The organism is Thermotalea metallivorans, from assembly GCF_001562415.1.
GTDB classification, from domain to species: Bacteria; Bacillota; Clostridia; order Peptostreptococcales; family Thermotaleaceae; genus Thermotalea; species Thermotalea metallivorans.
The window spans coordinates 1-48,449 of record NZ_LOEE01000026.1 but is presented as its reverse complement, the minus strand read 5'-3'; the positions used below and the strand labels follow the sequence as shown (position 1 = coordinate 48,449).

Sequence of the window (48,449 nt, the reverse complement as noted above, 5' to 3'; positions counted from 1 at the left end):
CAAGAGGCGAGAGAAAGATCCGACATCTTGCATCCAATATCATGCGGGTGTGGCGGAATTGGCAGACGCACTAGACTTAGGATCTAGCGCCGCGTGCGTGGGGGTTCAAGTCCCTCCACCCGCACCATTTTTTTTATTATATACAGGACAGGATTAGCATTTGAATTTTGTTTTTCTAAAATGGATATGGAGAAGTACTCAAGTAGGCTGAAGAGGACGGTTTGCTAAACCGTTAGACCGGGAAACCGGTGCGCGGGTTCGAATCCCGCCTTCTCCGCCACGCGGTTATGCATCAAAGCACTTACATGAAGGATGTAGGTGCTTTGTTGTATTTTTGCAGAATGATTTTATAAAATAAAGGGGAGATTTATGGTAGGTTCTATGATGAAATCGGATATGGTGAAGGCGGAGTTGAGAAAATAAAGAGAATCGAAAAAGAGGATTATCGGCTCCCTTTGAAGAATGGTTAATGACGGATCGATCATGGGCATGCATCACTGGACGGGGAGTGCATTATCAGATGGGATGCAATACTGAAAACCCAAGAGACTTGCCAAGAGGGCAAGTTAAAAAAAGTGATTTGCCAAGATTTTCACAAGAACAGGAGGCAATCCAGATGCTAAGGTATTTGACTGCAGGAGAATCCCATGGAAAATGCTTGGTAGCCATTATTGAGGGATTTCCATCCAATGTAAAAATAGATATAGAAAAAATAAACAAAGATTTAAGGCGAAGGCAAGGGGGATATGGTCGCGGAAAGCGGATGGAGATTGAGCAAGACCGTATAGAAATTTTATCCGGGATTCGAGGAGGAAAAACTCTTGGAAGTCCTATTGCTTTCCAAATTGAAAATAGGGATTATGCAAATTGGAAAAGATATATGAATCCCATAGAAGTTGATGAAATGGAGAAAAAAATTACTAAGGCGAGGCCGGGCCATGCCGATTTGACAGGAGCTTTCAAATATAATTTTTCCGATATCAGAAATGTATTGGAAAGAAGCAGTGCCAGGGAGACGGCTGCCAGGGTGGCGGTAGGAAGTATGATGAAGCAATTGATGGAAAATTTTGGGGTAGAAGTGATAAGCCATGTGACGTCTATTGGTGATGTAAAGCTTGAAAGAAAGGTTGAAGATATTCATGAGATTCGTAAGGCTGACCAGTCTGACCTTCGCTGCATTGATGAAAAAGTGGAACAAAAGATGAAGGAAGCTATTGATTCGGCAAAGGAAGAAGGGGATTCCCTAGGCGGTATTTTTGATATATACATTACAGGTGTTCCCAAGGGATTAGGAAGTTATGTGCAGTGGGATAGAAAATTGGATGCCAGGTTGGCCTATGGACTTATGAGCATCCAGGGAATGAAAGGGATAGAAATTGGATGGGGATTTGAAAATGCCCAAAAAAGAGGTTCAGAGGTTCACGATGAAATATTCTATGATGCAGGCAGAGGCTTTTATCGAAAGACAAATAGGGCAGGAGGAATCGAAGGCGGTATGTCCAATGGGGAAACCATTGTGATACGATGTGCGATGAAACCGATACCGACCCTGTATAAACCCTTGAAAAGTGTAGACATAGAAAGCAAGGAGATTTCCTACGCCGCTGTTGAAAGAAGTGACGTCTGTGCTGTGCCCGCTGCTTCCGTTGTAGGAGAGATGGTAGCCATTACTGTAGTGGCGGAGGAGTTTTTGAGGAAAACCGGAGGAGATTCTTTAGAGGAGATTGAAGAGCGATGGAAAAAGTTCAAGTAGATTTAGGGAAAGACAGTTACCCTATTTATATAGGGAAGGGTTTGCTGGACAATATTTCAGAGTATTTGGGCGAAAGGGACAAACTTTTGATATTGACTGACAAAAATGTAGATGCCTTATACGGTGACAGACTGGGAAAAAATTTAGGGGATGAAGCCTTCTGCAAATATGTGATAGAGCCGGGAGAAAGTAGCAAGAATATGGACACCGTCATAGAGATCCTATCTTACATGCTCAAAGAGCATTTGACAAGGGAATCAAAAGTGGTAGCCTTTGGAGGAGGCGTAGTGGGAGACATTGCCGGTTTCTGTGCCTCCGTTTATATGCGGGGAATTCCGTTTGTCCAAGTGCCTACTACCCTATTGGCTCAAGTGGACAGCAGTGTAGGGGGAAAAACAGGAGTAAACCTGTCTCAATGGAAAAATATGATTGGTACCTTTTATCAGCCAAAAGCGGTGATCATTGATACGGATGTTTTGTATTCTCTTCCTCAAAGAGAGTTTATGAGCGGAATGGGTGAAGTGGTAAAATACGGTATTATACAAGACAACACCTTTTTTAACTATCTGAAAGAAAATATTCATAAAATAAAAGATATGGATGAAGCTGTGATGCAACATGTAATTCGACGATGCTGCCAGGTAAAAGGGCAAATCGTGGCCTTAGACGAAAAGGAGCAGGGAGTGAGAAAAATATTGAATTTTGGCCATACCATAGGGCATGCTTTGGAAGGCATGACACAATATCAAAAATATACCCATGGAGAAGCCGTTCTGATTGGCATGTATATGGAAACTTTTATTGCCCGAAGGTTGGGAGTTATCCCCGAAGACTATTTTTATGAAATCACGGATTTTATTCAAAATCTAGGCATGGATGTGGATATTCCCATGTATGATGTACAGAAACTTATAGAAATCATGATGGGCGACAAGAAAAATGCACAAGGGAAAATATCCTTCATATTGCCCGTGGCAAGGGGAAAAATGAAGGAGTATTTATTGGATATCCATGAACTCCAATGGTAGAAGGAGAAAAGGCAATGAAAAGCCGGACGTTATCGACAAGGGAGGACGATAAAGGATGTTCATTCAGCCTGTAAAAGGAGTAAAAATGGAAATGGTGGTGCCGGGAGACAAATCCATATCCCATCGTTCTATCATGCTTTCTTCCATTGCAGAGGGGGAAAGCAAAATCTATAATTTTTTGATGGGGGAAGATTGTCTGAATACCATAGATTGCTTTCAAAAAATGGGTGTGGAAATTGTGATGGGAAGAGAATATATCAAGGTGGGAGGGGTTGGACTGAGGGGCTTGCAAAGGCCGGAAGAAAGGCTGGATGTAGGAAATTCAGGAACAACAATTCGCCTGTTGTCAGGGATTTTGGCTGGACAAAATTTTGATTGTGAAATTACAGGAGATGCATCCATACAAAAAAGACCCATGGACAGGGTCATCCAACCTTTAAGACAGATGGGAGCAGATATCTACGGCCTAGAGAAGGAAAACTATGCTCCTTTGGCCATAAAAGGAAAAGGACGACTCAAGGGAATCCATTATGAAATGCCTGTTGCCAGTGCCCAGGTCAAATCTGCCATACTGTTGGCAGGCCTCTATGGCGATGGAAGAACTTCCCTACGGGAATTTCAACAATCCAGGAATCACACGGAATTGATGCTAAAATATATGGGAGGAGATATAGAGGTAAAGGGGCTGGAAGTTGTCTGCCGTCCTGTGGAAAAGCTGCAGGCAAGGGAGATTTTTGTGCCGGGGGACATATCTTCTGCTGCATTTTTTCTGGTTCTGGGCTCCATCTTGGATGATGGAGAGATACGAATCAAGGATGTGGGTTTAAATCCTACAAGAACCGGTATCATTGATGTATTGCTCCAAATGGGAGCAAACATTGAGGTCATGCACAAAAAAAAATGTTCCGGGGAGCAGATGGGAGATATTCGGGTAAAGAGGGGAATGCTTCGAGGGATAGAAATCGGCGGAGAAATTATTCCTAGATTGATTGATGAGATTCCCGCGATTGCCGTTGCCGCATGTTTTGCCGAAGGGACTACGGTGATTCGAAATGCAGAAGAATTAAAGGTAAAGGAAAGCAATCGAATCAAAGCCATGGTAACAGAACTGAAAAAGCTGGGTGCTTTCATTGAAGAAACGAAGGATGGAATGATGATTCAAGGAGGCAAAGCTTTGCGTGGGGGAAGGATAGAGAGTTATCAAGATCATCGCATTGCCATGTCTTTGACCATTGCAGGACTTGCGAGTAAGGAAGGGGTAGAAATTGATAATCCCGAATGTGTTGCCATATCTTTTCCCACCTTTTTTGATATTGTAGCTAAAATTATGAAAAATAAATGATATATATAAGGAATGCGAGTGGTAAATTATAAGAATGAAAATAGGATAGGAGACGAAAGGCATGAGGAGAAGAAAAAAACCGGGAGCAAAGGAAAAATTGCTGGGTTATGAACGGTATGTTTGCGTAGAGCCGCAAAGATTAAAAGGCAAATGGGGGGCCTATTTTGGGAATACAAATCCCATCCACCTTGAATTAGGAACAGGAAGGGGACAGTTTATTACCACCTTGGCTGATTTATACCCGGAAATAAATTTTATTGGGATGGAAATAAAGGAGGAAGTGCTGCTAAAGGCAGTAGAAAAAGCAGCAGAGAAGAACTTGAGAAATATTGCCTTCCTCTGGTATGATATCAATAAAATTGAAGAAGTGTTTTCACAAGATGAAATCCATAGGATTTATATCAATTTCTGCGATCCTTGGCCCAAGAAACGGTGGGCGAAAAGGAGGCTGACCTATAGAAATTTTCTAGAGAAATATAAACAAATTCTGGTGGAAAAGGGTGAAATTCATTTCAAGACAGATAATGAAAAACTATTCGAATTTTCATTGAATGAATTTTCTCTTTGTGATCTGCGACTGGCCAATATTACTTTTGATTTGCACGGCAGCCATATCAGCGGTATAGAAGATAAAATTACTACAGAATACGAAGATAAATTTTCTGCTATGGGTATGAAAATTTATCGGTGTGAGGCTGTGAAAAGAAATTGACATTGCAGAAGAACTATGCTCCAATATAGATATGCAATCATGAATAAGGGGGATGGCAGAATGAAGCCAAAGTATGTAGTGATCATTCAATGTGATGTGGCCCATCATCGGTGCAGCGGTTTTGCCTGTACGGATTCCTTCTATAAAAAGGAGGGCAAATTCGAAGGGTACGATGAGGATGTGCAATACCTCTCTTTTACCTGTGGAGGATGCTGTGGGAAAAGTGTTGCTGCAAAGCTGGAACACTTAGGGCGCAAGCTGAAAACAAAGACAACCTTATCCAAGGATGATGTGGTGATTCATTTGGCATCCTGTATGACGACAGATAATTATCATTATGATCGATGTCCCCATGTGGAATATATCAAGGGTATTGTGGCAAAAAAAGGGTTTTACCATGTGGTGGAAGGGTCCTATATCAGCAAAAATGCTTTTAAAAAGAGATCCGAAGGCATTTATCGCACCTATGAATAGATGGGATCAGCGGTAATCTTCATAAACTGCATTGCAAAATATAAAGGAAACAACCATGAATTTTTCATAAGAGGTGGGAACATGAGTCGCGTAGGAGAAAAAATTCGGGAAGAGAGAACGAAGAAGGGGATAACGCCAAAGCAGTTAGGGAAGAAGTGTGGCGTAACGGAATCCTTTATACTGGATATAGAAAGCGGAAGAAGAATCGTGAATGAGAAACTTTTGGCGCAGATCTCCAAGGTCTTGGGGGTAAATTTAGAAGAAAGTATGGCTTTGGAACCTCCAAAGGAGGAAGTACAGGAAAGGGTAGAGGAAAAACCCCTTAGAACTATAGAAATTACGCCCGTCAGAAGAAAAGAAATAGAACCTTTGGATCAATGGGAAGATGCCCTCTCCAATATTATCAAGAGAGTGCCTGTCTGTGATGTGGAAATGAAGGAAATAAAAGGGTATAAAAGCTTTCCTATTATAGAGAAAAAAGTGGAGGGTTTTCATCCTGACAAATTAATTTATATAGAAATACCGGATGATACCTTAAGTCAGTACAGGATCAGAAAGGGAGACCGTGGGCTGATCTATATGAATCATGAGCTGGTAAATGGGGCATTTCACCTGATAGAATATGATGGAAAAAGGAGATTGAGAAAAATAAAGAAAGTGGAAGGAAATAGGATGCAATGGGTGGAGGGCACCCAGGATGGGAAGGCAGTGACAAAAGATACAAAAGATGTAAAGATTCTAGGGAAATTAATCCGTGTGGAAATTGATTTTTAAGTTGAATGATTTTTGATTTGAACCCCAAGGCTGTGGAGAGGATCATGTCTTCAAGACTTTGGGGATTTTTATCGCTAATTGAAAATAGATCATAAAAATATTTCTTTAGTACCTGCGATAAGAAAAAGGAATTTTAGTATAATAATATTAATACAAAATCGATAGCGTGGTGGATAAGGTGAGATTTAAAGGTAAAATCATCATCGGAGTATTGCTGGCCCTGCAGGTGCTTTTGAATGTGTTGGCGGTGAATGCCTATGGATATATTGATTATTTGCCTGTGGAAACAGATTTTCAAGGATTTTTTCAGAAGGCTGAAATGTTTCTGGGGACAATCTTTACTTTGTATACGATCTTTATTGCTCTGGTTATCTTTATGGAAAATAAGAACCCGGCAAAGACCATTGCATGGCTTTTGATCCTATTTTTAGTACCCGTCATCGGATTTATTTTCTACTTGTTTTTAGGACAAAATTTTCGGAAGAGAAATATCTTTAAGAAAAAGAAACATATTGATTTTGAAAAATTTGAAGCCATAGCCCGGGATCAAAGAGAGGCCATGAAAGATAAGGCTTTGTTCAAGGATGACGAAAGTTTTGTAAAAAAGAGACTGATCAGCCTCATATTAAACAATGCCAATGCTCCCTTTACTATCAACAATCGTTCTAAGGTGCTTACCAATGGGGAAGAAACCTTTCAGGAAATTATTGAAGCCCTGCAAAAGGCCCGCCATCATATTCATTTGGAGTATTTTATCATAAAAGATGATGGCATAGGGGGGTTGATCAAAAATATTTTGATGGGGAAAGCACGGGAAGGAATCAAGGTAAGGGTGATTTATGACAGTGTGGGAAGCTGGAAGCTCAGTCAGGCGTATCTCCGGGATATGCGGGAGGCAGGTGTAGAAATTTACGCCTTCTTGCCTGTGTATTTTCCCGTGCTAAGCCGTGAATTAAACTATCGAAATCATCGAAAAATTATTGTAGTCGATGGGAAAATAGGGTTTCTGGGAGGGCTAAACATTGGAGATGAATATTTGGGAGGAAATCCTCATTTAGGTTTTTGGCGGGATACCCATCTATGTATTGAAGGAGAAGCTGTGTACGGACTGCAGAATATTTTCTTTAAGGATTGGCATTTCGTATCGAAGGAGCAGCTTCCCTATGATGAAGCATATTTTCCAAAGCTTTCTTATTATGGAGAGCAATTGATACAAATTGCTGCCAGTGGACCGGATTCTGACTGGCAGTCCATCATGCAAGCCTATTTTGCTACCATATCTTCCGCAGAGGAAAAGATATGGATCAACACACCCTATCTGGTACCCGATGAGAGCATTATGATGGCGTTAAAAACTGCTGCTTTAAGCGGTGTGGATGTTCGGATTATTCTTCCCAGCTATCCGGACCATCGTACGGTGTTTTGGGCTTCCATGTCCAATGTTGAAGATCTGCTGCAGGCAGGGGTAAAGGTGTATAAATACAAAAAAGGATTTATCCATGCAAAGATATTGCTTGTGGATGGAATTGCAGCTTCCGTGGGCACAGCAAATTTGGATATGCGAAGTTTTCAAATTAATTTTGAAGTAAACGCCTTCATTTATGACAAGGATATTGTGGCACGAATGGAGAAGGATTTTTATATGGATATGGAGGACAGTGAAGAAGTAATTCTGGAAGAATATCTAAAAAGACCCATGTGGGAGAAGATCAAGGAAGCCACGGGGAGGCTGCTATCGCCATTGCTTTAGTCTCCATGCCGAAGAATTGATAAGGGGGGGGAATCCATTGACTGCAAAAGAAATAGCATTGATTGCAGGGACAGAAGAAACCAGAAAGACCCTGCTGGAACAGTTAAAGGGATATATTGGGGAATATATCCGAATAAAAAGTTATGCCATTGACGAGGGGATCACAGAGCTCGTCCAAGGGGATTTGATTATTGTATCCTCCGATCTGGTATATGAGGAAGCCCTTCCCTATTTAAGCGAAAACAGCAAAAATAAAATTATTTCTGCAAGAAGAACCATCAATTACAATTTTATTGATCAATTGCTGTTTGTACCTGAAGGAACAGAGGTTCTTTTTGTCAATGATGTGGCAGAAACTGTCTTTGATTCCATCGGAAAGCTAAAAGAAATGGGGATTAATCATATAAAATATATTCCCTATTATCCGGGGATCAAGGGGGTCAAGCCGGTGAAAATAGCTGTTACACCGGGGGAGGTAGATAAGGTTCCCGATTTCGCAGAAGAAATTATTGATATCGGGCCGAGGTTGATGAACATGACTTCCATTAAAAATTCAAGATGCAGTGATTCACCGATTAAAATGCTACAGTTGGTATGGAAATATCAGAGAATTAAAAAATACCATCGAATATATGCTGGCAGTATGTGAAGATGATGTGATTCGATTCAGCGATATACCAGAAGCAAGCTTTTTCCAGATCAAATTATTGGACAGGGAAGACAGGAAAGAGGAAGAGGAAATAGAGAAGCTGGGCAATGCAGAGGAATTGCATTTTATTCTTTGTGCCCTATATCAAGGGATGCTGGAAAATTGTCTCATCGGTCGAAAACAGATTGCCCAAAAAGCCAAGGAAAAGGGCCATCCTTTGAAGGAACCCCAAATTAGACAGAGAATGAATATTTTGGAGGAACATGGTTACCTCGTAAAAAGCAAGGGCAGAGCAGGTACCAAACTGACGAAAAAGGGGAAACGGATTGCAGAAAAGCTCATGGCAAATGGATCATAAAGGTTATAAATGGTTATCAATATAAAGATAGCTTTCACCATTTGAAGGGGGGGCATCCCCAAAATGTTTGGGCAATCAATGGCATGGAATTTGCGTTGATGATTTCATATGGAATGAAGAAAAGGAATCTGTTGATGGGAGTTTCGAGAGATCAAGGATGCCATTTGCATAGACGGCGTACCCATGGAGGATGCCTTAAAGGTTGCCACATCGAATCCCGCTAGAATTTTAAAGCTTAGAAATAAAGGCAGCTTGGAAATCGGCAAAGATGCAGATATTGTATTGGTAGATAGAGAAACCTTTACCATAGATACCGTGATCGCCCGGGGGAAAAGTAATGGTGCAAAAGAAGGATATTGTAGTGAAGGGAACCTTTGAACAATAAAAAAGAAAGGAGCAGGTCTGCTCCTTTAATATTTTTTTAAATCCTCCATCAGTTCTTGGATTAAATCCCTAACAGACATCATCTTATCAATTTTATGAACCTTGGCACCGGCAAAGGCAAAACCCTTGTCCAGGTTCCCCTTCTGGGCATTGATGAGGGCATCGGCAATGCAATAAGGGGTCTCCTTTGGATTGCAAGGCTTTAGACAGTTAATACATTTGATGTCTCCCGGCTTCTCATTTTTATATACCTTATCCAAAAATTCATTTTTTATGGCTCTGCCGGGCATGCCTACAGGGCTCTTGATAATCATTACATCCTCTTCCCTTGCATTTAGATAGGTTTGTTTAAAGGCGTCAGATGCATCACATTCATAGGTGGCTACAAATCTTGTAGACATTTGAACAGCAGAAGCCCCAGCACTGAGAACATCTCCAATATCCTTTCCATTATGAATGCCGCCACCTGCAATCACAGGAATTTTTCGGTCATATTTTTCCTCAAAGGGACGAATTGCTTCCAACACTTCTCGAACCAGCTTTACGAGGGAGAAGTTTTCCATTTCGTCCAATTGATCCAGGGAGAAGCCTAAGTGACCGCCGGCTTCAGGACCCTCTACAACGATGGCATCAGGCAGATAATGATGTTTTTTGTCCCATTGTCTGCAGATTAATTGGGCCACTTTCCCCGATGAAACGATGGGAGCAATTTTTGTCATGGAATCCTTAACCAACTCAGGGAGTTTCATGGGCAACCCGGCACCGGAGAAAATGATGTCTACTTTTTCCTTTACGGCAGTCCTTACCATATCTTCAAAATTGTTAATGGCAGTCATAATATTGACGCCGATAATGCCCTTTGGGGCCAGTTCCTTTGCCCTTCTTATATGATAGGCTAGGGCCTTTACGTTTGTTTCGTACTTGTTTTTGTAATAATCTTCAAAATTAAATCCTGGTTCTACACCGGAAATAACACCGATAGCACCACAATTTGCAACGGCTGCGGCAAGACCTGAAAGAGAAATGCCAATGCCCATGCCACCTTGTACGATAGGTATCGGAGTCGTTAAATTTCCAATCTTTAATTGAGGGATAATCATTTCAACACTCCATTCCTGTGATTTGCATACTTAAAATCATTATATAATAAATTATGCACATATACAATTTAAAATAAAAGGGGTAGCTGTAAAAGAATGAAATGAAAAGAAGAAAGATAGGAAAATTTCGAAGATTTTTAAAATGGATTTTGGCAATGAATACTTGCAAAAATAGAAAAAAACGGTTATAATATACTAGAATATATAATCATTATTACTACATCCTTCCCTATGCTATCGGTTGGGTTGTTTTAAAAAGTATAATATTATATGTTCCTTGGAAACCATTTAGGAAGGGAGGATGTTCGATATGTATCAAGATAAGCAGATCGTATGCAAAGACTGTGGCACTGAATTTACATTTACCACAGGTGAACAACAATTCTACGCAGAAAAAGGTTTTGACAACGAACCGAAAAAGTGTAAGGATTGTCGCCAAAAAGCCAAGAGAAGTTTTTCAAAACCAAACAACGGCGGTCAAAAAAGAGCTTTTGAAAGAAGCAGATATTAGAGCATAAACCCGTACCGAAAGGTACGGGTTTTATGATGCTATAGATTCTCTAATTTGTTAATGACGGCGGCAATTTTTTGGGGGACAAGGGTGCATTTATCTTTAGAAACGGAACAAACGGCAAAGCGTATGCCTTTTCCCAAAGGGACAGTAAAAATATATTCTTTTTGTAGCTCAGCAACTACCGCATCAGGGTACTTGCAGGGGATTGTGATAAAGAAGCCTGCCTTATATGGGCAGATTTTTAAGTTTACTCTCTTTGCTTCTTGAATAAATGATTCTGCCCTTTCTGTCAGCAGGGTTTGCAGTACCTGCCTTTCCTTTTCTATTTGCTCCAGCAGTTGGGGGTCACTAAAAATTTTGGTTAAGACTGTCATGGCCGGTCGGGTGCCGTTCGACCAAACGCCACGATTAGAAAATTGATTGACAGTTTTGAATTCTTCTGCTGCTTCCTTGCGGGATGAAATGCAAATCATGGCACCGCAACGCATGCCGTAGAGGGTATATCCTTTGGACATGCTAAAAGCTACAATGGTCAAAATATTTTCAGGCAGATTACCAAAGAGCTTCATAAAAGCCCTAGATTCCTTTGGATTGCCGGCAAAGTCAATATATGCAATGTCAGAGAATAAGATGATCCGTTTCTCTTTATTGGCTGCTTCTGCCTTTAGGCAATCAAAAACAGCGTTCCATTCCTCCATGGTCAAACTATAGCCGGTGGGATTATGGGCGGGAGAATTTAGCAAAATGACCAAAGCATTTTGCCTTTGCAGTAATTCGTGGACTTTTCGTTGGAAGGAAGAAAGATGAAAACAGTCTCTTTCATCAAAAAAAGTATAGGTTTCGATTTTGCGCCCGTGTTCCTCTGCGATGGTCTTGTATGGACCCCAGTACCAATCGGAAGTTAAAACAGCGTCACCCATTTCAGAATAATTCCAAATGGCATGGCGGATGGCACCACTGCCCCCGGGAGTGGCTACGGCTTCTATATAGCCATTAGGAACAAAATCGCCAAAGGCTGCTTTTTTTGCCGCTTCTAAAAAGCCGGGCAGACCACCGATGGGAGCATAGGCTGCATATTCTTCTGCAGGCAGATTTTTTAGCAATTCAATCACTGTAGGGAGTACGGAAAGACTTCCGTCATCATCGAGTAAAGCCCCTACCGATGCATTGACAACCCTATCCGGGCCTATGGTTTTTGCAGCACTTTGGGCTGCACTGTTGGCGGCAAATATTTTATCCTCACCTTCCGTGCGTCTTGAATGGGATGCTACCATTGAAAATGTTGATGACATAATCAATCCTCCTATGCAAGGGAATAGGTGCAGCTATTTTAAGGGTTTGACCTTGATTAGTTCTGATGTTCCGGGGAGGATGCCGAGTACGCTTGGTCGTCTTGTACAGAAGAAAAATAGTTGATGATTCCTGCGATAATAATGAGGAATCCACCCGTAATGCTTAAGAGGTCTGGAAATTCAGCCCACAATAGCATGCCGAAAATAGTTGAGAATATTATATCTGCATAATTATAAATTGTCAACCGGGTAGCTGGTGCATATTTATAACTGTGGGTCATGAAAATTTGAGCAGTGGTAGCGGAAAGACCGATGACGATTAACGTAGCCAGTTGTTTTAAATCCGGGTAAACAAATTGGCCTGCAGCCATAAAAGGAATGGTTGCCAAACTGGAAAACAAACAAAAATGAAAAACAATCACATGGGTCGTATCGGTCTTTTGAAGCTGACGAATCAGGATGTAGGCACCGGCAGCAAAAAATGCCGATAAAATTGCAATCATCGAAGGCAAAAAGGTATAATCAAACTGTGGCTTGATCACGAAAACAGTGCCCAGTATGGCAATAATAAAAGCGGGAATCTGAAGTTTTTTGATGCGTTCATCAAGAAAAATATACGCCAGCAGAATAACGAAAAAGGGTGAAAGTTTGTTTAAAATGACTGCATCGGAAAGAGGCAGTTTTCCAATGGTATAGTAGTAGGTTGCCACACCGGATACCCCCAAAAATGACCTGGCCAGCAGCAGCTTCCTGTTGTTTCCCAAGAAATTTTCTTTGTTTTTATACAAAATAATGGCGGAAATGATTACGCCGAGGATATTTCTAAAAAATATTTTTTCGGCAATAGGAATTTCTGGTATACTCTTAACGGCAATTGCCATGATTGAAAAGAAAAAAGATGACAAAAGCAGATAAAAGATACCCTTGGAACAATAATTCATGGCTAACCTCCTAAGCTTCAAGCATTGTTACTTTTATTATATTTCGAATATATGGGAAATGTAAGTTGTTTTATGAAAGATGAATTAATTTTTAAAAAGTGATGAACTTCACTTAATATTTTGATATATATCACAGGATTAGAGAAAAAGTGAGGCTATAATAAAACTAAAGATGATAGAAAAAAGGAGGAATGAACAATGGCAATAAGAAAGATTGTTCATATAGATGAAGAAAAATGCAACGGATGTGGTTTATGTGTGCCGGCCTGTGCCGAAGGAGCGATTCAAATTATCGACGGCAAAGCAAAATTGGTAGCGGATAATCTTTGCGATGGTTTGGGGGCATGCCTGGGGGATTGTCCTCAAGGTGCCATTACAATCATCGAAAGGGAAGCGGAAGAATTCGATGAGGAAGCCGTAAAAGTCCATTTGGAAAAAGAAAAAAGAGGGGACGAGCCAAGACAACAAAATCATCATGGCCATCATCACCATGGTGGGGGTTGCCCTGGAAGTCAGATGCGAATATTGAATCATAAACCAGCAAAGGCAGCTGCGGCGGTCGTAGGAGATGGGGATGTGGAGATTAAGATTAAATCCCAATTGCAGCAATGGCCTGTACAGTTGATGCTGGTCCCTCCAGCAGCTCCATATTTTGAAGACGCAGATTTGTTAGTAACGGCAGATTGTGTGCCCTTTGCCTATCCAAACTACCATCTTGACCTGTTAAAGGGGAAAAAGGTAGTGGTAGGTTGTCCGAAGCTGGACGATATAGAATTCTATGTTAAGAAACTTACGCAAATCATTAAGATGAACAATATTAAAAGTATAACGGTAGCATTTATGGAAGTGCCTTGCTGCACGGGTATCGTAAGGGCCGTGGAAAAAGCGCTGGCCGATGCAGGAAAGAATATACCGCTGCATCGTGTAAGAATCGGAATCGAGGGAGAAGCCAACAGATTTTAGTTCATAAGAAATTAAAAAAAAGTCAAAGCCTGTTAAGGATTTCAGGGCTTTGATTTTTTTATTTTTAGGTACTTTCTATTGACAAATGCATCCAAAAATAGTACGATAATCGTATGATACGATATAAGAAATATTTATGACATGAAATAACAACGATTGAGAAATGCAATGGGGAGGTGATGCATTTGGATGAAGTGAAGCTTATGCACAAGCTGATAGATATTTTCAAATATAAAGAGGAATATCAGATGGAGACCAGTGGACTTCACCCTCAGGATATGTATGTCTTGGAACGTATTTATTTCAAGGAAAAAGCACGGGTGATGGACATTGCAAAAACCTATCATATCCCGCCCTCTACCCTGACAGGGATTATGGATCGGCTTTATGAAAAGAAATATATTGAACGTATTCGAAGCCAAGAGGATCGAAGGGTGGTGGAAATTGTAGTAACCGATGAAGGGAAAAAGATTGTTGAGCAGCATATCCGAGAGGATCGAAGTTTTGTAAAGAACTTTTTTAATACCTTGGAGCCAGAGAAAAGAGGAGAGTTTCGGAGCCTATTGGCAGAACTGGTAAGCAATGTGGACAAAGAAACCTTATTTGTGGAAAAAGGAGATGACATATGAAGGAGATCATATCATATTTTTTAAAAATAGGCCTGTTGGGCTTTGGAGGACCTATGGCCCACATCGCCATGATGGATGAGGAATTGGTGGAGAAAAGGAAGTGGACCAGCAAAGAACAGTTTTTAGAAGGTTTGGCTGTATGTCAAATATTGCCGGGGCCTGCTTCTACCCAATTGGGGATTTATTTGGGCTATTTAAGGGGAGGAATTTCAGGAGGACTTCTTGCAGGTTTTTGTTTTATCCTGCCGGCCTTTGTTATAATTACTTTCTTAAGCTATCTTTACTTTCAGTACGGGACCATTCCCCAGATGAAGGGTTTGCTTTATGGAATCAATGCTATGGTGGTTGCGTTGATTGGCAATTCCCTGTATAAAATGGGGAAGTCCTCTATCAAGGATCGGGCCGGTATAGGGATTATGGCATTGAGTGCCGCAGCTATATTTCTGTGGAAAATAAACTTGTTGGTAGTCCTTGTAGCAGGGGGATTGGCAGGCATATCCATATATTATCAATGGCCAAAAACGAAAAAAAATTATATAACCCTTCTGCCCCTGGCCTTGGCAGAACCGACTCTTTGGAAATTATTTGCCTTCTTTTTGAAGGTGGGCTCCTTTATTTATGGAGGAGGTTTGGTGATTATCCCATTTATTGAACAGGAGATAGTAGAAAAATTGGGATGGATGACACGTCAAGAATTTTTGGCAGGTTTATCCTTTGGGCAGATTACTCCCGGTCCTGTGGTGATTACTTCCGCTTTTATCGGATATAAAGTATTTGGTGTTCTAGGAGCCGCTGTGGCCGCCTTGGGAATTTTTGCTCCATCTTTTGTCTTTATTTTGATTGCTACGCCCTATCTGGCAAAGATTAGGGAAATCCCTTGGGTGAAGGGGTTTTTGACAGGAATTAATGCTGCTGTTATTGGGGCAATTTTGGCTTCCGTTCTTCAATTGATTCCCACTGCTATTGTGGATGTTTGGACGTTGGCCATTGGAATAGCCGGTTTCGTTGCTCTGTGGAAATATAAAGTAAATTCTTTTTATGCCATTGCTGCTTCAGCCGTTGCAGGATTGGGAATTACTTATCTTTTTTCCCTTTAAAGGGATATGGAGAGGGAGGAGTGCCGATGGAAAGTGTTTTTCAATTGAGAAATATAAGGTATGGGGATATTTTAAATATTCAGCATATGGATATTCCCAAAGACAAGATTACCTGTATTGTGGGGGAAAGCGGCAGCGGAAAAACGACCCTGATTAAAATGCTGAACTGCCTGATCAGTCCTACGGAGGGAGAGATTCTTTTTCAAGAAAAAAATATCTCGGAAATGGATCCGGTAGATTTGAGAAGAAGAGTGGTCATGTTGGGCCAAAACCCCGTTATTTTTCCAGTAACAGTGAGAGACAATCTAAGTATTGCCCTCCGTTTTTCTGAAAAGGAACCGCTGGAGGAACAAGAAATGAAAAAATATTTGGCGATGGTTCATCTGGATAAAAATTTGGATCAGCCGGTGGAAAATATGTCTGGAGGGGAAAAACAAAGATTGGCCTTGGCCAGAGTATTTATCCTAAATCCGGAAGTCTTGCTGCTGGATGAGCCTTCTTCTGCCTTGGATGAAGAAACGGAAATTCTTATTATTGAGGAGACTGTCCGCTATGTAAAGCACTATGGAAAAACACTCATCATGGTCACCCACTCCAAATTGATAGCGGAAACCTATGGGGAAAATATTATCAAAATCAGCAAAGGGCAGTTTGTTAGGGAAGGGGAGATGTAGATGAACGGCATCATCGATTTAAGTTTCTGGCAGCTGGCATCGGCCTATATATTTGTAGTGGCTTTATTGATCATTGTAAAGATGAAAGGGATTGCCAGGGAACAGGAAATCCTTATAAGTTCCGTCAGAATGACCCTGCAACTGATTATTGTAGGATATGTGCTATCCTACTTATTCGAACATGAGAACCCTTTGTACACATTGCTGATTATCGGTGTGATGGAGGTATTTGCTATATTGAATATCTATAAACGAATCAAGGCGAAGATGTCTGTTAAGTTGAAGAAAGTGATTGCCCTTTCGATGTTTGCAGGGACCATCCTTTCCATCTTTTATTTTTTATTTGTTGTTATTCAGATTTCACCTTGGTATAAAACACAGTATTTTGTTCCCTTGGCAGGGATGATTATCGGAAACTCCATGACAGGAATTTCCTTAGGTGTAGATCGGTTGGTGGATGGAATGAGATCAAAAAAGGATACGATTGAAACGGCTTTAATGTTGGGGGCTACACCGAAGATGGCGGCAAAAACCATTGTGGATCATGCCTTTGATTCGGCAATTATGCCTACGATTAATTCCATGGTAGGCATGGGGATCGTTTTTTTACCGGGCATGATGACAGGGCAGATATTGTCTGGAACTTCCCCCCTGACGGCTATAGAATATCAAATTGCTATCATGCTGGGGATCCTAGGCAGTGTCTCCTTGACGGTAATCCTATTTGTACAGTTGGGTTACAAATCCTTTTTTAATAAACAAAAACAGCTTGTGCTCGATTAGTAAAAATATGACAATGTCATGATTAGGGGAATGTACTTTTTATGAAACATATAACATAACATATATGGAAGAATTTTCAATATGAGGCCCATGGGGAAAAATGAAGAATGATTATGGTGCAATGAAAAGGGTATATACAAAAGGGGAAAAATTTATTGAGAGGAGATTGAAGAGATGATCAATAGAAGAAGAGGCGTTGTTACCATGAAGGGAAACCCTTTGACCCTTTTAGGCAATGAGATCAAGTTAGGCGATCGGGCTCCCGATTTTACGGTATTAACCAATGACATGCAGCCCTATTCTTTAAAAGATGGGGGCGATAAGGTGAAAATTATCAGTGTTGTACCCTCCTTGGACACGGGGGTTTGCGAACTTCAGACAATCCATTTTAACCAGGAGGCGGCTGCCTTAGGAGATATCATCATTCTTACCATCAGCGTAGACCTGCCTTTTGCCCAAAAGAGATTTTGCGGAGCCAAAGGAATTGATAAAGTGATTACTTTGTCTGATCATAGGGATTTATCCTTCGGCTTGAATTATGGATTTGTTATTGAAGAACTAAGATTGCTGGCAAGGGGTGTAGTCGTTCTAGATCAGAATAATATTGTTCGATATGTGGAATACGTAAAGGAAGTAACGGAGCAGCCTGACTATGACAAGGTCATGGAGGAAGCGAGAAAATTAATGGCATAGACAAAAGCATTATAAGAAATTGAAAGGGCAAGTGGAGAGATTCATTTGCTCTTTCGAATTTTTGAAGAAAAAAATATGGAACTTAATGGCTGAAAATGGATAAAAAATAAAGCCAATAACATAAGGAAGAAGGATATAGATATCAGAATAGTGGTACAATAAGGGGCTGGAATATTTGGGATAATTCCTGCGTTATGGTTGCAATCGATAAATTATTTTATAAAGGAGCTTTTTCTGAGGGAAAATAAGAAGAGAACGAAGCATGGCCAACAGGAGGCAATTTATGGAGAATACAACGGATAACCGAATTCAAAGATATAGAATGGCAATTTTTCGTGAAGTCGTTAAATTGGCGTGGGAAGGAAAACTGGAAAAGGAAATAGAGGGGCTTCCCGATAAAATATTGGGGAACGATATCAAGGATGAACAGGAAAGAATAATTGTCAAAAACTACATTCGTATGGCCATGGGATTAAATCCCTGCAACGGGGATTCCGAACTGACAAAAGATGTCCAAAGGGCCTTGCAGATGAACAAGATAGAAAAGCCTCTGGTGGCAGTCATCCAAAATGTATGTGAGACATGTCACCGCTACCATGAAGGCGAGACAAGTCAATATGATGAGGATTGCCCAAGAAGTCATTTGGACTGTACCGAGGACGAAAATAAATGCCTAGGGTGTGGAAAGTGCATTGGGGAATGTCCACTGGGGGCCATTTCAGATAAAATCGAATTCATTCCCATTATAAAGATGTTGCAGGAAAGGAAACATCCCGTATATGCTACCATAGCACCGGCCTATGTAGGGCAGCTAAAGGGGAAAATGACGCCGGGAAAAATCAGGGCTGCCCTCAAATGGATGGGATTTGCCGATATGATTGAGGTGGCTGCCTTTGCGGATATTTTGACAGTAAAGGAAGCTTATGAATTTGACCATAAGGTAAAGACAGAAAAGGATTTTTTTATTACCAGCTGTTGTTGCCCTGTCTGGGTAGGAATGATCCAGAAAAATTTCAAACATATAGCAGATCATATATCACCATCAGTATCACCCATGATTGCATCAGGAAGGGTATTGAAGGTCTTAAATCCCGAAGCAAAGGTTGTTTTTATCGGCCCTTGTATTGCAAAAAAAGCAGAAGCTAAAATCCATGCCCTAGGGGATGCCATCGATTATGTATTGACTTTTCGGGAACTCTATGAGATCTTTGAGGCTTTGGAAATTGATTTTGATGTCCTAGAGGATGATTATCGGGAAGAGGCATCCTTTTCGGGGAGGGTATACGGAAGAACCGGTGGAGTCAGCAAAGCGGTGGAGCTTTCTGTCATGCGGGTAGCCCAGCAGCGGAAAATTCCTTTTAAGTCCATAGCTTTTAATGGAGCTAAGGATTGTAAAGAAGGATTAGAAAGGCTGCTTAGAGGAGAAATTGATGCAAATTTTATAGAAGGCATGGGATGTGTTGGGGGATGTGTAGGAGGGCCCAGGGCCATTGCCTCCATTGAAGAAGCCACGGAGAAGGTAAATGACTACAGCGAGGCAACCCCAATGAGAACGCCTTTTGACAATGACAATGTGTTGCAGATGATTACAAGTTTAGGGATAAGGCGATTGGAATCTTTAGAGGATCAAGACAGTATCGGAAATCTCTTGGTGAGAAATCTGGAGGAATAAGTTGCGGCGATTCCCAAACAGTTATTTCTGTTTCATTGAAAAAATGAAGGCCTTTTTTCTTATTCCATATAACAAAAGAAGCAGGGAAAAAATGCCTAAAAATCATAGCTCGATGATGGCACCGAGCTATTTTTCGTTTTCTCTAAAATGCATATGTATCCCCGGGTTTTAAAATGATGACCTCTGCTTCCTTGACCCTCTCTTTGAAAACTGCAGGATCTGCCTGAATAACGGGGAAGGTGCCGTAATGCATTGGAATCACTTTTTTTGGCTTGATAAATTCAACGGCACGGAAGGCATCCTCTATATCCATGGTAAAATTGCCTCCGATGGGCAGCATGGCCACGTCAATATGTTCTATCTCTAGAAGCTTCATATCCATAGTCAATCCCGTGTCCCCTGCATGATAAATTTTTTTGCCCTTTACTTCGATGACGAAACCGCAGGGATTTCCCCCATAGATGAATCCTCCTACCGTTTCAATGCCCGAACCATGGAGGGCAGGTGTCATTTTGACGGTGCCAAAATCAAATTTTTTCCTTCCACCGATATGCATGGGATGGGTGGGGACATTTTTGCTTCCTAGATAAGAAGCAATTTCATAATTTGTAATAACGGTGGCATTGCTTCTGTTGGAGATGAGAGCCGCATCTCCAAGGTGATCCCCATGGCCATGGGTTACAAAGATATGGGAGATATCTCCAAAAGCAGAGGGGTCTGCCGGTGCTTGGGGATTGTTAGAAATAAAAGGGTCAATTAAGGCTTTCCAGTTTCCTTCTTCCACATAAAAGCAGGCATGACCTAAAAACTGTATTTTCATCCTCACCATCTCCTTTGGCAGTTTATGTATCAATATCATCATACCATAAAAAGGAAGTACATTCAAAGTTATAAATGGGTGAGCACAAAGGAAGTGATGTCATTGTATATATTTTGTGTTTCCCTGCTGCGGTGAAATCTGTGGTCTGTATGTTCATAATATCGGATCTCCTTTAGGGAAGATTTTGCGTAATGATAGATATATTGGGCACTATAGGGCTTTACTACGGGATCTTTTTTTCCTTGGATGATCAATAGGGGTACATCGATGTTTTTTACCAGGGGCCTAGAGGAAAGCAGCACTTTTCTGAAATGCCAATTGGCTTTTAGGGGAATGCGAAAAGCACCGGTATATTCGCGGATCCGCTGATAATTTTTCACCTTGAATGCTTCCAGCATATCTTTTGCTATATTCTTTACATCAAAACAGTAGATAGGGGTACACATAGACACAAGACATTTTGCTTTGTACTTTTGCACAAGGTGGAATGCCAGCAATCCACCCATGGAAAAGCCGATGATTGCAATATCGTTGCATTGGCGGGATAGTTGGGTATAGGCTTCCGACGCCGATTGAATCCAATCAAGATAGGTGGATCGATGCAAATCCCTTTCAGGGTCTTTGTGGCCATGGAGTATAGGGCAGTAGGTAAGGATGCCTTTCTGCTCCAAAATGTTTGCCAAGGGGTCCATTTCCCAGGGACTGCCCGTATAGCCGTGGAGCAATAAACAGCCTTTCATGAGACATCATCTCCTCTCGCGTACATACTTTTTCACTAATGAAAAAAGAAAAATTGCTGCAGTAATAAATGATGTTTGCTGTTTGCAACGGGACGATCAAGGGATTCTGAACATAGTATTCACAAAAACCTGCACAAGTTATGATATAATTTTTTAAATAATCATAATGGATGAAAATAAATATAGGCAATATAAAATTATGTTAAGAGGAGTGATTTGAAAAAATCTTTCATAAAAAGCTATACAAAAAGCTATGCATTGTGTGAAAGAAAAATAGCCAGAAAACCAATTCTGGCTATTTTTATGCTATGGGTCATTTTCAAAGAGAGACATTTACACAGTCTTTTTTTACAAGGCCCATGTATCCGAAGGCCAGGGTACATAGGGGTGTAAGGTAGGTCAACAGGGCATAGGGAGCAAAAGCAGATATGGAAATGCCGAACATGGCTGTAATGATTACGCCGTTTACATTCCAAGGGATGAGGGGCACGAGGACAATACCCGAGTCGGCAATGGTTCGTGCCAGGGTATTGAGGGATATTTGATGTTCCCTAAAAACTTTTTGCAGAAATTTTCCGGGGATGATGACGGCTAGGGTTTGATTGCAGGTAATTACGGCAATGATAAAGCTCAAAAAAGAAGTTCTTAGGATCAAATCTCCTGAATTCTTTGTTTTTGCTATAAATTTATGGATCAAGGGCTCAATCATACGGGTACCGTCTAAAATTCCGTTTAAAGCTGTAGAGGAAGCAATAATGAGGATGACATTCTTCATCGACAACAAGCCCCCTCCCGACAAAATCGCAGAAACCTCCGGTATTGGGTGCTGGAAACCCAAGAGAGCTGCTTCTAGGATTTGAGAAAAGGAAAATTGCTGCTGAAACAGAATGATCCCCAAACTAGCCAATAGCCCTACGATTAAACTATGGAGCATAGGAAAACGAAATATGGCCATGACCATAATCATCAGGGGAGGGATCAGCATCATCCAATGGATGGGAAAGTAGGTTGCAAGCATGTGCTGTAGCTCCATGATTTCAGGATTAGGCCCATGTACAGCATAAAACCTGCCCGCGATGGCATAAAAAATGGTGCAGAGAATGAATACCGGTGTTATGGTTGCTGCCATATGCCGGAGATTATCTGGAAGTTTTGTTTCCGTAACTACGGCTGTCAGATTGGCACTGCTGGACATGGGAGAGGAACGATCCCCAAAATATCCCCCTGATACAATGGCACCTACCAAAAGGGGAAGGGGGATGCTAAGGCCTTTGCCGATGCCTACCAAAGCCATGCCCACAGTACCCATAGTACCTAGGGAAGTTCCTAAAACCATAGAAACCATACTGGTAATCAGAAAAGCGGCAAGGATAAAATTAAGATCGGAGAGATAACGGAAGCCCAAATACATCATGGTAGGAATAGTGCCACCCATCATCCACAGGCCGATAAGGATGCCGATAAGGGCCATCACCACCAGGACAATCCATGCACTTTTTATACCCTTTCCTAGCATGTTTGCGATTTCCTTTGGTGTATAACCATGGCTGTGTACAACAGCCCCGATGAAAATAATGCTGATCATTAAGCCGTAATAGGCAGAATATCCCAATTGTATCGAAAGAAGAATGCTGAAAAGCATGACAAAAAGCGTCCCGTAGGTCCATGGCATACCAATTGTTTTTTTCATGATAACCCTCTTTTCCTTTGAAGTCCCATAACAATTATACGATATATAAGGGAAAAATAAAATAAAAAATAAAATATTGGCAAAAGTGTGTTCCGGGGGTGTTTTGCCTACCGGGATAAGTATATGGTATTCAGGAAGGTGCTTATAGTCTTATGCTTATGAAAATCTTTTGATTTGTCCATGATAAAGAATATAAAAGATTTTTTGCAAGAAGGGGATGGCGGATGGAATTTAAGCATTATCGGGGAAAGATTCGAAGATTTTATCTATCCCATTTCAGAAAAGACTATATCGAAGATCAATTGAAAAAGAGAAAGGGAAACTGTAACATGTGTGGACGGTGCTGCCGGTTAGGCTACCGATGTATCTATTTGACAGATGATAACGTTTGTTCCGTATATCAACGCTATAGATGGTTAAGGCCTGTCCAATGTGCTGCGTTTCCCATTGACCCCAAAGATATGGGGGAAATGGATAACCCCCAATGCGGGTTTTATTTTGAAAACTAGAGGAAAAGCCTGAAGATTAATCTTCAAGCTTTTCCTCTGCCTGTTCTTCTGAAGGGACAGATTTGGAAAGGGTACAGCTTTCTTCTATAACTTTTGGAGTCTCTTCCCTGTCCTCCACGGCAGAAGGAGGGGATGTCAATTTGTTTCCGCAATTTGAGCAGTAATTGGCGTCTGGGTCTATGATAAAACCACATTGGCTGCATTTGATGATTCCCTTCAAGAATTCCATTTTTTCCTCATATTCCCTGATGTTTTTCAATGTGGCCTTTGCTTCATAGAACAGGAGTATAGCAGCCTCAGGAACCCCATCGGGAATCTTCTCCAAATCCTCGGTGTGAATGATTGTTTTGCCTAGATTATAATATAGTTCTTCCAGTTTTCCCTTTTCCCTTGAAAGATTCATTTTTAGCTTTGTCATTTCTGACATATCGCTGGAGATTTCTTTGATGACCTTTGTGCTTTCAATCATCCCTTGCTTTACTTTGTCAAGCAGATTCATGGACAAGACCTCCTCATCAATGTTTTTATTAAATAAATATTGCAAAAGGAATACAATATGCTAAAAAGCATAAAAAATACCTCTACTGTCAGCCAGTAGAGGTATGATAGACTTTATTTTCAAGCAGTTTTTTCTATTTGATTCTGTGGAAGTTTTTCCATGGTGATGCCTGTGAATCCGTAAAAAATAGATATAAAAGGATTGACTAAATTCAAGAATGCAAATGGCAAATAGGCAAAGGGATGGACACCTAGGGTACTAAACATAAATGCACCACAAGTATTCCAGGGAATCAATGGAGATGTCAAGGTACCGGCGTCCTCCAAGCATCTGGACAGATTTTTCGGATGGAGCCCTTTTTGATCCCACATGGGCTTATACATCCTGCCGGGCAACACGATGGATAGATACTGGTCCCCGGCCACCAAGTTTGTAAAGATGGAAGTAAAGATAGTAGCAACTACCAAAGAGCCTGTATTTTTTGCAAAAGACATGATTTTCTCTGCAATCACCTGAAGCATTCCCGTTTTTTCCATTGTACCGCCGAAGGCCATAGCCACAAGAATTAAGGATACGGTCCACATCATGCTGTCTAATCCACCACGGGTGAGCAAATCGTCAATGGCGGCTATGCCTGTTTCGGAAGTATATCCGTAGTGGGCAGCATTGACGATGTCGCCGAGTCCGGAACCTTGGAAGATTGCTGCAAAAACCCCTCCAAGGATTGTGCCGCCGATTAATCCCGGAATGGCCGGTACTTTAAAGATTACCATGGCAATAACGAGAACCGGAGGAAGCAATAAAAGAGGATTGATATTAAATTGCTGTCCTAGGCCGTCTAAGATAGTGTTAATGGCTGCTGTGTCCAGTTCCTTGCCGGCATATTTCATCCCCAGAATACCATACAATATAAGGGCAATGATCAAACTAGGACCTGTGGTAAAAATCATGTGCTTCACGTGGTCAAATAGATTGGCACCGGCCATGGCAGGGGCCAAGTTGGTTGTATCGGATAATGGAGACATCTTGTCGCCAAAGTATGCCCCCGAGATAATTGCTCCGGCTACCATTGGGAGGGGAATTTCTAAACCGCCACCAACACCCAACAGCGCAATACCTACTGTACCGGCAGTTGTCCAAGAGCTTCCTGTAGCAAGGGATACGATACAGCAAATGAGACAAGTAGCTACCAGGAATATTCCGGGTGATAATATTTTCAAACCATAATAAATCATTGTTGGCACAACGCCTGATAAAATCCATGTACCGATGATGGTACCGATAATCATAAGAATTAAAACTGCCTGCATGGACATTCGAATCGTTTCAATAATTCCTTCTTCAATGACTGACCATTTATACCCTGCCCGAACAGCTACCAAAGCAGCTACAACCGTTGTAGCCAGAATCGGAATATGTGGTGACCCTTCGTATTTTAAAATTGTCACCATTAATGATACGATTAAAAATGCGATTACAATAAGCGCTTCCCAAATAGAAAGTTTTCTGGGCGTTTTTTCCATAGATAAATCCTCCCCCTTTATAAAAATAAAAATAAAAAAGTAACAATGCTGTTCTAAGTATACCATGAAAACGATGCCAAAAGCAACAACATTACCAATATTTAGAATATTCAGGGTTGTTAGCAGATTTGAAATACTATGCCGTTGAAATTGCAAGGAATAAAAGGAATGTCTCATTTATATTAATATGAATAAATATAAATGTCAACACATAAATATTTAATTTAATAGGAAAACAATCAAAAGATATCCTAGGCATGACTTTATTCTATAAGGACGGAATAAGGCATAAATACAAGGTTTCGCAAAAAGGGATAAGGCCTTGGAGGGAATAGGTTAGTTTTATTTTTTTACATAAATGGAATATAATACATATACACAAAAATTTATCTTTTTTTGTATAGAGGCGCTGGTTTTATAGATTTACACTTCAAAATTGAATTGATTTTAAAAAGTTATATTTTTGAATAGCAGTTTGTCGCCAGTGATCAGTTGCCAGTGATCAGTTGCTAGCCACCGGATACCAGCTACTGGCTACCAGCCTACCAGCTACCAGTACTGGTGACTGATGACTGGCAAAGGGTAGCACAAAACATTTGTTGCATAAAAAGCTTATCTTCATAAAGGCATAGATCAAAATCTATCGTCACAGGTCGATATCTTAAAAATTTATTGACAGCTTTTTTCTGTTGTGTTAAAATACGAAGAAATAAATAAATATACTGGAAATTGTGTCTTAGAGGTTGCGATAGATAAAGAGTACTGTGTAGGAGACGGAGGCGGTCAAGGATTACACGGGAAAGGTATCGTCGCCGAAGCCCATAGATTTGCCTAGATCTATGTTGCTGGGGCTATATTGAATAAATATAGAACTGTCACGAATGGATCACCCAGTCTATTCGTGAAGCGCTATTTCACAAGGGGTGAAAGTGATATTCTGCTGTTATGGGACAGCCGGGAGTATTTCTTTTACTCTCTGGCTGTTTTTGTTTTCAGCAAACCAGTCTAGATTTCAAAATAGCGGGATCCTTTTGATAAAAATGAGGGCAGCATAAGGAGGCGGGCTGTATGAAATTATTTGGAACCATGAAAGTAAATGAAAAAGGAGAATTGGAGATAGGGGGCTGCAGTGCCATTGCTCTGGCCAAGGAGTTCGGCACGCCTCTTTATGTGATGGATGAAAATCTGATTCGGGAAAATTGCAAACAATTCAAGAAAGCCTTTGCCCAAGAAGGTATGGTTACGGAAGTGATCTATGCTTCCAAGGCATTTTTAAATATGGCTATGTGCAGATTGATCCAAGAAGAAGGATTGGGTCTGGATGTGGTTTCCGGCGGGGAAATGTATACTGCCTTTAAGGCAGGTTTTCCCATGGAGAAAGTGTATTTCCACGGCAACAACAAAACAGAGGATGAACTGGAGATGGCCCTGACCCATGGCGTAGGCACCATCATTGTGGACAATCAGCATGAAATGAAGATCTTACATGGGCTATGCAATAGAAAAAATCAAAGGATAGATATTTTATTAAGGGTAAATCCGGGAATTGAGGCCCATACCCATGCCTATATCCAGACTGCGACCCATGATTCAAAATTTGGGGAGTCCATATACGATGAGAAATTGGGGGATATCATCCGTTTTGCGCAAACATCTGAATATCTCCGGCTGAAAGGTTTTCATTGCCATATTGGCTCCCAGATTTTCGAGGAAAAATCTTTCTATGGTGCAGTAGAAGTGATGGTGGCATTTTTGCAGCAGGTGAAGGAACAATATGGTTTTGAGACAGAGGCATTAAACTTGGGAGGCGGTTTTGGCATTTATTATTCCAATGGAGATGATCCTGTAGATGTGGAAGCGTGTTTAAGCACCATGCTGAAACTGTTGAAGGCGGGTGCCCATACAGCAGGGATCAGGATACCCAAGGTGATGATTGAACCGGGGAGAGCTATTGTAGGAAACGCCGGTTGCACCCTGTATGGCGTAGGAAATGTCAAGGAAACCTACGGGGGGAAAAAATATGTATTTGTGGATGGAGGCATGACAGATAATCCAAGGACAGCCCTATATGGGGCTGTATATGAGGCAGGGGTTGCTAATCGGATGAATGCACAACCCGAGGAGAGAGTAACCATTGCTGGGAAATGTTGTGAGTCGGGGGATATCATTATCCATGGAATTGATTTGCCCAAGGTGCAGGGCGGGGATATTATCTGTGTAGCCAGTACAGGGGCTTATAATTATACGATGGCCAGCAATTACAACAGGATTCCAAGACCGGCGGTTGTGTTTGTAAAAGAAGGAAAGGCAAAGATCGTTGTCAAAAGGGAGACCTATGACGATGTGATAAGAAATGATTTTGCTGATTAGGAGGATGAGGAGATGGCAATTGTAGTGCAAAAATATGGGGGGACCTCCGTAGGAACCATTGAGAAGATCAAACATGTGGCAAGAAGGCTTGCCGCCCGAAAGGATCAAGGGGATGAAGTGGTGGCGGTAGTATCGGCCATGGGAAAAACAACAGATATGCTGATCAGTATGGCCAAAGAAATTTCAGACGCTCCCAGCAGAAGAGAATTGGATATGCTCATGTCTACAGGGGAGCAGGTATCCATATCCCTTGTGTCTATTGCCCTCAATGAAATGGGGTATGAATCCGTATCCTTGACGGGATTTCAGGCGGGAATTATGACAGAAGGTTTTCATACAAAGGCAAGGATTCAGGATATAGATATTGATAGAATAAAACAGTATCTATCAGAAGGAAAAATCGTCGTAGTTGCAGGATTTCAAGGGATTAATGAAAATGGAGACATCACAACCTTAGGCAGGGGAGGTTCAGATACTACGGCTGTGGCCTTGGCTGCTAAGTTAGGATGTACTTGTGAAATCTATACCGATGTAGATGGGATCTATACGGTTGACCCGAGGTTATTTTCAACGGCCAGAAAACTGGATGTCATCAGCTATGAGGAGATGCTGGAGATGGCCAGTTTAGGTGCAGGCGTTATGGAAACAAGGGCTGTAGAGATAGGACAAAAATATAATGTGCCGATTTACGTTGCCCTAAGCAGCGAAGATTGGCCAGGAACTTATATAAAGGAGTATGATGTGACAATGGAAAGCAAAGTGATTACTGGATTGTCTGTTAGTGACAAAGATCTGATGGTAACCATTAACCATGTACCTTATGATGTGAAAAATATCTCTATGATTTTTGAAGAATTGGCAAAAATGGATGTAAACATCGATATGATTAGTCAAACAGCTCCGTCCCATGGGCTTGTGAACGTGTCTTTTACAGCACCCAAGGATGACGAAGACATTATTCAGGAGATCATGCAGAACATTACGAAAGAATTCAGCGATGCGGAAGTGGAGATAGAAAAAGACATTACCAAACTATCGGTGGTGGGAATAGGCATGAGAAGCCAATCAGGGGTTGCAGCAAAAATGTTTAAGGTTTTTGCCGATCATGACATTGCCTTTAAACAGGTGACTACTTCAGAGATTCGCATATCCTATGTGATCGATACAAAAGATAAGCAAAGAGCCGTTGAAGCGGTAGCCAAGGAGTTTAATTTATAATAATGGAAAGCCCCGGACATGAACTTGACGGGGACTTTTCATTGTTATAGGATTTTTGTGAAGGAACTCTTTAGCAAAAGGAGAGGGAAACATGACACTTCTTAAAAATATAGGAAAATATCTGCTGAAAGGATGTATTTATTCCGTTGCCTTTGGTATCATTGGGGCTGTATTTGCCATGATCAATGGGTGGGTTTTCTTAAAAGGAGCTTATATCTTTGTCTTGGGCGGTGGTGCACTGGTCATGGTGATTTCTGTAGCATTACTGATCGGTACGCCTAAGATGAGGGAGGAAATGGTCAGATCCGGAGATCAATTTCAGAATCCTAGTCGCGGGGCAGAAGGGATTGGACCGGCGATTATGGCAATGACCATGATCATTATAGGATTTTGGCTGGAGGCCCTCATGCATTGATATAAAAAATAACAGGAAAGAATTTATTCAAAAATAGAGAAGGATTTTTGAATAGAAAGGTGAAAGTAAAAGAATGTAAAACCATGATATTTTAATGATGGATTTATCCTGTAGGACTGAGGTGAAATGATGATGAAAAGAAAATTTGTCAAACTGTCCAAGGAAGGAAGGGTGGCAGTAATTACAATGAATCGCCCTGAGGCTTTGAATGCCCTGAACACAGAAACTTTAAAAGAACTGGATGCTGCAGTGGATCAATTGGCAACAGATTCTGAGGTGGATGTAATCATCCTTACGGGCGAAGGAAAAGCCTTTGTCGCAGGTGCTGACATTGCAGAGATGAAAGGGCTTTCGGCAGAGGAGGGAAGAAGGTTCGGGATACTAGGGCAACAGATATTTAGAAAACTGGAACTGATGGAAAAACCGGTGATTGCTGCCGTAAATGGTTTTGCCTTGGGTGGAGGATGCGAATTGGCCATGAGCTGTGATATTCGTATTGCCAGTGAAAAGGCAAAGTTTGGGCAGCCGGAAGTAGGCTTAGGCATTACACCGGGCTTCTCGGGAACACAAAGATTGGCCAGGCTCATAGGCATCAGCAAGGCGAAGGAATGGATCTTTACGGGAGATATGGTGGATGCTGGGGAAGCGGAAAGATGGGGATTGGTCAACAAGGTTGTTTCCCATGAGCAATTGATGGAGGAAGCCATCGGTTTAGCCAGCAAAATTGCCTCTAAAGCCCAGTTGGCGGTGAGATATGCTAAAATTGCCATCAATAGAGGAATGGAAACAGATATAGATACAGGCATCCAGATAGAGGCTGATTTATTTGGACTATGCTTCGCAACCCAGGATCAAAAAGAGGGAATGGCCGCCTTTTTAGAAAAAAGAAAGCCAAATTTTCAAAGCAAATAATGGTTTACGAAAAAGGGAGGTAATCTGTGATGAATAAAATCGGTGTAATCGGAGCAGGAACCATGGGCTCAGGAATCGCCCAAGTTTTGGTGCAGCAGGGTTATGCAGTGGTTTTACGGGATTTAACGGATGAATTGATTGCAAAGGGCATCGGTATGATTGCCAAAAACTTTGACAGAAATATTCAAAAGGGAAAGATGACAGAAGAAGAAAAAGCAGAAATTCTTCAGAGGATTCAAGGTGCTACGGATATTCAATCCCTTGCAGACTGTGAGGTGGTCATCGAGGCAGCCACAGAGAACATGGAGCTGAAGAAAAGAATTTTTGCTGAAATTGATAAGATATGCAAGCAGGAGACCATCTTTGCTACCAATACCTCTTCCCTGTCTATTACCGAAATTGCTTCGGCGACAAACCGTCCGGACAGGGTCATCGGCATGCACTTTTTTAATCCTGTTCCTGTCATGAAATTGATTGAGGTAATCAAAGGGTTGACCACGTCGGAAGAGACAAAAAATGTTATTCTTGAACTATGCAAGAGAATAGAAAAAACACCCGTGGAGGTTGAAGAAGCTCCAGGCTTTGTGGTGAACAGAATTCTTGTTCCTATGATTAATGAGGCTGTGGGGATATTGGCTGACGGTGTTGCAAAAGCTGAGGATATAGATGAAGCCATGAAGTTGGGAGCGAATCATCCCATTGGACCTTTGGCCTTAGCAGATCTTATCGGTAACGACGTCTGCCTTGCCATTATGGAGGTACTATACCATGAGTTCGGGGACAGCAAATACAGACCCCATCCGCTACTGCGAAAAATGGTAAGGGGTAATCTGTTGGGAAGAAAAACAGGAAAAGGTTTCTATACATATAAGTAATCTGAGAAACATGTAAAAGCAGTTGGATAGTGAGAAAACATCCAGCTGTTTTTTTTAGGGGAGCAAAATAGAAAAAAGTTCTAAAAAAAAGAATAAATAGAGGAAAAACGCAATTTCTGAGTGCTTGGCTGCTGTATGAATGTAATATAAATTTAAAATAGAAAATAAAATAATTATGCTAGAATAAAAATAGAGAGAAAAATGTTGAAAGGAGCCGGCTCGGCCATGAAAGTTTTTTTGAAAATTTTCCTAATTGCTTTTGTTAGTTTTGTCCTTGCCATGGGAGCAGGATTGTGGACTTTTGCTAAGTTTTACTCGGCACCTGTCGGCCAAACGAAAAATGATCATGGGGACGACCCTTCTTCCATAGAGGTAGTAGATACTGTGGAGGAAGAAGAGCCGGAGTCGGAAAAAAGCGAGTTAAAAAGGCTGATAAAAGAAAGCAAAAGAATAAATGTGCTTTTGTTAGGCATGGAAGGCCCTAGAACAGATACCATTGTATTAGCAAGTTTTGATCCGACAAAAGGGAAGTTGGATTTGATTTCTGTTCCGAGGGATACGTATTATCCTCGCAAAGGACAACATGCAGCAGATAAGAAAAAAATTAATGCAGTCTATGGTGACGAGGGGATTGAAGGAACGATGGCTGCCGTAAGGGATCTATTGGCCGGTATTCCTATTGATCGCTATGTGAAAGTAACATATACGGGCGTAGAGAGAATCGTAGATTCTTTAGGAGGTGTAAAAGTCCATGTACCGATAGACATGGTATATGACGACCCCTATGATATACCGCCTCTGCATATAAGAATTTCCAAAGGAACTCAAGTATTAAAAGGGAAAGATGCCATTCATTTTTTAAGATTTCGAAAAGGGAATGACGGTGGGGGCTATCCCGATGGAGATTTGGGAAGAATCAGAGCCCAACAGCAGTTTATGAAAGCGGCAATGGATAAAGTTTTAAGCTTTAGGCTTCCTGTTGTTGCCAATACTGTTTTCAAACATGTCAAAACCAATATGTCCTTGCCAGAGATATTGCTTTATGCCAAGGATGCCGTGGGAATGACGAGAAACGATATCCAAACCTATTCTCTTCCCGGCAAGGCTACAGAGAAAGGCCCCTCATATTTTCTACATGATATTGATGGTACAGAAAAATTAATCACTGAAATTTATCAAGAAAGCTATGAAGAATAAGGAGCGGAGAAATTTTACCGCTCTGTTCTTTTTCTTTGGTAGCGATAGAAAAGGTATTCTGAAAAATATGTTGAATATACATATAAGTAAATGGTATCCCCATGATGCAGGCAAATAGGATTTACATTTTAATTTTCCTGTTGTCGCGATGGCTTTTTATTTGTATTTGTTGTCGAGAATGCACATAAATTATAAAGAATAAGGAAAATAATAGAGAATAAGAAGCCCGTCAGGGAATTATTTGTAAAATAGAGGTGATTGCAGATGAAAAAAGAAAGAGAAAAGCTTGGCGTTCTACTTATTTTTGCCATCCTTCTGACTATAGCCAGTGCAGGAATTACATACATGATTGTATACAATCGACAGGCCGTTGACGAAAAAATGGATAGGCGTGCTTTAAAAACCCACGTGGTAGAAACCAAAGAACTACAAAAATTCGATGTTGCAGATATGGAAGAATTTCTTAAAGATGGCGAAGATATCTACCTGGAAAGCTTTCATGGACCTGTAGAGATGATAGAGTTGGATGAACAAGAGAGGGAAGAGATTGTAACATATTTGAAGGGAATGAAGCTGGAAAAAGCAGATACATCTCAAGGGGCAGAGGTGTATACCTATGCTCTCCATTTGAAAAATAAGAACATAAAACTAAAGGTGAATATTCCGTATCTTTATGTGGAGAATATGAAAGGAAAGTCAATGATCTTTGCGGGAGAACCCCATGAACAGGAAACCTTCGTAGGAAAACTGCAAAAAATTTACATGAAAAAATACCATCAAAGCGATCTTTTTAAAAATGCCAAGGCCATTACGGTTATCGCCAATGATGAAAAGCATCAGTGGGATCTAGACAAAAAAGAAATAGATGAATTGATCGGCAAGATTGCTCTGATAGCGCCGGTAGATGAGACAGAGGTGATAGGAATACCGGCGAAGTATCCGGACTACAGCATTATGGTGAAGACAAACCATCAGGAGTATCGCATACATTTGATGCACGAGGAGTTATTGACAATCGACTCCCTAGATCAGAATGCATATTATAAATATGACGGGAAATTGTGGAGCTATATCTTGGAAAAATATCCTGTAAAATTTCAGGCGGCAAAAACAGATCTCAAATATCTATTGAAAGCAAGTAAAATTATTGTTGACGATGCAAAGAACCAGTATGATTTGGAAGATGAGAGCTACTATCCTAGGACAGTGGCAAGAACTATTCTCCATGCAAAACCAAAGGAAGTGACAGGGATGGATGATCGGATCCTTCCGGCGTTTATCCTGACATTTATGATAGACGGGCGAAGTAAGGTAGTACAGGTATATAGGGATTACCTTACCTTTGAAGGAAGATATTATTATTGCCCGCGGATTGATGAGGCTATCCGAAGTACGATAAGTGTACTATAAATACAAGAATTCTTTATTTTTATTGCTTCAGTCACCAGCTGCCAGTTACCGGCTGTTAGCTACTGCCAAGGATCCATCCTTATGGGCTATTCCCTATCAGCCATTCTCTAGGAACCATTGATGACGAAGCTGAAATTTCAAGGGTTTATGAACCTTGTAGACAAACCCTTGAAATTTGGCTTCCTGCTCAGACCTGCGCCGCTTTTCCAAATAAAAAAACAAGGGAAAAGCGGCTTGCTGATTCGCGATGAAGCCTAAATCTCAAGGGTTCTTACTTATCCCTTTACTTTTTCTACAGACTGAGGTTAGGATGTAATCACCTAACCTTTTTATCTTTCTTGCACACTGCTTTTCGGGCATATTGTATTATACTGCGGCGGCCTTTGTATTTTTAAGTTTTTCCAACAACATTTCTCCAACCTTGTAAATATCTCCTGCACCCATGGTTAAAACCAAATCCTTGGGTTGGGTATGGATAGAAAGATATTCTGCAATTTTTTCAAAATTTTCCATATAGATTACATCTGGATGATGTTGGCGAATGGCATGCACCAAATCCTTTGCGTGAATTTCACCCGTATCTTTTTCCCTGGCAGCGTAGATATCCGCAATGATAACTTTATCTGCCCAGTGGAAGGAGACGGCGAAATCATTTAACAGAGACTTTGTCCGCGTAAAAGTATGGGGTTGAAAAATACACCAGAGGCGATGATGAGGATATTTGGAAGCAGCTTGGAGAGTTGCTTGAATTTCCGTAGGATGATGGGCGTAGTCATCCACTATGGTTCTGTCTCCAGCGGTTCCTAGAATATCAAATCGCCTATGGGTCCCTCGAAAATAATTTAATTTCTCCCTGATTTTTTCAACTGGGGCTCCCAAGGTATGGGTGGCTGCAATGGCCGCCAATGCATTGCATATGTTGTGGTATCCCGGTATGCTTAGTTGAAATCTGCCTAAGGATTCCCCTCTGAAATAAACATCAAAGGATGGAAAACCCATCTCATTGTAAAGAATGTTCTTGGCCATATAATCGCTGGTTTCTTTCATTCCATAGGTGATTACCTGACAATCTACTTGGGGCAGGAGGAGGCGAACATTTTCATCATCATGGAAGGCAACCAAATGTCCGTCCTTCGGAATCAGCCGGGCGAATTTTGTAAAAGCCTCAGTAATATGTTGAAGATCGCGGAAATAATCAAGATGATCTGCTTCAATATTGAGGATGATGCCTAAAGTAGGAAAGAATTTTAAGAAGCTTTCTACGTACTCACAGGCCTCTGTAACCAGATAATCACTTTCTCCTATTTTGATATTGCCCCCGATCTCATCCAATTCGCCCCCAACAAGGATGGTGGGTTGAAAGCCGCTATGTTCTAAAATGAGGGAAACCATGGATGTGGTGGTGGTTTTTCCATGGGTACCGGAAACGGCAATGCTGTTTGTAAATTTTTTCATCAATAGACCAAGCATTTTAGCACGATCGATGATGGGAATATTTAATTCTCTGGCTTTTTTCAGCTCTGGATTGTCGGTTTTAATGGCAGCAGTATATACAACCAGATCGCAGTCTTGTATGTTTTCGCTGCTGTGGCCAATATGTATGGTTGCACCTTTTTGGGACAGCCTTTCCGTTATTTTTGAAGGGTGCGTATCTGAACCTGAAACGATGTAGTTGAAACTGAGCAATAGCTCGGCGATGCCACTCATGCTGATGCCGCCGATGCCGATAAAATGAATGTGTTTTATACCTTGTTCCGTTAAGTCTAAATGGATCATTGTTCTCTCCTCCAATTCGAAGATAAAATTAGGATTGGATTGGCACTGAATTTATCTTCAGGGAATATGAAAATCGCACTCCAGAAAAATATAGCAGTGATTCCTTTGTAGTATTGACATATTTTTTATGAATATATAGGAGAATGAAATAAAAAACTTTCTGCAAGACACTAGTGAAATTATATCATACTATTATATTTTATAATATATAGGAAATTATATGACATGTAGGAAAGAATAGGGAACGATCTTTGTGGCAAAAAATGCACAGAATTGATTTCATTTTTTAAAAAGATTTCCTTTAAATTTAGAAAAAATATTGAATCCTTTGGTAAAAGCGAATAAAATTATATACAAACAAGGAAAATATTCGGAATGGAGCGAAAAAGGATGAAGTTAAAGAGAAACGAAAGAATTGGAGCATTAATCAAAATTCTTAGTGATCATCCCAATGAGATTTTTACCCTCAGTTATTTTACCGATAGATTTTATGCTGCCAAATCAACCATCAGTGAGGATATTGTGGTGGCCAAAAAACTGATGGAAGACTTGCATCTGGGGAAAATTGAAACCATTGCCGGGGCAGCCGGCGGCGTAAAATATATGCCCTTGATCAGCAGAGAAGACAGCAAGAAATTCCTTGAGGAGATCAGCAACAAGTTGTCGGATCCTGGCAGGATTATACCGGGGGCCTTTTTATACATGGCGGATATCATTTATAATCCGTCTCTGGTAAGGAAGATGGGAGAAATTTTTGCCACTCAGTTTGTTGAAGAATCCATTGATTATGTAGTTACAGTGGAGACAAAGGGCATTCCCCTTGCCATGATGACGGCCAATGCATTGAATGTGCCTTTGATTATATTGAGGAGGGACAGCAAGGTAACGGAAGGCTCCACCGTAAGCATCAACTATGTTTCAGGATCCACGGGAAAAATTCAAACCATGTCTGTGGCGAAAAGGGCTATAAAACATGGGGCCAATGTCATTATTATCGATGATTTTATGAAGGCCGGAGGTACGGCGAAAGGCATGACGGATATTATCCAAGAGTTTGAAGGACATGTAAAAGGGATAGGAGTGATGATTGCCACAAGGGAGCCGAAGGAAAAATTGGTGCAGGATTATGTTCCTTTGCTGATATTGGATAAAGTAGATCCGATTTGTCAGCAAATATTGATTTATCCTAACGAAAAATTGTTCTAAGCCTTCTTTTGCTCTTTGGACACAAGGAAGGATACGAATAGAGACGCGAAAAATTGTAAATTTTCACATATTTCAGAAGGAAATTGAAGATTCGTGGAGAATATGTAATGCATCTTATAAGTTGGGACCGGGAAGGTGGTGAAAAAATGAAGGTTACTGATGTAAGGATTCGTAAAATAAATGATGAGGGCAAGATGAAAGCAATTGTATCAGTAACTTTTGATAATGAATTTGTAGTACACGACATCAAAATTATCGAAGGACAAAACGGATTGTTTATTGCAATGCCCAGTCGAAAGATGGGAGAAGGTGACTTTAGGGATATTGCTCATCCGATCAACTCGGAGATGAGGAATCGATTACAAGAAGCGATTCTTTCCCAGTATGAGCAGGTGAAAGATGTGCAGGAAGAAGAGTAAGAAAGTAAATCCTGTACGGGTAATGGATGTGATACAAAACCTCCTTAGAGAAATTGTACTATAGTAGAAAGCAATTTTTCTAAGGAGGTTTTGGGTTGCAGCGACGAAATGGAGAAATTTTTGGAAGGGATGTTCAAGTCCCTTTTTGTTTTTTTAAAAAAGTGGTATACTAAAGGACGGGAAAATAGAAGAGAGTAAGCTTAGGGAAAAATTATTGAAAATAAGGAGTGGCGCAGATGAGTACAATAACTGCTGTGATTTTAGCAGCAGGGGCTGGAACCAGAATGAAATCGAAGCTTCCGAAGGTAATTCATTCCGTGGCGGGAAGACCTATGGTAGAGCATGTGATTGACGCAGCGGAGGAAAATGATGTAGATCGCATGATTGTGGTGATTGGTCATGAGGCAGAGCAAGTGGAAAAGGCAATTGGACATAGAAAGGTTCAATTTGTACTGCAGAAGGAGCAACTGGGAACAGGGCATGCAGTGATGCAAACAGAAAGTCATCTGGAGGATGAGGGTTATGTATTGCTGCTCTATGGGGATACTCCCCTCATTAGGTCGGAAACCATCCGGGAATTGATCCACTATCATCAAAAGGGAAATTACGGTGCTACAGTTTTAACGGCCCAATTGGATGATCCTACGGGGTACGGCAGGATTATTCGAGATGAGAATGGCCTTGTCAAGAAAATCGTAGAACACAAAGATGCAACGAAACAGGAAAAAGAAATCCAGGAAGTCAATTCGGGAATGTATTGTTATAATTCAAAATTGCTTAAAGAAGCGTTAAAAAAGCTTACCAATGACAATGCTCAAAAAGAATATTATATTACTGATGTGGTGGAAATACTTAATCGCGAGGGTCATCGGGTTGGAGCCTATACGGTAGCAGACAGGACGGAGATCATGGGAGTTAACTCCAGGGCTCAGTTGGCTGAGGCAGAGGAAATCATGCGGAAAAGAATCCTCCAGCAATGGATGGAAGAAGGCGTGACGATTATCGATCCTTATCATACCTATGTGGACAAAGGCGTAAAAATCGGGAGAGATACGGTCCTCTATCCCGGTGTGATTCTCAAAGGGAATACGGAAATTGGAGAGGACTGCGTGATCGGCCATAATTGCCGCATCGAAGGATCTATTATAAAAAATCATGTAGAAATACAGAGTTCTACGATTATTGACAGTTTCGTGGATGATTATTGTCAGATCGGTCCTTATGCCTATTTAAGACCGAACAGCAGGCTGGGACAGCATGTAAAAATCGGTGATTTTGTTGAGGTGAAAAACTCTACCATCGGTGATTATTCCAAGGCGTCCCATCTGGCCTATATTGGCGATGGGGAAGTTGGAAAGCATGTAAACATCGGCTGCGGTGTTGTCTTTGTGAATTATGACGGCAAGAACAAGTACAAGACCATAGTGGAAGATTATGCCTTTGTGGGCAGCAATGTAAACTTGGTGGCACCGATAACCGTAAAGAAAAATGGCTATATTGCTACCGGTTCTACCATTACGAAGGAGGTTCCCGAAGGGGCCCTTTCGGTAGCAAGGGCAAGGCAAGAAAATAAGCTGGGGTGGGTAGCGCGAAAAGGCCTCTTGAAGCAGAGGGATTTGAAGGAGGATACAAATGAATATTAATGGACAAACGATAAAAGTTTTTTCAGGAAATGCAAGCAAGGATTTGGCATTGAAAATTTGTGAGGTCTTAGGAGTAAAGTTGGGAGATGCAGAGGTAGGTTCCTTCAGTGATGGGGAAATTGCTGTAAATATTCGAGAAACCGTAAGGGGTGCCGATGTGTTTGTGGTGCAATCCACCTGTGCACCGGTGAATCGCCATCTCATGGAGCTCTTAATCATGATTGACGCTTTAAAAAGAGCTTCTGCCGGAAGAATTACAGCGGTCATCCCCTACTATGGCTATGCACGCCAAGACCGTAAGGCCAAGGCCAGGGATCCCATTACGGCCAAACTGGTGGCAGACCTTATTACCACAGCCGGTGCAGATCGCGTATTAACGATGGATTTACATGCCGCCCAGATTCAAGGATATTTTAATATCCCTGTGGATCATTTATTGGGTGTGCCTATTTTAGCAGAATATTTTAAAAAAATTGCCCTGGAAGATTTGGTGGTGGTATCGCCGGACCTCGGCAGCGTAACAAGGGCCAGGAACTTTGCAAACCTGCTGGATACGCCCATCGCCATCATTGATAAGAGAAGGCCGAAGGCCAATGTATCTGAGGTGATGAATATCATCGGCGAAATCGAAGGGAAAAACGTTATTCTCGTGGATGACATGATTGACACAGCAGGGACGATTACGCAAGGGGCAAAGGCATTAAAGGATTTTGGAGCGAAGGAAGTTTATGCCTGCTGCACCCATCCGGTGCTTTCAGGGCCGGCCATCGAGCGGATTGAAAGTTCTGTCATCAAGGAGCTTGTGGTGCTGGATACAATCCCCCTGCCCGAGGAAAAGAAATTAAAAAATATTACTACTTTGTCGGTAGCGTCTATTTTTGCAGAGGCCATTCGAAGGATTTATGAGAATCTTTCCGTAAGCAAGTTGTTTGATTAATGAAGGCGGATGAATTTCCGCCATTTTTTTTGCAACGACCTGCGGGAAATGCGGCAATTTTCCTATACATGATGCAAGGGATTACAAAAATATTGCATGATTCACAAAATTTTCATATAATAAAAACAACAAAAAATGTCGAAATATGTTTTGAAATGATCTTTTTATTTTTTTATGGAGAAGGAGGCTTTTATGTGAAAAGAGGAATCCGATTTAAATTGATTGTCAGTTTCATACTCCTGATTGCTGTGCCTATGGCAGTCTTTGGAGTCAATTCCTTTTTTAAATCCGTAGACTTGATGAAGGCAAATCTGAAGGACAGCACCGGTTCCATCGTAAATGAAGTGGGCCACTCGGTAGATCTTTATCTGCGGGGCTTAGAAGAAAATTTGGGGACTTTGGCTACCGATGCCAACGTAGAACAGGTGCTGTCTCATCCTGACTCTCCTAAATGGATGATGTACGGCTTTGAGAATTTTGCCAAGAATCATCCCGATGTGCTGAATGTCTATATTGGCACCAAGGATAAGCAAATGTTCCTGTATCCTGCCACAGAGCTTCCGGAAGGCTATGATCCTACTTCCAGGCCCTGGTATCAGGATGCCGTAAAGAAAAACGGCCTGGTCTGGACAGACCCCTATGTGGATGCGGGGACAGGAAAGGTGGTTGTTTCCGTTGCCAAGCCTGTGTATGACAGCAGGAACAACAATGAATTTGTAGGGGTTGTAGCCCTAGATGTTTCCCTGGAACATTTGTCCAAATTGATTAACGCCATCCAAATTGGGGAAATGGGCTATGTGGTCTTGTTGGATAAAACAGGCAATATCATGACCCATCCTAATCACGAACTCATCGGAAAACCTGTACCGGTTCCTCAGGTGGCTGAGGCCATCAGCAAGGAAAAGTCCGGAGTGGTAGACTATGTGATGGAAGAAAAAGGCGTCCACGAAGAAAAATTCGGCGTGTTTACTACCATGGACCGCGTGGGCTGGCGGGTATTGGCAACCATGTACATAAAAGAAATTCAGAACCAATACACAACCCTTCTATATTCCAGCTTGCTGATTGGTATTGTTGCATTGGCCGCTGCCATTGTAATATCGGTATTATTATCTAATAGTATTGCAAAACCCCTGAAAACTCTGGCAAAGGATATGGAACGGATGAAGGAAGGGGATTTCACCGTCCGCTGTCAGGTAAAATCCAAGGATGAAGTAGGAATGCTTGCCGACAGCTTTAATGTTATGGTAGAAGGATTAAAGGAGCTGGTGGCTCAAGTAAGGCATGTGTCGTCAGAAGTAAGCAGCGCTTCGGAAACTTTGGCAGCTACATCCGAAGAAACCAGTGCTTCTGCGGAAGAGGTAGCCCGAACGGTGGAGGAAATCGCCAAGGGGGCATCAGAACAGGCGGCAGAAGCAGAGAAGGGTTCCATGCTGGTTTCCAATCTGGCGGATAAATTCAATAAATTGACGGAAGGTACCTATGAAATGACAAAGGTATCGGAACAAGTAATGGATGCCAATATGAATGGGGTACAGGCAGTAGAAGTATTAAAGGATAAGACAAGATTAAACAATCAGGCGACCCAGCGCATTGTGGAGGCCGTCACAGAATTAGACAGTGAATCCCAGCATATCGGAGGTATTTTGGATACCATCAGCAGTATTGCAGAGCAGACCAACCTTTTGGCCCTCAATGCAGCCATCGAAGCTGCCCGCGCCGGTGATGCGGGAAGAGGTTTTGCCGTTGTGGCCGATGAGATCCGGAAACTGGCAGAACAATCCGGAAAATCTGCCGATGAAATTAAAGAAATCGTATTAAGTATTCAAAATCATACAAAATCAACGGTCAATATTATGGCAGAAGTGAAGGAACGCAATAAGGAACAGGGACAAGCTGTAGGGGAAGTAAGCAAATCCTTTGGGGATATTTCTAAATCTATTGAATTGATCAGCCAAAAGATAGAGGCAATTAGCCAATATGTAGTAGAGATGAACAAGGACAGCCAAAATATTGTGGCTGCAATTGAGAACATTTCGGCCGTATCGGAAGAAACTGCGGCCTCTTCCGAGGAAGTAAGTGCTTCCATGCAGCAGCAAACCTCCGCCGTTGAGGAAGTAGCCAGGGCAGCAGACAAACTAAATGAGCTGGCGGCTCAGCTGAGCAATGAATTAAACAGATTTAAGATATAGGCAAATAGCCGGGTTTTCCCGGCTATTAGCTTGTAGACAAACCCTTGAGATTTGGCTTCCTGCTCAGATCTGCGCCGCTTTTCTAAATAAAAAAACAAGGGAAAAAGCGGCTTGCTGATTGGCGACGAAGCCTAAATCTCCAAGGGTTCTTACTTATCCCGTTACTTTTTCTACAGACTGATAGCCGGGTTTTCCCGGCTATTTTGATGGATGTCAACGGGTGACAGCCGGTGATTCGCTGCAATGATCGATCCATATGGCACAATGGGATAAAATCAACAAGAAAAAATTGAAACTGAAATTCTTGTGATATAAATGTGATATAATAATGGATGACTGTATCAATAGAGAAAGGGTGCAAAAAGGATGTTTGTTGTTGTCGGACTGGGAAATCCGGGGAGACAGTATGCAGGTACGAGACATAATGTAGGCTTTGATGTCATAGATTATTTATCGTATAAGCATAATATTCCCGTAAACAAAATAAAATTTAAAGCTTTGATGGGAGAGGGCCTGATCGCAGGCCAAAAGGCTATGCTGGTGAAACCCCAGACCTATATGAACCTAAGTGGCCATACGGTATTGGAAATACAAAATTTTTATAAGCTGGATCCTGAACAATTGATTGTCATTTATGATGATATTGATCTGGAAGTGGGAAAACTAAGGATTAGAGGCAAAGGAAGTGCCGGTACCCACAATGGCATGCGGTCTATTGTCTATGAAATTCAGACCGATCATTTTACCAGGGTGAGAATCGGTATTGGAAGACCCCAGCGGGGAGACTTAGGGGATTATGTATTGGGTAAATTTTCAAAGGAAGATCGGGAATTGATCGACATGACCATCCAAAGGGCTGCGGAAGCAGTGGAGGCCATGTTGGGAAAAGGCATCCAGGAAGCGATGAATCAATACAATGGATAAATGAGATGGGTTTTCCAGATGTGCAAATATATGGCGGCCATGCCCAGGTAGAAAAGATCTGGGCTTGTGGTGTTGCAATGAATCGAAGGGTGTGAATAGATTGACGTTCAATGTATTTATTGAAGGAATAAAGGAATTAAAGGAATTCCGCGAGCTGCGATACAGTATTGAGAAGGGATTGAATCCTTCGGCTATCCATGGACTGGTAGATGCCCAGCTCCCCCATATTGTATCTGCCTTAAGCTTGATGGAAAACAGACAATGTCTGATTATTACCTATCATGAGTTGCAGGCAAAAAAAATTTTTGAAGATTTGAAATGTTTTATGGATGAAAGCATATACTTGTATCCGGCAAAGGAAATTATTTTATATCCTATTGATGCTTACAGCCACCAGAGTATTGAGGAAAGAATAAGAATCCGGATCGAAATGGGACAGAAAAAATCTTCCGTTGTGGTGGCTTCTGTAGAGAGTCTGTTGAACCGATTGATTCCCAAAAACTTGCTTTTCATGTATTGTTTGAAAATTCAATACGGGGATAGGATTCAATTGGACGATGCGATAAGGCGCTTCCTTACATTAGGCTACGAGAGAACGGATACGGTGGAGGCAAAAGGACAGTTCAGCATAAGGGGGGGGATTATTGACTTTTTCCCCATCACTTCAGACATGCCCTATCGTATTGAACTCTTTGATGACGAAGTTGATTCCATCCGCAGCTTTGATTTGGAAACACAACTATCGATCGAAAAAGTCAGAGAGGTCTTTGTTGCACCTGCACGGGAGATGATTCTGGACAGAGAGGCAAGGGAGAAGGCCATGAAAGGCTTACAAGAGGATATAAAGCATCTGCCGAAAAAGGTGAAAGGCGATGCACGAAAAAAAATGGAAGAGACTGCAGCACAATGGATGGAAGAAATAGAAACAGGCTATGGGGGAAAAGACTGGGAGAATTATATTACCTACTTTTATGAGGAAACAGTATCTTTCCTTGATGATTTTGAGGAAAATGCTCTGATCTTTATCGATGAGCCATCGAGGGTTCGAGAAAAAGCCGATCATGTGTATCGTGAGTTTGTGGAAGCCTTTAGAGAGAAATTGGAAAGAGGCGAGATATTGCCGGAGCAGGCAAATCTTTTATTTTCCTATGAGGATATTTTAAATCGGCTGAGCAAAAAACAAGTTTTTGTCATGACCAGTTTGCCGAAAAACAATCCTGATTTTCCTCCAAAAAATATCATCAATTTTTCTTCCAGAATGGCTCCGTCCTTCCACGGGAAGATGGATATTTTTATAGAAGAGGCAAAACGCTGGAAATACAAAGGTTATAAAACGATTTTGCTCTGCAGTTCTGTAGAAAGGGGAAAGAGTCTCCAAGGAGTTTTGCTGAATCATCAGGTGGATACCGTTTATCTGGAGGAAAGGAATAGGGAAATTCTGTCTGGGCAGACTTTTATCCTGCAGGGCATATTGACGAAGGGCTTTGAATATCATGGAAATAAATTTTTGGTCATTACAGATCAGGAAATTTTTGGTATTTCCAAAAAGAAAAAGGCGACTGCCAAAAAAAAGGATGCAAGGCCCATCAAATCTTTTATAGACTTAAATATTGGCGATTATGTGGTTCATGAGAATCATGGCATCGGAAAATATGCAGGTATTGAACAGCTAAAGGTGCAGGGGGTCAAAAAAGACTATTTGCATGTAAAATACTCCGATGGGGGCTCCCTTTATATACCTATTGAGCAAATGGATCTGGTTCAAAAATATATCGGTGCCGATGGTGTTCAGCCAAAATTAAATAAATTGGGAGGGTCGGAATGGAAGAAGGCCAAAGCCAAGGTAAAAGGTGCCATTGAGGATATGGCAAAGGACTTGTTAGCCCTTTATGCGGCCCGTCAGATGATGAAGGGGCATGCCTTCTCGCCGGATACCCCTTGGCAGCGTCAGTTTGAAGATGCTTTTCCCTATGAAGAGACCCAGGATCAATTGAAATGTATAGAAGAAATCAAAAAAGATATGGAAAAGCCGGTGCCTATGGATCGATTGCTCTGTGGAGATGTGGGATACGGGAAGACGGAGGTGGCCATTCGAGCAGCCTTCAAATGTGTCATGGACGGCAAGCAAGTGGCCTTTTTGGTCCCTACTACCATATTGGCCCAACAGCATTACAATACGTTGATTCAGCGATTTAACCAGTTTCCTGTCACCATAGAAATGCTCAGTAGGTTCCGTACGGAAAGTCAGCAGGATGAAATTATAGAAAAATTAAGGATCGGAAGCATTGATATCATTGTGGGAACCCATCGGTTGCTGTCAAAGGATGTGCAGTTGAAAGATTTAGGGTTGCTTATTATCGACGAGGAACAGCGATTTGGGGTAAAGCATAAAGAGGCTTTAAAACAACTCAAAAAGCATGTGGATGTACTGACGTTGACGGCTACACCAATTCCACGAACCCTGCATATGTCCTTGATTGGCTTGAGGGATATGAGTATTATCGAAGATCCTCCGGAAGAAAGATATCCTATACAGACCTATGTATTGGAATATAATGATGAAGTAGTGAGGGAAGCCATTTTGCGAGAGATCCATCGCGGAGGACAAGTCTATTTTGTCTTTAACCGGGTGAAGGGAATTCAACAGATGGCTGCCAAGATGCGGAGACTGGTGCCGGAGGCGAGAATTGCCGTAGGCCATGGGCAAATGAGTGAAAGAGAGTTGGAAAATGTCATGATCGATTTCATGAATGGGGAGTTTGATGTCTTGGTGTGCACTACCATCATTGAAACGGGTCTGGATATATCCAATGTGAACACCATCATCGTCTATGATGCTGATAAAATGGGGTTATCCCAATTGTATCAGCTGAGAGGAAGGGTAGGAAGAACAAATCGACTGGCCTACGCTTACTTAACCTACCAGAAAGATAAGGTATTGACGGAGGTGGCTGAAAAAAGACTGAAGGCCATTAAGGAATTCACGGAATTTGGCTCCGGCTTCAAGATTGCTATGCGGGATCTGGAAATCAGAGGAGCAGGAAACCTGATCGGTGCAGAGCAGCATGGACATATGGCTGCCATAGGGTATGATCTGTATTGCAAACTCTTGGAAGATACTATACGGGAGATGAAAGGGGAACAAGTCGCCAAAACTGTAGAAACAACCATAGAGATCAATGTAAATGCTTTTGTGCCGGAGGATTATATTGCAAACGAAAATCACAAGCTGGAAGTGTACAAGAAAATTGCATCCCTACGGGGGAAACAGGATGTGTATGATATTGAAGAGGAGCTTGAAGACCGTTTCGGTACAATTCCTCAGCCGGTGATGAATTTGATTTCCATTTCCTATATCAAAGCCATGGCTCAAAATCTAGGGATATCCCATATCTCGGAAGGGGAATCCTATATCAAATTTCAATTTGATGACAGCAGTAGAATCAATCCGGAGATCATTGCATACATGATGGATTGTTATGGCAATAGGATTCAAATTCATGGGGGAGTTGGGCCATATATTCGGCTGAAGCATGGTGGAGAAGAAAGCAAGCTGGATGAATCAAGAAATTTCTTAGAAAAAATTAGTGGTTTTCATAGGAATTGATTTCATATATAATAAAAAATAGGAAAAATCAAAGGCAGAAAAGGGAGAGGATGTGTGAAACCCATGAAAAGCAATGCAAGGGTCGTTATACTCGTTTTGCTAGTTGTCACAGCGTTGATTGTAGCAGGATGCCAAAGCGGAGGTATTGGCGGCAAGGATGGAAAGCCAGTGGCAAAGGTAGACGGAAAGGTAATCGGTCAGGATTTCTATTATAAAAATTTGGCTATTTTTAAGAAAAACTATGAAGGCGTCTACGGCACAGAGATTTGGAGTGTGGATGTAGGGGGAAAAACCTTCCTGCAGGCTGTTCAGGAAAATGTGTTGGACAAATTAATTACTGATGAGGTAATTATTCAGTATATGCAGAAAAATAAAGTAGAGATTGATGCGGCAGAGGTTGAAAAGCAATATAAAAATTATAAGGAGAAAATGGAAAAACAGCCGGAAGTAAAAAAGTTTTTGGATGAGAATAAGATTGATGAAAACTTTATCAAAGAACAAATCAAAACAGAATTGTATGTGAAAAAGTTTAGAGAAGAAGTGGAAAAAGAATTGGATTTAAACGATAAGAAATTACAAGACTATTATGACAATCATATTGAAGAATATAGGGATGTGCAGGTAAGGGCTTCCCATATTCTCTTGAAAACTATAGGGGATGACGGCAAGCCCATGCCGGAAGACCAAGTGAAAAAAGCCGAAGAGCAAGCAAAAGAATTGTTGAAAAGGGTAAAGAACGGAGAAGATTTTGCAAAGCTTGCCATTGAGTTTTCACAAGATCCTGGTTCTGCAAAGCAGGGAGGAGATTTGGGGTATTTTCCAAAGGGCATGATGGTTCAAGAATTTGAAAAGGTGGCCTTTGAGCTGCAGCCAGGAGAAATCAGCGATTTGGTGAAGACAGATTATGGATATCATATTATTAAGGTGGTAGACAAAAAGAGCGAGTTGAAGCCTTTTGATTCTGTAAAGGAAGAAATCAAGGGAAAGCTGACGGAAGAAGGCATTAGCGAAAAAATTAATGCACTCAAGGCGGAAAAGAAAATCGAAAAGAATTTAGAAAATATAAAATAAGCTTCAAAAAAATCTGTGGGAAACCACAGATTTTTTTAATATATTATTTGACTGTATTTTTTCATGTAAATTGGTGTGTTGGCTTTAAGTTAGTGCAAACTCATTCTCCTAAATCACATGATTTCTTTAGGTCTTTCATCGGCATAAAACTGATGTTGAAGATACTATTTATGATTCAATGTTTCCTACGGTATAACTTTGTATATGATTAATATTTGTAGAATTGCAGATATCTGGGTTTATTAATTTTATACAGTTTTCAAACTTTAGTTATTTTAAATTTGCAAAGTTATATTACAAAAGATTTGCAAAAATATAAAAAATAATTATATATTTACATTTAATTGAAAAATATATATAATTTACATTGAAGAACAGCATAACCCAGATTTTCATAATTTAGTAATAGACAGATGTAAAGCAATTTGTAATTTTATTTAAAACAAATTGAATTTAAATAATTTGGGTTAAAGGAAATGATTATTGTTGGATGACACTTTATTGGCGGTTTATTATTTTCGGAAGATTATTTACATGAATTATTTATTGTCGGAATAAGTTATCATTTATCTTTATTCTAATCCTCTGTTTAGAAATTATGAAATTTATACGAAGCTCAGAATGATTAAAAACATTTATACGATATGCAAAACCTGTAAGGATCATAAATAAACAAAAAATGGGGGGATTATCATGAAAAAAATTAGGGCTCCAGATGCTATGAGAATTCTGGTATTTCTAGTTCTATCAAGAATAGGGTTATAAATACTAGAATGCAAATTTACAACTCATATTCCGCCTAACTATTTTTACCAATTTAAATAATTTTGAAAATATCTGAGCTTCAAAAAGGAGTTTTTGATTTTATCTCGAATAATTGTATTATCAAGTATTCGAGGTGAATTCTATGAATT

Annotated in this window: 44 protein-coding genes, 2 tRNA genes and 1 riboswitch; of the genes, 37 read left to right on the top strand and 9 right to left on the bottom strand. The window is 41.1% G+C overall.

The genetic code is table 11. From position 1 onward, the window contains the following. The first annotated feature begins 43 nt into the window (after positions 1–43). The 12 genes from AN619_RS04620 (at position 44) to AN619_RS04565 (ending at position 9,218) form a co-directional block, all read left to right on the top strand. A tRNA-Leu gene (locus AN619_RS04620) sits at positions 44–127 on the top strand. A gap of 61 nt (positions 128–188) precedes the next feature. Next, a tRNA-Ser gene (locus AN619_RS04615) sits at positions 189–280 on the top strand. A 336-nt stretch (positions 281–616) separates the two neighbouring features. After that, a complete protein-coding gene (gene aroC / locus AN619_RS04610; RefSeq protein WP_068555314.1) occupies positions 617–1,753 on the top strand; it encodes a chorismate synthase in 1,137 nt (378 codons plus the stop codon). Continuing rightward, positions 1,735–2,781 (top strand): 3-dehydroquinate synthase, encoded by a 1,047-nt coding sequence (gene aroB, locus AN619_RS04605; RefSeq protein ID WP_068555310.1) that lies wholly within the window; start codon positions 1,735–1,737, stop codon positions 2,779–2,781. Before aroC ends, aroB begins: the two co-directional genes overlap by 19 nt. A gap of 55 nt (positions 2,782–2,836) precedes the next feature. After that, positions 2,837–4,123 (top strand): 3-phosphoshikimate 1-carboxyvinyltransferase, encoded by a 1,287-nt coding sequence (gene aroA, locus AN619_RS04600; RefSeq protein WP_068555309.1) that lies wholly within the window; start codon positions 2,837–2,839, stop codon positions 4,121–4,123. Positions 4,124–4,184: 61 nt separating this feature from the next. Beyond that, positions 4,185–4,835 carry a tRNA (guanosine(46)-N7)-methyltransferase TrmB gene (gene trmB / locus AN619_RS04595; RefSeq protein WP_068555308.1) on the top strand — a complete coding sequence of 217 codons (651 nt, stop codon included), beginning with the start codon at positions 4,185–4,187 and terminating at the stop codon, positions 4,833–4,835. A gap of 60 nt (positions 4,836–4,895) precedes the next feature. Then, the gene (locus AN619_RS04590) at positions 4,896–5,309 is read left to right on the top strand and encodes a CGGC domain-containing protein (protein ID WP_068555307.1); all 414 of its coding nucleotides are present in this window, start codon (positions 4,896–4,898) and stop codon (positions 5,307–5,309) included. 81 nt (positions 5,310–5,390) lie between these two features. Then, positions 5,391–6,083 carry a helix-turn-helix domain-containing protein gene (locus AN619_RS04585; protein ID WP_198153239.1) on the top strand — a complete coding sequence of 231 codons (693 nt, stop codon included), beginning with the start codon at positions 5,391–5,393 and terminating at the stop codon, positions 6,081–6,083. Positions 6,084–6,261: 178 nt separating this feature from the next. Then, positions 6,262–7,833 (top strand): cardiolipin synthase, encoded by a 1,572-nt coding sequence (gene cls, locus AN619_RS04580; protein ID WP_242867328.1) that lies wholly within the window; start codon positions 6,262–6,264, stop codon positions 7,831–7,833. 37 nt (positions 7,834–7,870) lie between these two features. Then, positions 7,871–8,482: a hypothetical protein gene (locus tag AN619_RS04575; RefSeq protein ID WP_068555305.1), complete on the top strand. Its 612-nt coding sequence runs from the start codon at positions 7,871–7,873 to the stop codon at positions 8,480–8,482. Continuing rightward, a complete protein-coding gene (locus AN619_RS04570) occupies positions 8,397–8,840 on the top strand; it encodes an AAA-type ATPase lid domain-containing protein (RefSeq protein WP_157064910.1) in 444 nt (147 codons plus the stop codon). The genes AN619_RS04575 and AN619_RS04570 overlap by 86 nt, the downstream gene beginning before the upstream one ends. A 183-nt stretch (positions 8,841–9,023) precedes the next feature. Further along, a complete protein-coding gene (locus AN619_RS04565) occupies positions 9,024–9,218 on the top strand; it encodes an amidohydrolase family protein (RefSeq protein WP_068555303.1) in 195 nt (64 codons plus the stop codon). Positions 9,219–9,250: 32 nt separating this feature from the next. Here AN619_RS04565 and AN619_RS04560 read toward each other — a convergent pair whose 3' ends face one another. After that, positions 9,251–10,324, bottom strand: a complete 1,074-nt coding sequence (locus tag AN619_RS04560; RefSeq protein ID WP_068555302.1) for an NAD(P)H-dependent flavin oxidoreductase — start codon at positions 10,322–10,324, stop codon at positions 9,251–9,253. A 310-nt stretch (positions 10,325–10,634) separates the two neighbouring features. Between AN619_RS04560 and AN619_RS04555 the strand changes: the two genes are divergently transcribed. Further along, complete coding sequence (locus AN619_RS04555) at positions 10,635–10,835, top strand: zinc-ribbon domain-containing protein (RefSeq protein WP_068555301.1); 201 nt, start codon at positions 10,635–10,637, stop codon at positions 10,833–10,835. A 38-nt stretch (positions 10,836–10,873) separates the two neighbouring features. On the opposite strand, the gene AN619_RS04550 is transcribed toward AN619_RS04555, so the two are convergent. Both AN619_RS04550 and AN619_RS04545 read right to left on the bottom strand, forming a co-directional pair. Next, positions 10,874–12,130: an aminotransferase class I/II-fold pyridoxal phosphate-dependent enzyme gene (locus AN619_RS04550; protein WP_068555300.1), complete on the bottom strand. Its 1,257-nt coding sequence runs from the start codon at positions 12,128–12,130 to the stop codon at positions 10,874–10,876. 56 nt (positions 12,131–12,186) lie between these two features. After that, positions 12,187–13,071: a DMT family transporter gene (locus tag AN619_RS04545; RefSeq protein WP_068555299.1), complete on the bottom strand. Its 885-nt coding sequence runs from the start codon at positions 13,069–13,071 to the stop codon at positions 12,187–12,189. Positions 13,072–13,269: 198 nt separating this feature from the next. Here AN619_RS04545 and AN619_RS04540 point away from each other — a divergent pair, with 198 nt between their 5' ends. The 7 genes from AN619_RS04540 to AN619_RS04510 all read left to right on the top strand — a co-directional run bounded on the left by AN619_RS04540 (position 13,270) and on the right by AN619_RS04510 (position 19,582). Next, positions 13,270–14,034: an ATP-binding protein gene (locus AN619_RS04540; protein ID WP_068555298.1), complete on the top strand. Its 765-nt coding sequence runs from the start codon at positions 13,270–13,272 to the stop codon at positions 14,032–14,034. A 194-nt stretch (positions 14,035–14,228) separates the two neighbouring features. Continuing rightward, on the top strand, positions 14,229–14,663 hold the full coding sequence (locus tag AN619_RS04535) for a MarR family winged helix-turn-helix transcriptional regulator (RefSeq protein WP_242867331.1): 435 nt from the start codon (positions 14,229–14,231) through the stop codon (positions 14,661–14,663). Continuing rightward, the gene (gene chrA, locus AN619_RS04530; protein ID WP_068555296.1) at positions 14,660–15,760 is read left to right on the top strand and encodes a chromate efflux transporter; all 1,101 of its coding nucleotides are present in this window, start codon (positions 14,660–14,662) and stop codon (positions 15,758–15,760) included. The genes AN619_RS04535 and chrA overlap by 4 nt, the downstream gene beginning before the upstream one ends. Positions 15,761–15,786: 26 nt before the next feature. Beyond that, positions 15,787–16,434, top strand: a complete 648-nt coding sequence (locus tag AN619_RS04525) for an ABC transporter ATP-binding protein (protein WP_068555295.1) — start codon at positions 15,787–15,789, stop codon at positions 16,432–16,434. Continuing rightward, a complete protein-coding gene (locus AN619_RS04520; protein WP_068555294.1) occupies positions 16,435–17,217 on the top strand; it encodes an ABC transporter permease in 783 nt (260 codons plus the stop codon). Between the two features lie 174 nt (positions 17,218–17,391). Beyond that, positions 17,392–17,910 (top strand): thiol peroxidase, encoded by a 519-nt coding sequence (gene tpx / locus AN619_RS04515; protein ID WP_068555293.1) that lies wholly within the window; start codon positions 17,392–17,394, stop codon positions 17,908–17,910. Positions 17,911–18,193: 283 nt separating this feature from the next. Then, on the top strand, positions 18,194–19,582 hold the full coding sequence (locus tag AN619_RS04510) for a [Fe-Fe] hydrogenase large subunit C-terminal domain-containing protein (protein ID WP_068555292.1): 1,389 nt from the start codon (positions 18,194–18,196) through the stop codon (positions 19,580–19,582). A 142-nt stretch (positions 19,583–19,724) separates the two neighbouring features. Here the strand turns inward: AN619_RS04510 and AN619_RS04505 are convergent, their stop codons facing one another. From AN619_RS04505 to AN619_RS04495, 3 genes are all read right to left on the bottom strand, one after another. After that, positions 19,725–20,402 (bottom strand): metal-dependent hydrolase, encoded by a 678-nt coding sequence (locus tag AN619_RS04505; RefSeq protein WP_068555291.1) that lies wholly within the window; start codon positions 20,400–20,402, stop codon positions 19,725–19,727. 68 nt (positions 20,403–20,470) lie between these two features. Further along, entirely contained in the window at positions 20,471–21,142 is a 672-nt protein-coding gene (locus AN619_RS04500) for an alpha/beta hydrolase (RefSeq protein WP_068555290.1), read from the bottom strand. A gap of 319 nt (positions 21,143–21,461) precedes the next feature. Beyond that, positions 21,462–22,832, bottom strand: coding sequence for a Na+/H+ antiporter NhaC family protein (locus AN619_RS04495; RefSeq protein ID WP_068555289.1), 1,371 nt, complete (start codon positions 22,830–22,832; stop codon positions 21,462–21,464). A gap of 224 nt (positions 22,833–23,056) precedes the next feature. On the opposite strand from AN619_RS04495, the gene AN619_RS04490 reads away from it, so the two are divergent. After that, positions 23,057–23,341 carry a hypothetical protein gene (locus AN619_RS04490; protein ID WP_068555288.1) on the top strand — a complete coding sequence of 95 codons (285 nt, stop codon included), beginning with the start codon at positions 23,057–23,059 and terminating at the stop codon, positions 23,339–23,341. 16 nt (positions 23,342–23,357) lie between these two features. On the opposite strand, the gene AN619_RS04485 is transcribed toward AN619_RS04490, so the two are convergent. Together AN619_RS04485 and nhaC are read right to left on the bottom strand one after the other, a co-directional pair. Beyond that, positions 23,358–23,840, bottom strand: a complete 483-nt coding sequence (locus AN619_RS04485; RefSeq protein ID WP_068555287.1) for a zinc ribbon domain-containing protein — start codon at positions 23,838–23,840, stop codon at positions 23,358–23,360. Between the two features lie 119 nt (positions 23,841–23,959). Next, the gene (nhaC, locus tag AN619_RS04480; RefSeq protein ID WP_068555286.1) at positions 23,960–25,363 is read right to left on the bottom strand and encodes a Na+/H+ antiporter NhaC; all 1,404 of its coding nucleotides are present in this window, start codon (positions 25,361–25,363) and stop codon (positions 23,960–23,962) included. Positions 25,364–26,092: 729 nt separating this feature from the next. Further along, a riboswitch (Lysine riboswitch) is annotated at positions 26,093–26,283 on the top strand. A gap of 148 nt (positions 26,284–26,431) precedes the next feature. On the opposite strand from nhaC, the gene lysA reads away from it, so the two are divergent. From lysA to AN619_RS15870, 8 genes are all read left to right on the top strand, one after another. Next, positions 26,432–27,733, top strand: a complete 1,302-nt coding sequence (lysA, locus tag AN619_RS04475) for a diaminopimelate decarboxylase (protein WP_068555285.1) — start codon at positions 26,432–26,434, stop codon at positions 27,731–27,733. Positions 27,734–27,745: 12 nt separating this feature from the next. Further along, positions 27,746–28,951, top strand: coding sequence for an aspartate kinase (locus tag AN619_RS04470; protein WP_068555284.1), 1,206 nt, complete (start codon positions 27,746–27,748; stop codon positions 28,949–28,951). Between the two features lie 91 nt (positions 28,952–29,042). After that, a complete protein-coding gene (locus AN619_RS04465) occupies positions 29,043–29,366 on the top strand; it encodes a hypothetical protein (protein ID WP_068555283.1) in 324 nt (107 codons plus the stop codon). 132 nt (positions 29,367–29,498) lie between these two features. Beyond that, positions 29,499–30,278, top strand: a complete 780-nt coding sequence (locus AN619_RS04460; protein ID WP_068555282.1) for a short-chain-enoyl-CoA hydratase — start codon at positions 29,499–29,501, stop codon at positions 30,276–30,278. A gap of 29 nt (positions 30,279–30,307) precedes the next feature. Beyond that, positions 30,308–31,153: a 3-hydroxybutyryl-CoA dehydrogenase gene (locus AN619_RS04455; RefSeq protein ID WP_068555281.1), complete on the top strand. Its 846-nt coding sequence runs from the start codon at positions 30,308–30,310 to the stop codon at positions 31,151–31,153. Between the two features lie 225 nt (positions 31,154–31,378). Next, complete coding sequence (locus AN619_RS04450; RefSeq protein ID WP_198153238.1) at positions 31,379–32,350, top strand: LCP family protein; 972 nt, start codon at positions 31,379–31,381, stop codon at positions 32,348–32,350. Between the two features lie 264 nt (positions 32,351–32,614). Beyond that, positions 32,615–33,760, top strand: coding sequence for a hypothetical protein (locus tag AN619_RS04445; RefSeq protein ID WP_068555279.1), 1,146 nt, complete (start codon positions 32,615–32,617; stop codon positions 33,758–33,760). A 120-nt stretch (positions 33,761–33,880) separates the two neighbouring features. Further along, entirely contained in the window at positions 33,881–34,018 is a 138-nt protein-coding gene (locus tag AN619_RS15870) for a hypothetical protein (RefSeq protein WP_157064909.1), read from the top strand. Between the two features lie 108 nt (positions 34,019–34,126). On the opposite strand, the gene murC is transcribed toward AN619_RS15870, so the two are convergent. Continuing rightward, positions 34,127–35,536: a UDP-N-acetylmuramate--L-alanine ligase gene (gene murC, locus AN619_RS04440; protein WP_068555278.1), complete on the bottom strand. Its 1,410-nt coding sequence runs from the start codon at positions 35,534–35,536 to the stop codon at positions 34,127–34,129. A 390-nt stretch (positions 35,537–35,926) separates the two neighbouring features. Between murC and purR the strand changes: the two genes are divergently transcribed. The 8 genes from purR to AN619_RS04400 all read left to right on the top strand — a co-directional run bounded on the left by purR (position 35,927) and on the right by AN619_RS04400 (position 47,535). Then, a complete protein-coding gene (purR, locus tag AN619_RS04435) occupies positions 35,927–36,742 on the top strand; it encodes a pur operon repressor (protein ID WP_068555312.1) in 816 nt (271 codons plus the stop codon). 146 nt (positions 36,743–36,888) lie between these two features. Further along, positions 36,889–37,161 carry a septation regulator SpoVG gene (spoVG, locus tag AN619_RS04430; RefSeq protein WP_068555311.1) on the top strand — a complete coding sequence of 91 codons (273 nt, stop codon included), beginning with the start codon at positions 36,889–36,891 and terminating at the stop codon, positions 37,159–37,161. A 236-nt stretch (positions 37,162–37,397) separates the two neighbouring features. Next, positions 37,398–38,804, top strand: coding sequence for a bifunctional UDP-N-acetylglucosamine diphosphorylase/glucosamine-1-phosphate N-acetyltransferase GlmU (gene glmU, locus AN619_RS04425; protein WP_068555277.1), 1,407 nt, complete (start codon positions 37,398–37,400; stop codon positions 38,802–38,804). Continuing rightward, entirely contained in the window at positions 38,794–39,741 is a 948-nt protein-coding gene (locus AN619_RS04420) for a ribose-phosphate diphosphokinase (RefSeq protein ID WP_068555276.1), read from the top strand. The genes glmU and AN619_RS04420 overlap by 11 nt, the downstream gene beginning before the upstream one ends. Positions 39,742–39,935: 194 nt before the next feature. Continuing rightward, positions 39,936–41,933: a methyl-accepting chemotaxis protein gene (locus AN619_RS04415; protein WP_198153237.1), complete on the top strand. Its 1,998-nt coding sequence runs from the start codon at positions 39,936–39,938 to the stop codon at positions 41,931–41,933. Positions 41,934–42,299: 366 nt separating this feature from the next. Then, the gene (gene pth / locus AN619_RS04410; RefSeq protein WP_068555274.1) at positions 42,300–42,857 is read left to right on the top strand and encodes an aminoacyl-tRNA hydrolase; all 558 of its coding nucleotides are present in this window, start codon (positions 42,300–42,302) and stop codon (positions 42,855–42,857) included. Between the two features lie 100 nt (positions 42,858–42,957). Continuing rightward, positions 42,958–46,464, top strand: a complete 3,507-nt coding sequence (gene mfd, locus AN619_RS04405) for a transcription-repair coupling factor (RefSeq protein ID WP_068555273.1) — start codon at positions 42,958–42,960, stop codon at positions 46,462–46,464. A gap of 63 nt (positions 46,465–46,527) precedes the next feature. Then, positions 46,528–47,535, top strand: coding sequence for a peptidylprolyl isomerase (locus AN619_RS04400; RefSeq protein WP_242867329.1), 1,008 nt, complete (start codon positions 46,528–46,530; stop codon positions 47,533–47,535). Positions 47,536–48,449 lie beyond the last annotated feature (914 nt).

What these genes read in the sequence shown, in the direction of transcription:
- aroC (WP_068555314.1), top strand. Translation starts at nt 617, where the DNA reads ATGCTAAGGTATTTGACTGCAGGAGAATCCCATGGAAAATGCTTGGTA.
- aroB (WP_068555310.1), top strand. Translation starts at nt 1,735, where the DNA reads ATGGAAAAAGTTCAAGTAGATTTAGGGAAAGACAGTTACCCTATTTAT.
- aroA (WP_068555309.1), top strand. Translation starts at nt 2,837, where the DNA reads ATGTTCATTCAGCCTGTAAAAGGAGTAAAAATGGAAATGGTGGTGCCG.
- trmB (WP_068555308.1), top strand. Translation starts at nt 4,185, where the DNA reads ATGAGGAGAAGAAAAAAACCGGGAGCAAAGGAAAAATTGCTGGGTTAT.
- AN619_RS04590 (WP_068555307.1), top strand. Translation starts at nt 4,896, where the DNA reads ATGAAGCCAAAGTATGTAGTGATCATTCAATGTGATGTGGCCCATCAT.
- AN619_RS04585 (WP_198153239.1), top strand. Translation starts at nt 5,391, where the DNA reads ATGAGTCGCGTAGGAGAAAAAATTCGGGAAGAGAGAACGAAGAAGGGG.
- AN619_RS04565 (WP_068555303.1), top strand. Translation starts at nt 9,024, where the DNA reads ATGGAGGATGCCTTAAAGGTTGCCACATCGAATCCCGCTAGAATTTTA.
- AN619_RS04560 (WP_068555302.1), bottom strand. Translation starts at nt 10,324, where the DNA reads ATGATTATCCCTCAATTAAAGATTGGAAATTTAACGACTCCGATACCT.
- AN619_RS04555 (WP_068555301.1), top strand. Translation starts at nt 10,635, where the DNA reads ATGTATCAAGATAAGCAGATCGTATGCAAAGACTGTGGCACTGAATTT.
- AN619_RS04550 (WP_068555300.1), bottom strand. Translation starts at nt 12,130, where the DNA reads ATGTCATCAACATTTTCAATGGTAGCATCCCATTCAAGACGCACGGAA.
- AN619_RS04545 (WP_068555299.1), bottom strand. Translation starts at nt 13,071, where the DNA reads ATGAATTATTGTTCCAAGGGTATCTTTTATCTGCTTTTGTCATCTTTT.
- AN619_RS04540 (WP_068555298.1), top strand. Translation starts at nt 13,270, where the DNA reads ATGGCAATAAGAAAGATTGTTCATATAGATGAAGAAAAATGCAACGGA.
- chrA (WP_068555296.1), top strand. Translation starts at nt 14,660, where the DNA reads ATGAAGGAGATCATATCATATTTTTTAAAAATAGGCCTGTTGGGCTTT.
- AN619_RS04525 (WP_068555295.1), top strand. Translation starts at nt 15,787, where the DNA reads ATGGAAAGTGTTTTTCAATTGAGAAATATAAGGTATGGGGATATTTTA.
- AN619_RS04520 (WP_068555294.1), top strand. Translation starts at nt 16,435, where the DNA reads ATGAACGGCATCATCGATTTAAGTTTCTGGCAGCTGGCATCGGCCTAT.
- tpx (WP_068555293.1), top strand. Translation starts at nt 17,392, where the DNA reads ATGATCAATAGAAGAAGAGGCGTTGTTACCATGAAGGGAAACCCTTTG.
- AN619_RS04510 (WP_068555292.1), top strand. Translation starts at nt 18,194, where the DNA reads ATGGAGAATACAACGGATAACCGAATTCAAAGATATAGAATGGCAATT.
- AN619_RS04505 (WP_068555291.1), bottom strand. Translation starts at nt 20,402, where the DNA reads ATGAAAATACAGTTTTTAGGTCATGCCTGCTTTTATGTGGAAGAAGGA.
- AN619_RS04500 (WP_068555290.1), bottom strand. Translation starts at nt 21,142, where the DNA reads ATGAAAGGCTGTTTATTGCTCCACGGCTATACGGGCAGTCCCTGGGAA.
- AN619_RS04495 (WP_068555289.1), bottom strand. Translation starts at nt 22,832, where the DNA reads ATGAAAAAAACAATTGGTATGCCATGGACCTACGGGACGCTTTTTGTC.
- AN619_RS04490 (WP_068555288.1), top strand. Translation starts at nt 23,057, where the DNA reads ATGGAATTTAAGCATTATCGGGGAAAGATTCGAAGATTTTATCTATCC.
- AN619_RS04485 (WP_068555287.1), bottom strand. Translation starts at nt 23,840, where the DNA reads ATGAATCTGCTTGACAAAGTAAAGCAAGGGATGATTGAAAGCACAAAG.
- nhaC (WP_068555286.1), bottom strand. Translation starts at nt 25,363, where the DNA reads ATGGAAAAAACGCCCAGAAAACTTTCTATTTGGGAAGCGCTTATTGTA.
- lysA (WP_068555285.1), top strand. Translation starts at nt 26,432, where the DNA reads ATGAAATTATTTGGAACCATGAAAGTAAATGAAAAAGGAGAATTGGAG.
- AN619_RS04470 (WP_068555284.1), top strand. Translation starts at nt 27,746, where the DNA reads ATGGCAATTGTAGTGCAAAAATATGGGGGGACCTCCGTAGGAACCATT.
- AN619_RS04465 (WP_068555283.1), top strand. Translation starts at nt 29,043, where the DNA reads ATGACACTTCTTAAAAATATAGGAAAATATCTGCTGAAAGGATGTATT.
- AN619_RS04460 (WP_068555282.1), top strand. Translation starts at nt 29,499, where the DNA reads ATGAAAAGAAAATTTGTCAAACTGTCCAAGGAAGGAAGGGTGGCAGTA.
- AN619_RS04455 (WP_068555281.1), top strand. Translation starts at nt 30,308, where the DNA reads ATGAATAAAATCGGTGTAATCGGAGCAGGAACCATGGGCTCAGGAATC.
- AN619_RS04450 (WP_198153238.1), top strand. Translation starts at nt 31,379, where the DNA reads ATGAAAGTTTTTTTGAAAATTTTCCTAATTGCTTTTGTTAGTTTTGTC.
- AN619_RS04445 (WP_068555279.1), top strand. Translation starts at nt 32,615, where the DNA reads ATGAAAAAAGAAAGAGAAAAGCTTGGCGTTCTACTTATTTTTGCCATC.
- AN619_RS15870 (WP_157064909.1), top strand. Translation starts at nt 33,881, where the DNA reads ATGACGAAGCTGAAATTTCAAGGGTTTATGAACCTTGTAGACAAACCC.
- murC (WP_068555278.1), bottom strand. Translation starts at nt 35,536, where the DNA reads ATGATCCATTTAGACTTAACGGAACAAGGTATAAAACACATTCATTTT.
- purR (WP_068555312.1), top strand. Translation starts at nt 35,927, where the DNA reads ATGAAGTTAAAGAGAAACGAAAGAATTGGAGCATTAATCAAAATTCTT.
- spoVG (WP_068555311.1), top strand. Translation starts at nt 36,889, where the DNA reads ATGAAGGTTACTGATGTAAGGATTCGTAAAATAAATGATGAGGGCAAG.
- glmU (WP_068555277.1), top strand. Translation starts at nt 37,398, where the DNA reads ATGAGTACAATAACTGCTGTGATTTTAGCAGCAGGGGCTGGAACCAGA.
- AN619_RS04420 (WP_068555276.1), top strand. Translation starts at nt 38,794, where the DNA reads ATGAATATTAATGGACAAACGATAAAAGTTTTTTCAGGAAATGCAAGC.
- pth (WP_068555274.1), top strand. Translation starts at nt 42,300, where the DNA reads ATGTTTGTTGTTGTCGGACTGGGAAATCCGGGGAGACAGTATGCAGGT.
- AN619_RS04400 (WP_242867329.1), top strand. Translation starts at nt 46,528, where the DNA reads ATGAAAAGCAATGCAAGGGTCGTTATACTCGTTTTGCTAGTTGTCACA.